Origin of the sequence: Xanthomonas sp. A1809 (assembly GCF_017746015.1) — a bacterium.
Classification (GTDB): Bacteria; Pseudomonadota; Gammaproteobacteria; order Xanthomonadales; family Xanthomonadaceae; genus Xanthomonas; species Xanthomonas euvesicatoria.
Genome location: NZ_JAGHWZ010000005.1, coordinates 632703 through 690373, shown reverse-complemented (window position 1 = coordinate 690373; position 57671 = coordinate 632703). Strand labels below are relative to the sequence as shown.

Annotated in this window: 48 protein-coding genes, 1 tRNA gene and 1 pseudogene (2 of these 50 cut by a window edge); 32 read left to right on the top strand and 18 right to left on the bottom strand. The window is 62.4% G+C overall.

Translation table 11 applies throughout. From position 1 onward, the window contains the following. The 6 genes from J7396_RS09275 to J7396_RS09250 form a co-directional block, all read left to right on the top strand. Nucleotides 1-1014, top strand: partial view of an autotransporter domain-containing esterase gene (locus J7396_RS09275; RefSeq protein WP_014090904.1) — the 3' portion only. It extends 771 nt beyond the left edge of the window; only the last 1014 of its 1785 coding nucleotides appear in the window; the start codon falls outside the window, past its left edge; it ends in the stop codon at nt 1012-1014. A gap of 118 nt (nt 1015-1132) precedes the next feature. After that, nucleotides 1133-1206 (top strand) — tRNA-Gly (locus J7396_RS09270). A gap of 553 nt (nt 1207-1759) precedes the next feature. After that, on the top strand, nt 1760-2452 hold the full coding sequence (locus J7396_RS09265; protein WP_209261340.1) for a thermonuclease family protein: 693 nt from the start codon (nt 1760-1762) through the stop codon (nt 2450-2452). 110 nt (nt 2453-2562) lie between these two features. Further along, the gene (locus tag J7396_RS09260) at nt 2563-2955 is read left to right on the top strand and encodes a hypothetical protein (RefSeq protein ID WP_008576845.1); all 393 of its coding nucleotides are present in this window, start codon (nt 2563-2565) and stop codon (nt 2953-2955) included. 90 nt (nt 2956-3045) lie between these two features. Further along, nucleotides 3046-3438 (top strand): H-NS family nucleoid-associated regulatory protein, encoded by a 393-nt coding sequence (locus J7396_RS09255; RefSeq protein ID WP_008576847.1) that lies wholly within the window; start codon nt 3046-3048, stop codon nt 3436-3438. Nucleotides 3439-3715: 277 nt separating this feature from the next. Next, nucleotides 3716-3865 (top strand): hypothetical protein, encoded by a 150-nt coding sequence (locus J7396_RS09250; RefSeq protein ID WP_209261339.1) that lies wholly within the window; start codon nt 3716-3718, stop codon nt 3863-3865. Nucleotides 3866-4061: 196 nt separating this feature from the next. Here the strand turns inward: J7396_RS09250 and glgX are convergent, their stop codons facing one another. Next, entirely contained in the window at nt 4062-6194 is a 2133-nt protein-coding gene (gene glgX / locus J7396_RS09245; RefSeq protein ID WP_209261338.1) for a glycogen debranching protein GlgX, read from the bottom strand. A 471-nt stretch (nt 6195-6665) separates the two neighbouring features. Here glgX and rimK point away from each other — a divergent pair, with 471 nt between their 5' ends. From rimK to J7396_RS09225, 4 genes are all read left to right on the top strand, one after another. Continuing rightward, a complete protein-coding gene (gene rimK, locus J7396_RS09240) occupies nt 6666-7583 on the top strand; it encodes a 30S ribosomal protein S6--L-glutamate ligase (protein ID WP_008576854.1) in 918 nt (305 codons plus the stop codon). Nucleotides 7584-7791: 208 nt separating this feature from the next. Continuing rightward, nucleotides 7792-8235 (top strand): hypothetical protein, encoded by a 444-nt coding sequence (locus J7396_RS09235; RefSeq protein ID WP_008576857.1) that lies wholly within the window; start codon nt 7792-7794, stop codon nt 8233-8235. A gap of 25 nt (nt 8236-8260) precedes the next feature. After that, nucleotides 8261-8938, top strand: coding sequence for a response regulator transcription factor (locus tag J7396_RS09230; RefSeq protein WP_003490678.1), 678 nt, complete (start codon nt 8261-8263; stop codon nt 8936-8938). Then, nucleotides 8931-10265 (top strand): HAMP domain-containing sensor histidine kinase, encoded by a 1335-nt coding sequence (locus J7396_RS09225; RefSeq protein ID WP_162998398.1) that lies wholly within the window; start codon nt 8931-8933, stop codon nt 10263-10265. Before J7396_RS09230 ends, J7396_RS09225 begins: the two co-directional genes overlap by 8 nt. 69 nt (nt 10266-10334) lie before the next feature. On the opposite strand, the gene coaE is transcribed toward J7396_RS09225, so the two are convergent. The 3 genes from coaE to J7396_RS09210 are packed head-to-tail and all read right to left on the bottom strand — an operon-like array spanning nt 10335 to nt 13086. Further along, on the bottom strand, nt 10335-10940 hold the full coding sequence (coaE, locus tag J7396_RS09220; RefSeq protein WP_209261337.1) for a dephospho-CoA kinase: 606 nt from the start codon (nt 10938-10940) through the stop codon (nt 10335-10337). A gap of 13 nt (nt 10941-10953) precedes the next feature. Next, entirely contained in the window at nt 10954-11817 is an 864-nt protein-coding gene (locus J7396_RS09215; RefSeq protein ID WP_209261336.1) for an A24 family peptidase, read from the bottom strand. 6 nt (nt 11818-11823) lie between these two features. Then, nucleotides 11824-13086, bottom strand: a complete 1263-nt coding sequence (locus J7396_RS09210; RefSeq protein WP_209261335.1) for a type II secretion system F family protein — start codon at nt 13084-13086, stop codon at nt 11824-11826. Between the two features lie 348 nt (nt 13087-13434). Between J7396_RS09210 and J7396_RS09205 the strand changes: the two genes are divergently transcribed. The 5 genes from J7396_RS09205 (at nt 13435) to J7396_RS09185 (ending at nt 17947) form a co-directional block, all read left to right on the top strand. Then, nucleotides 13435-13827: a pilin gene (locus J7396_RS09205; RefSeq protein ID WP_008576871.1), complete on the top strand. Its 393-nt coding sequence runs from the start codon at nt 13435-13437 to the stop codon at nt 13825-13827. Between the two features lie 92 nt (nt 13828-13919). Continuing rightward, nucleotides 13920-14339: a pilin gene (locus tag J7396_RS09200; protein ID WP_209261334.1), complete on the top strand. Its 420-nt coding sequence runs from the start codon at nt 13920-13922 to the stop codon at nt 14337-14339. Nucleotides 14340-14383: 44 nt separating this feature from the next. After that, complete coding sequence (locus J7396_RS09195; protein WP_209261333.1) at nt 14384-16216, top strand: hypothetical protein; 1833 nt, start codon at nt 14384-14386, stop codon at nt 16214-16216. Further along, the gene (locus J7396_RS09190; protein ID WP_081029768.1) at nt 16200-17036 is read left to right on the top strand and encodes a class I SAM-dependent methyltransferase; all 837 of its coding nucleotides are present in this window, start codon (nt 16200-16202) and stop codon (nt 17034-17036) included. Before J7396_RS09195 ends, J7396_RS09190 begins: the two co-directional genes overlap by 17 nt. After that, nucleotides 17033-17947 carry a lysylphosphatidylglycerol synthase domain-containing protein gene (locus J7396_RS09185; protein ID WP_170922791.1) on the top strand — a complete coding sequence of 305 codons (915 nt, stop codon included), beginning with the start codon at nt 17033-17035 and terminating at the stop codon, nt 17945-17947. Before J7396_RS09190 ends, J7396_RS09185 begins: the two co-directional genes overlap by 4 nt. Here the strand turns inward: J7396_RS09185 and J7396_RS09180 are convergent. After that, nucleotides 17939-19105, bottom strand: a complete 1167-nt coding sequence (locus J7396_RS09180; protein ID WP_209242204.1) for a glycosyltransferase — start codon at nt 19103-19105, stop codon at nt 17939-17941. The two genes, J7396_RS09185 and J7396_RS09180, sit on opposite strands and share 9 nt — an antisense overlap. Then, complete coding sequence (locus J7396_RS09175) at nt 19098-19955, bottom strand: glycosyltransferase family 2 protein (protein ID WP_074053368.1); 858 nt, start codon at nt 19953-19955, stop codon at nt 19098-19100. Before J7396_RS09175 ends, J7396_RS09180 begins: the two co-directional genes overlap by 8 nt. 256 nt (nt 19956-20211) lie before the next feature. On the opposite strand from J7396_RS09175, the gene pilB reads away from it, so the two are divergent. Then, the gene (pilB, locus tag J7396_RS09170) at nt 20212-21948 is read left to right on the top strand and encodes a type IV-A pilus assembly ATPase PilB (protein ID WP_008575094.1); all 1737 of its coding nucleotides are present in this window, start codon (nt 20212-20214) and stop codon (nt 21946-21948) included. Between the two features lie 1304 nt (nt 21949-23252). Here the strand turns inward: pilB and J7396_RS09165 are convergent. Then, the gene (locus J7396_RS09165) at nt 23253-24707 is read right to left on the bottom strand and encodes a sigma-54 dependent transcriptional regulator (protein WP_209261332.1); all 1455 of its coding nucleotides are present in this window, start codon (nt 24705-24707) and stop codon (nt 23253-23255) included. Nucleotides 24708-24973: 266 nt separating this feature from the next. Next, on the bottom strand, nt 24974-26587 hold the full coding sequence (locus J7396_RS09160) for a HAMP domain-containing sensor histidine kinase (protein ID WP_029820065.1): 1614 nt from the start codon (nt 26585-26587) through the stop codon (nt 24974-24976). Nucleotides 26588-26818: 231 nt separating this feature from the next. On the opposite strand from J7396_RS09160, the gene sucC reads away from it, so the two are divergent. The 5 genes from sucC (at nt 26819) to J7396_RS09135 (ending at nt 31364) form a co-directional block, all read left to right on the top strand. Next, a complete protein-coding gene (gene sucC, locus J7396_RS09155) occupies nt 26819-27988 on the top strand; it encodes an ADP-forming succinate--CoA ligase subunit beta (protein ID WP_007965356.1) in 1170 nt (389 codons plus the stop codon). 24 nt (nt 27989-28012) lie between these two features. Further along, nucleotides 28013-28888 carry a succinate--CoA ligase subunit alpha gene (gene sucD / locus J7396_RS09150; protein ID WP_029820064.1) on the top strand — a complete coding sequence of 292 codons (876 nt, stop codon included), beginning with the start codon at nt 28013-28015 and terminating at the stop codon, nt 28886-28888. 170 nt (nt 28889-29058) lie between these two features. After that, nucleotides 29059-29403, top strand: a complete 345-nt coding sequence (locus J7396_RS09145; RefSeq protein ID WP_209261331.1) for a DNA-binding protein — start codon at nt 29059-29061, stop codon at nt 29401-29403. A gap of 3 nt (nt 29404-29406) precedes the next feature. Next, on the top strand, nt 29407-29709 hold the full coding sequence (locus J7396_RS09140; protein WP_008577789.1) for a type II toxin-antitoxin system RelE/ParE family toxin: 303 nt from the start codon (nt 29407-29409) through the stop codon (nt 29707-29709). Next, the gene (locus tag J7396_RS09135) at nt 29709-31364 is read left to right on the top strand and encodes an NAD+ synthase (protein ID WP_029820060.1); all 1656 of its coding nucleotides are present in this window, start codon (nt 29709-29711) and stop codon (nt 31362-31364) included. The genes J7396_RS09140 and J7396_RS09135 overlap by 1 nt, the downstream gene beginning before the upstream one ends. An 18-nt stretch (nt 31365-31382) precedes the next feature. Here the strand turns inward: J7396_RS09135 and J7396_RS09130 are convergent, their stop codons facing one another. Both J7396_RS09130 and J7396_RS09125 read right to left on the bottom strand, forming a co-directional pair. After that, nucleotides 31383-32360: a hypothetical protein gene (locus tag J7396_RS09130; protein WP_011348331.1), complete on the bottom strand. Its 978-nt coding sequence runs from the start codon at nt 32358-32360 to the stop codon at nt 31383-31385. A 282-nt stretch (nt 32361-32642) separates the two neighbouring features. Further along, nucleotides 32643-33524: an outer membrane protein assembly factor BamD gene (locus J7396_RS09125; protein WP_209261330.1), complete on the bottom strand. Its 882-nt coding sequence runs from the start codon at nt 33522-33524 to the stop codon at nt 32643-32645. 120 nt (nt 33525-33644) lie between these two features. Here J7396_RS09125 and rluD point away from each other — a divergent pair, with 120 nt between their 5' ends. From rluD to J7396_RS09105, 4 genes are read left to right on the top strand one after another with little or no spacing between them, the layout of a single operon-like run. Further along, entirely contained in the window at nt 33645-34640 is a 996-nt protein-coding gene (gene rluD, locus J7396_RS09120; RefSeq protein ID WP_209261329.1) for a 23S rRNA pseudouridine(1911/1915/1917) synthase RluD, read from the top strand. 1 nt (nt 34641) lies between these two features. Beyond that, nucleotides 34642-35454 carry a peptidoglycan editing factor PgeF gene (gene pgeF, locus J7396_RS09115; RefSeq protein WP_209261328.1) on the top strand — a complete coding sequence of 271 codons (813 nt, stop codon included), beginning with the start codon at nt 34642-34644 and terminating at the stop codon, nt 35452-35454. Nucleotides 35455-35456: 2 nt separating this feature from the next. Further along, entirely contained in the window at nt 35457-35981 is a 525-nt protein-coding gene (locus J7396_RS09110) for a DUF4166 domain-containing protein (protein ID WP_209261327.1), read from the top strand. Next, entirely contained in the window at nt 35968-36402 is a 435-nt protein-coding gene (locus tag J7396_RS09105; RefSeq protein WP_005921375.1) for a thiol-disulfide oxidoreductase DCC family protein, read from the top strand. Before J7396_RS09110 ends, J7396_RS09105 begins: the two co-directional genes overlap by 14 nt. Before the next feature lie 152 nt (nt 36403-36554). Here the strand turns inward: J7396_RS09105 and J7396_RS09100 are convergent, their stop codons facing one another. From J7396_RS09100 to J7396_RS09075, 6 genes are all read right to left on the bottom strand, one after another. Beyond that, nucleotides 36555-38423: a methyl-accepting chemotaxis protein gene (locus tag J7396_RS09100; protein WP_057681818.1), complete on the bottom strand. Its 1869-nt coding sequence runs from the start codon at nt 38421-38423 to the stop codon at nt 36555-36557. Nucleotides 38424-39138: 715 nt separating this feature from the next. Then, entirely contained in the window at nt 39139-41577 is a 2439-nt protein-coding gene (locus J7396_RS09095; protein WP_209261417.1) for a glucose/quinate/shikimate family membrane-bound PQQ-dependent dehydrogenase, read from the bottom strand. Nucleotides 41578-42205: 628 nt separating this feature from the next. Continuing rightward, entirely contained in the window at nt 42206-43573 is a 1368-nt protein-coding gene (gene otsA, locus J7396_RS09090; protein WP_008577799.1) for an alpha,alpha-trehalose-phosphate synthase (UDP-forming), read from the bottom strand. Beyond that, entirely contained in the window at nt 43570-45348 is a 1779-nt protein-coding gene (locus J7396_RS09085; protein WP_008577800.1) for a glycoside hydrolase family 15 protein, read from the bottom strand. The genes otsA and J7396_RS09085 overlap by 4 nt, the downstream gene beginning before the upstream one ends. 48 nt (nt 45349-45396) lie before the next feature. Beyond that, entirely contained in the window at nt 45397-46155 is a 759-nt protein-coding gene (otsB, locus tag J7396_RS09080; RefSeq protein ID WP_209261326.1) for a trehalose-phosphatase, read from the bottom strand. A gap of 113 nt (nt 46156-46268) precedes the next feature. Then, nucleotides 46269-48704: a TonB-dependent receptor gene (locus tag J7396_RS09075; protein ID WP_209261325.1), complete on the bottom strand. Its 2436-nt coding sequence runs from the start codon at nt 48702-48704 to the stop codon at nt 46269-46271. A 224-nt stretch (nt 48705-48928) separates the two neighbouring features. Between J7396_RS09075 and J7396_RS09070 the strand changes: the two genes are divergently transcribed. From J7396_RS09070 to J7396_RS09050, 5 genes are all read left to right on the top strand, one after another. Then, nucleotides 48929-49402 (top strand): DUF3574 domain-containing protein, encoded by a 474-nt coding sequence (locus tag J7396_RS09070; protein WP_011348323.1) that lies wholly within the window; start codon nt 48929-48931, stop codon nt 49400-49402. Next, the gene (locus J7396_RS09065) at nt 49369-50433 is read left to right on the top strand and encodes a hypothetical protein (RefSeq protein WP_209261324.1); all 1065 of its coding nucleotides are present in this window, start codon (nt 49369-49371) and stop codon (nt 50431-50433) included. The genes J7396_RS09070 and J7396_RS09065 overlap by 34 nt, the downstream gene beginning before the upstream one ends. 137 nt (nt 50434-50570) lie before the next feature. After that, nucleotides 50571-52172 (top strand): hypothetical protein, encoded by a 1602-nt coding sequence (locus J7396_RS09060; protein WP_136732868.1) that lies wholly within the window; start codon nt 50571-50573, stop codon nt 52170-52172. An 8-nt stretch (nt 52173-52180) separates the two neighbouring features. Then, the gene (locus J7396_RS09055) at nt 52181-53338 is read left to right on the top strand and encodes a lysozyme inhibitor LprI family protein (protein WP_209261416.1); all 1158 of its coding nucleotides are present in this window, start codon (nt 52181-52183) and stop codon (nt 53336-53338) included. A 294-nt stretch (nt 53339-53632) separates the two neighbouring features. After that, nucleotides 53633-54451 carry a DUF3014 domain-containing protein gene (locus J7396_RS09050; RefSeq protein WP_209261323.1) on the top strand — a complete coding sequence of 273 codons (819 nt, stop codon included), beginning with the start codon at nt 53633-53635 and terminating at the stop codon, nt 54449-54451. A gap of 226 nt (nt 54452-54677) precedes the next feature. On the opposite strand, the gene J7396_RS09045 is transcribed toward J7396_RS09050, so the two are convergent. Together J7396_RS09045 and J7396_RS09040 are read right to left on the bottom strand one after the other, a co-directional pair. Next, nucleotides 54678-55385, bottom strand: a complete 708-nt coding sequence (locus tag J7396_RS09045; RefSeq protein ID WP_127171630.1) for a glutathione S-transferase — start codon at nt 55383-55385, stop codon at nt 54678-54680. A 44-nt stretch (nt 55386-55429) separates the two neighbouring features. Further along, nucleotides 55430-55756, bottom strand: a complete 327-nt coding sequence (locus tag J7396_RS09040; protein ID WP_039416464.1) for a GIY-YIG nuclease family protein — start codon at nt 55754-55756, stop codon at nt 55430-55432. A gap of 180 nt (nt 55757-55936) precedes the next feature. Here J7396_RS09040 and J7396_RS22785 point away from each other — a divergent pair. After that, a pseudogene (locus J7396_RS22785) lies at nt 55937-56382 on the top strand (ATP-binding cassette domain-containing protein); the annotation flags it as partial. A gap of 345 nt (nt 56383-56727) precedes the next feature. Then, nucleotides 56728-57671: the 5' portion of an ATP-dependent chaperone ClpB gene (gene clpB, locus J7396_RS09030; RefSeq protein WP_209261322.1), read on the top strand. It continues 1642 nt past the right edge of the window; only the first 944 of its 2586 coding nucleotides appear in the window; the start codon lies at nt 56728-56730; the stop codon falls past the right edge of the window.

The window sequence follows — 57671 nt, the reverse complement described above, 5'->3', positions numbered from 1 at the left end:
CTGGTCGCCGCCAATGCGCAGAACACCTATGTGTTCGCCGATGGCATCCACCCGACCACGGCGGTGCACCAGATCCTGGGCGAATACGCCATCTCGTTGCTGGAAGCGCCGCGTCTGCAGCAGGTGCTGACGCATTCGGCGCAGGCCGGCGGCCGCGCGCGCGCCGATCAGGTGGCCTGGCATCTGGACGGCAAGCCGGACGCCGACGGCATGCGTTGGTGGGGCAGCGTGCGCGGCGACATGCAGCGTTACGACCACGCGGACCTGTACGACGGCATGGCGCCGGCCGGCCTGTTCGGTGTGGATTGGACTGCAGGCGACCTGGTGTTCGGTGGTTTTGCCGGTTTCGGCCGCATGGACGCCGACTTCGGTAACCGCAACGGCAGCTTCAAGCAGGACGACACCACCCTGGGCGGCTTCTTCGGCTGGTACACCGGCCCGGTGTGGGTCAATGCGCAGGTCAGCTACAGCTGGCTGAGCTACGACGTGGACCGCGAAGTCCAGCTTGGGCCAGCCACCCGCGTGCACAGCGGCTCCCCCGACGGCAGCAACCTCACCGCCGCCCTCAACGCCGGGTATTCGCTGGGCGAAGGCAACCTCAAGTACGGCCCGGTGGCCGGCCTGACCTGGCAGAAGATCAAGCTCGACGGCTATACCGAAAGCAACGACAGCGCCACCGCGCTGGGCTACGCCAATCAGGACATCGATTCGCTGGTGGGCCGCGTTGGCTTCCAGGTGCGTCTGGACGGCGCCATGGTCAAGCCGTACCTGCAGGCAACCTACGACCACGAGTTCAAGGACGGCGGCGAAGCCAGCGCCTGGCTGCAGTCGATGCCGGAAGTGGGCATGTACACCGTTCCTGGCCAGAACTTCGATCGCAACTACGCCACTGTCGTGCTGGGTGCCCGCACCGGGCTGTGGGGCTTGCAGAGCAACATCGGCCTGAGCACCACCACCGCCCAGCGTAGCGCCCGCGACGCGACCTTGTTCGTGAACTTCAGCGGCAACTTCTGAGGCGCGGCAAGCCACAGATAACTCACACGCAACATCTGAGGGCCGGGCAACCGGCCCTCGTTCTATCTGCGCACATTGCGCCGGACACCTGCGCCCGCATAAACTCTGTCAGCGCCAGGCGGGCGTAGCTCAATGGTAGAGCTGTAGCTTCCCAAGCTACTGACGTGGGTTCGATTCCCATCGCCCGCTCCATATCCGGCACGTTTTCTTGCCGAGCGCATCGCTCCGCAGTTCACTCTCCCCGATTGATGCAGCCGGTGATCAGGTGATCGGCGCTACGCGATTGCGCATCACTCTGAGCCACAGCGCATCGACGTTGGTCATCGCGCGTTCGGTGTTGGCAGCGTCCCGCGCTGTACATGACGCATCGTGCGCAACGAGCGGCGCAATGTGCATGCTGATGAAGTTCGCCTCTGGCACCCGTCTGGTCATTGCTTCGGCTGAATATCCTCCAGCGAATTTTCGCGTGTCATCAATAGCGACAGAGCGCGCTTATCTGCCTGCGCGCCATCCATCACACTGCGTGCCCGCTCTGCGCATGGAAGACATCTGAAGCCTGCACAAAGAACGAGCAAAAAGGATGGGCATCGCGGATGGATTGGCATACAGTGCCCGCCCCTGCGCTGGCATTGGTTGCCGGCGCAGATGTCAGGTTCGATGGAATGCTTGACCAGGCCGACCGGCTGCAGTGGCACTAAGGCAAGACACGCGGAGCGCAGTCTGCCGATTGGAAAGGAAGTGGCTGTTGAAGTTGTTGAAGTTGTTGAAATGCTGGGTGTTGTCGGTACTGGTGCTTATTGCTTTACCTGTAAGTGCTGCAGAGCTGGTTGGTCGTGCAACGGTGACCGATGGTGACACCATCACCGTTGCCCATCAGCGCATCCGTCTGTGGGGCATCGATGCGCCGGAGAGCGCGCAACAGTGCAGCGCACACGATGGCAGCGCCTGGCCGTGCGGCCGCCGCGCTGCAGCGGCATTGGATGGCTATCTGCTGGACAAGACCGTGCATTGCCAGCCGAAAGATACCGATCGTTATGGCCGCAGGGTCGCCGAATGCTTCGTGCAGGGGCAGTCCGTCAATGCCTGGATGGTGCGCTCTGGCTGGGCGGTCGCCTATCGTCAATACGCTACCGCGTTCGAGGTAGACGAGCGCCTCGCGCAGCAGCAGCGCCGCAATCTCTGGCAGGGCGCGTTTCAGATGCCGGCAGACTACCGCCGCGACAAGAAGGCGCGGACAGCAACCACGCGCCAGGTTGCAGCATCGGCGCCAATCAACTGCAGGATCAAGGGCAATATCTCCAGTGACGGCAAGAAGATCTTTCATATGCCGGGCCAGCGCGATTATGCAAAGACGCGCATCTCGCCGGCGAAGGGCGAGCGCTTCTTCTGTTCGGTGAATGAAGCGGCCGCTGCGGGGTGGACACCGGCGCGGCGGTGATGGTGTTGCGGCGTACCGAGGCCCGCCGGCCTCCCGGCTTCTGAATTTTCTTGCGCAGAGTCGGGGAGATCCCGATTGAGCCTGCTCTAGCGCCGCCGCATAGTGCAGGCATGACCACCCATTCCCAACTCGTCGGCGCGCTGATCAAGGGGATGCGCCGTGCCGAGTCTGCGTGGGTGGCGTCGATCGCCTACGGCGCCGGGCTGGCAAGGCACGTGCGCACCGGCCATGTCACGCCGGACAATGCGGGCAAGGTCCTGGACATGTTCGCGCTCGATCCCGAACAGATCCGCGAACTCGGGCTGATTGGCGTGGAGGAGCTGGGCGAGGCGGTCTACCACGCCTGGTCGATCAATGCCGGCGAATTGGATCGGGTGGTGCAGTGGTTTCGCACGCCGCGGGTGGAATTCGTCGGCAAGCACTGCAGCGAACTGATCCGTGCCGGGCGAATCGGCCCGGTCCTGACCATGGCCCGCGAGCACGCCCTGCTGCGCCATCGCTGAGCGCCAGCAGACCCGCACGGGCCCGGGCGCTTTACGCTGGGCGGCCCAGCGGCAATACTCGTTGACCCGCCCATACCTCATGTTTTGCCAATGCGCCAGGATTCGCCCGCTTCACCCACCGCCGCCGCCCGGGCTCAACTGCTGGAAGAGCTGCGCAAGCTTGAGCAGGAAGAAGCGCAGCTGAAATACGCCCAGACGCTGGAAGCCTTCGACCAGGTGATCGAGGTACTTACCCAGTTCGGCAACCGTTTCAATGCCAAGCAAAAATCCCAGATCGCCTCGCTGGCGATGACCGGCAAGACCAAGGGGCCGCTGTCTTCCACCGGCGAAGTGGTCGCCAAGTACTGGATTCCGCATTCCGGCGAAACCTGGTCCGGCCGTGGTCGTACGCCGCGCGCCTTCAAGGCCTGGGAAGGCACCAGCTCTTATAAAGAGTGGAAAGCCAATCATCCGGACAAGCGCTTCCCGCTGTATCCGGGTTGAGTCGCCCCACAAGGGATGTCGAAGGCCCGCAATGGGCAAGGCGTTGCTTTTGGCCTTCGATCTTTTGGTGAATGTCTGGCGCACAGCGCCCTGCTTTGCGCTTGTTATTCCAAGACACTTGGCTGATTTCGGTGGTCTGCGGAGCCAGGCCGGACTTTTGATGATCTGGCAGCGATAGATGTTGTGGTGTTTGCACGCTTCAAGTCCGGTTGGCCGCAGATTTTTTGGTGGCGTCTGCTGGCTTTTGGCCGTGGAATGAACACTCGAGTGCCGCAAGTTGCGTGTCTTCAAACAACGCATTCAATTCCCGATTTCAAGCAAAACCCACGCGCTCAATCATTGCGAGAAAGCATTCGCCGTGTTTCCCGCGCAAATCCCGGCGATGGATGCTGACCTGCTGATTCCTGATCCAGGGAGCAAGCAATGATGACGCGGCCAACGTGAGAGATCGCACAGACTCGCTGTGGTGTTGCCATCGGCACCATTACCCTGGCCACGCGCAATCCGCGTAGCGCACGCAAGACCCCTCCGTCATTCCATCGTCGGAAACAAAAACGCTTGCTGCCTCTCCGATGCCGGCAGGCAGCAAGCATCGCTGCTGAGTGCGCGTTGCTGGGGCAGCTTTACTGGTCGCTCTTGCACTCGAAGACCGACACGCTGCGCGGCGGGGCCAGGAATTCGCTGGCACCGGCCGGCATCATGTCTACTTCCAGCGCTTCGTCGGTCGAGAGCACCAGCTTCCAGTGCACCGGCTCATCGGAGGAGGGCAGGGTGAAGGTCACGCCCTCGTGATAAGCATTGATGACGATGAGCAAGGTGTCGTCATTGGCCAGTTCCTTGACCCCCGAGGTCTGCGCCTTGCCTTCCAGCAGCAGGCCCACCGAGCGCGCGGCGGGGTCGGTCCAATGCGCATCGTCCATTTCGATGCCGCCTGGATTGAGCCAGGTGAGATCGCGCAGACCGGCTTCTTCGTTGTATTGGCCGTTGAGAAAGCGGCCCCGCGACAGGATCGGGTAGCGCTTGCGCAGACGGGTCAGTGCCTTCACGAACTCGGTCAGGCGGCCGTCGGTCGGATCGTTTTCCCAGTCCAGCCAGGTGATTTCGTTGTCCTGGCAATAAGTATTGTTGTTGCCCCCCTGGGTCTGCGCACGCTCGTCGCCGCTGAGCATCATCGGCGTGCCTTGCGATAGCAGCAGCGTGGCAAGCAGGTTCTTCATCTGCCGCTCGCGGATCTGCAGCACCTCGGCGTTATCGGTGTCGCCTTCTTCGCCGTAGTTGCAGGAGCCATCGTTCGACGAACCGTCGCGGTTGTCCTCGCCGTTATCGATGTTGTGCTTTTCGTTGTAGCTGACCAGATCGCGCAGGGTGAAGCCATCGTGCGCGGTGATGAAGTTCACCGACGCCCACGGGCGCCGGCCGCGGCGATCGAATAGATCGGCCGAACCGGTGAAGCGGGTCGCAAATTCCGCCAGCTTGCCGTCTTCGCCTTTCCAGAATTCGCGCGCATTGTCGCGGAACTTGTCGTTCCACTCCGACCAACCCGGCGGGAAGTGGCCTACCTGATAACCACCTGGGCCGCAGTCCCACGGCTCGGCAATCAGCTTGACTTCCGACAGCAGCGGGTCCTGGTTGCAGGCATCCAGGAAGCCGCCACGTTGATCGAAGCCACTCGGCTCGCGGCCAAGAATGGTGGCCAGATCGAAGCGGAAACCATCCACATGCATTTCGCCGGCCCAGTAGCGCAGCGAATCGTTGACGAACTGGATCACCCGCGAATTGCTCAGATTCAGCGTATTTCCGGTACCGGTATCGTTGATGTAGTAGCGCTTGTCGTCGGCTAGGCGGTAATAGCTGGCGTTGTCGATACCCTTGAACGACAGGGTCGGCCCCAGCTCGCTGCCTTCGGCGGTGTGGTTGTAGACCACATCCAGAATCACTTCCAGACCCTGCTTGTGCATGGCCTTGACCATGTCGCGGAACTCATCGCGATGACCGCTGGACAGGTAGCGCGACTTCAGCGCGAAAAAGCCGATGGTGTTGTAGCCCCAGTAGTTACGTAGCCCCTTGTCGAGCAGATGCTGGTCGTCCAGGTAGGCGTGTACCGGCAATAGCTCCACCGCGGTGATGCCCAGGTCCTTGATGTACTGGAGTACCTGCGGCTGGGCCAGGCCGGCGAAGGTGCCGCGCACTGCCTCGGGTACCTGCGGATTGCGCATCGTGTAGCCGCGCACATGGGTTTCGTAGATGACCGTCTCATTCCACGGCTTGAGCAGGCGCGTGTCGTCTCCCCAGTCGTAGGTGTCTTCGACCACCACGCACTTGGGCATGAAGGGTGCGCTATCGCGCTCGTCGAAGCTCAGGTCGCCATCGGGATGACCCACGGTGTAGCCGTAGAGCTCGTCGGACCAGATCAGGTCGCCATCCAGCTCGCGCGCATACGGGTCCAGCAACAGCTTGTTGTGATTGAAGCGATGACCTTCGGTCGGCGCATAGGGACCATGTACGCGATAGCCATAGCGCTGGCCCGGCTTGGCATCGGGAAGATACCCGTGCCAGATTTCCTTGGTGTACTCCGGCAGGTCGACGCGGGTTTCGTTGCCCTGTTCGTCGAACAGGCACAGCTCGACACGCGTGGCATGCGCGGAAAACAGCGCGAAGTTGGTGCCCTTGCCGTCGAAGACGGCACCGCGTGGGAACGGGCGCCCCTGACGGATGCGGGAGGGATTGGCATAGGCCGCGCTTGCTGGACGTCGCATGGAGAGTCTCGGATGCGCCGGCACGCCGGCATTGAGGGGCCTCAAGCATTGCGTCTACAGCTGTGCAAAACGCGTTACGGCAACAGGGGTGTGGCGTGAGGGCGGCCGTCGGAATCGTTGACGTGGCGTGCCCTCGCAACGTCCCGTCGGCGCGCACGCGCGCCACAGTGCGGCCATGCGCAAGCAATCGGGCAAGGCCACCGACTGGTTGCGATCTGGGTGAGGTCCGCGCGAAGTGCGTTGCGCAACCACGCGTCTGCGTTGCTTGAGCGACGCGCCAACGCCCTGCTAGCATCGATCCGGTTGAGGCCGTGCAGCCACAGCGTTGTTGGACTTGTCGCGGTACTTCGCTCTTTCATTCTCGGGGCCGTCGCAGTCGGCCTGATCGCAGCGTATATCGCGGGCCTGCCGCGAACGCGCAATCGGCCTGCACTGTACGGACTTGGGTCACTTCGTCATCAGACTCTGCCCATGTCCAAGCCGCGCCGCGTACCTGCCGCGATGAAAATCGCCATCCTTTCCCGCAACAGCAAGCTGTATTCGACCCGGCGGCTGATCGAAGCCGGACGCAAGCGCGGGCACACCGTGCGCATCCTCGACCCGTTGCGCTGCTACATGCGCATCGCCGCCGACGGCTTCAGCCTGCACTACAAGGGCAAGCCGATCACCGGCTTCGATGCGGTGATCCCGCGCATCGGCGCCTCGGTCACCCGCTATGCCACCGCAGTGCTGCGCCAGCTCGAGTTCATGGGCACCTACACGCCCAACCCGTCGGACGCCATCCTGCGCTCGCGCGACAAACTGCGCGCGCATCAGTTGTTGGCCGCGCAGGGCATCGACATGCCGGTCACCGTGTTCGGCGACAACCCCGACGACACCCAGGACCTGCTCTCCATGCTCGGCCCGCCGCCGCATGTGGTGAAGTTGAACGAGGGTGCGCAAGGCGCCGGGGTGATCCTGACCGAAAAGGCCAGCGCCTCGCGCGGCGTGGTCGAAGCGCTGCGCGGGCTGTACGCCAACTTCATCGTGCAGGAGTTCATCGGTGAGGCCGAAGGCGCCGACCTGCGCTGCTTCGTGGTCGGCGACAAGGTCGTCGCGGCGATGCGCCGCCAGGCGGCCGAAGGCGATTTCCGGTCCAATCTGCACCTGGGTGGCACTGCAGCCGTGGCCGAGGCAACCGAGCAGGAGCAGGAGGTGGCGGTGCGCTCGGCACGCGCCTTGGGCCTGGCAGTGGCAGGGGTCGACCTGATCCGGTCAAAACGCGGCCCACTGGTGCTGGAGGTCAACTCCACCCCAGGTTTGGAAGGAGTGGAAGGCGTGTGCGGCGTGGATGTGGCCGCGGCGATTGTCCAGCACCTGGAGCAGTCCGTCCGCCGATCGGCCGGCTAACGGCTTTATCAAAAAATTAACGAAAATCTAATTACGGCCTCGCTAGCCTCTTCCGACCGTAGCTCCGCTCTCGGCAGTGACGGTGATCGGGATGAACTTTTGGCCCAAGTGCGGTGTCGCACTTGGGCCTTTTTATGGACGGCTTGCCGCTGTAGGGGTTCGCGTCTACATTCGCCAATGTTAAATCGGTCGGGCAAGGAGGCGTCGCATGGCAAAACGGTGGAGTGTTACGGGACTGCTGCTCGCGACGGGCCTGATGAGCGGTCATGCATTGGCGGTGGTGCTCGATCTGGACAAGCCGTTCAAGCCTCAGGCGGCGCAGGTCCGCACCGACCTTGCCGACGGCGAGAAGTACTCCGAGATCAGTCAGGATGAGCGCGCTAAGGTGAACGCTGCGCTGGATCGGATCGAAGCAGCATTCCAGACGCAGCCAGATATCCAGGCACTGCAGCCAGAGCAATTGGCAGCGGTTCGCAACGATCAGGAGCTCGTCACCCGAATTTTGACCAAGGCACGCGAAGATAGCCGGCTGATTTGTCGGCGCGAGCGCGCGACTGGGTCGCAGATGAGTACGAAACAGTGCATGACGGCTGCCCAGCGGCGCCGTCAGACCACGGTGAGTCAAGACGAAATTTCTCGGCGCCAGCGCTAAAAACAGCTTAACGAACGAGGTTCCAGTGCGAATTCTAGTAATTGAAGACAACAGCGATATCGCCGCAAATCTCGGCGATTACCTCGAAGACCGTGGTCATACGGTGGACTTCGCCGCCGACGGGGTGACTGGCCTCCACCTTGCCGTGGTGCACGAGTTCGACGCCATCGTGCTCGACCTCAACCTGCCTGGCATGGATGGCATCGAGGTCTGCCGCAAGCTGCGTAACGAGGCGCGTAAGCAGACCCCGGTGTTGATGCTGACCGCGCGCGACTCGCTGGACAACAAGCTGGCCGGCTTCGACTCCGGCGCCGACGACTATCTGATCAAGCCGTTCGCGCTGCAGGAAGTGGAGGTACGCCTCAACGCGCTGTCGCGTCGCGGCAAGGGTGTGCACACTCGCGTGCTGGAAACCGGCGATCTGGAATACAACCTGGATACGCTGGAAGTGCGTCGCCGCGGCAAGCTGCTGCAACTCAACCCGACTGCGCTGAAGATCCTGCAGGCGCTGATGGAAGCCTCGCCGGCGGTGGTCACGCGCCAGGAACTGGAAACCCGCGTGTGGGGCGAAGAACTGCCCGATTCGGATTCGTTGCGCGTGCATATCCACGGCCTGCGCGCCGTGGTCGACAAGCCGTTCGATGTGCCGATGATCCAGACCCGCCACGGCATCGGCTACCGCATCGCCTCGCCCGATGCCTGAAAGTACGGGCGAGACGCGGCCGGCGCGCAGGCGCGGCCGCTATCGGCGGCGCCTGCGCAGCCGCATCATCCTGTCGTTCGTGTTGTTGGGCTTCTGCCTGACAACGCTGTTCGCCTTCGCCACCAACTGGGCGCGCTCGCGCGTGGAAAACCAGTTGGTGGAAGACGTGATGAACCGCAACATCGACGCCTTCGCGCAACGCTTTTACTCCGATCCGATGCGCAATCCCGATCTGCCCCTGCAGCAGATGCGCGGGCGCGTGGTCAAAAGCGACAAGTTCGAAGCGCTGCGCCGCGAACAACCGGAGTGGTACCAGCTGCCCGACGGCATCCACACCATCACCGGCGTTGACGAAAGCGGCAATACCTATTCGTACAAGCTGGCGGTGCGCAAAACGCCGAGCGAATGGTTCTTCCTGGCCTACGACATGACCCAGGCGTTGAAGGGCGAAATCCAGCTCAAGCGCACCCTGATCTTGTCGGTATTGGTGTTCAGCGGGTTTTCGCTGCTGATCGGCTGGTGGTCTGCGTCCAAGGTGATGCGCCCGGTCTCCGATCTGGCTGCGCGCCTGCGGGCCTATCGTGGCGGCACCAGCCAACCCAAACCGCTGGCGGCGCATTTTCCGGACGACGAAGTCGGCCAGCTGGCCGAAGCGCTGGACGACTACTCGGCGCGTCTGACCGAAGTGGTGCAGCGCGACCGCGAATTCAACGCGGACGTGAGCCACGAACTGCGCACGCCGCTGGCGGTGATCCGCGGCGCTACCGAGCTGCTGCTGACCAAACCGAACCTGGACGAAAAGGTATTGCAGCGGCTGCAACGCATCCAGCGCGCCGAGCAGCAATGCAGCGATTTGATCGGCTCGTTGCTGTTGCTCTCGCGCAACGAGCGCGGGCAGGGCAGTAGCAACGTCGCCAAGGTGGCCGAACAACTGATCGACTCGCACCGCGCGCAGCTCGGTGGAAAACCCCTGGAGCTCGTGCTGGAAGGCGTGCGTGACCTGGTCATCGATGCCCCGGAATCGGCCCTGTCGGTCGCGCTCGGCAACCTGATCGGCAACGCCGTCAAATACACCCAGGATGGCCAAGTGCGCGTGCGCGTGCTGGGCGATGCAGTGGAAGTGATCGATTCAGGCCCCGGCCTGAGCGAAGAAGACGCCGCCAAACTATTCCAACGCGGCTACCGCGGGACCCATGCCGGCCACTCGCAAGGCGGCGGCATCGGCTTGTCGATCGTCAGCCGTCTTTGTGATCTGTACGGCTGGCGGGTCAGCGTACGGCCAGGGCAGGAGCGGGGCGTGATTGCGACATTAGCGTTTCATCGCTAGTTCGGCATTGCAACCTGTCATGTTTTGCGCTCCCGTCGATGGGGTGCGCGGAATTACAGGAAAGACGCGCTAATTCGTACGCTGGCGATAGCGCGCGTCGAGCTCGTGCGCCGCTCGAATCAGATGTGCCGGCTGGCCATCGTTGACCACGACATCGTCCGCCAGCGCAAGACGCTGCTCGCGGGACGCCTGCGCAGCGATCATCTGATCCGCCAATTCCGGCGTGCTGCCATCGCGGCGCATCAATCTTGCATGTTGCAGTTCGACTGGCGCATCGATCACCAGCACGCGATCCAACCAGGGATAGGCTGCGCGGCCACCCGCCTCGGTGAGCAAAGGGATCGCGACGATGGCATAAGGACCTTCAGCCGCCTGTGCCGCGCGCTGCAACTCTGCACGGATAGCCGGATGCGTAATTGCTTCGAGCGCTTTGCGTTGCGTCAGATCTGCGAAAACAATTTTGCGCAGCGCGGAGCGGTCCAGCGTGCCATCCGGCAGCAGGATGCCCGGTCCAAAGTAGTCGATGATGCAATCGAGAACAGGACCCGGCATGACCACCTGCCGCGCAACCACATCGGCATCAATGACCGGTACACCCAGCTTCTCAAACTCGGCGGCCAGCGCGCTCTTGCCGGACGCGATGCCGCCCGTAAGACCGACGATGAAATCACTCATCGTCGTGCCAGGGTCAACGCAGACCCGCGAATTGCAGGTAGCCGTCCACCAGGTCGTTGCCCCAGAAGAACACCACCCAGCCAGCGATGGCGAGGTACGGGCCAAACGGGATTGGGGTGGCGCGGTCGCGGCCCTTGGCGACCAACCAAGCCGAACCCAGAATGGCGCCGACCAGCGAGGAGATCAGGATGATGGGCAGGATGCCTTTCAACCCGCACCAGGCGCCGAGCGCGGCCAGTAGCTTGAAATCGCCATGGCCCATGCCTTCCTTGCCGGTGAGCTGCTTGAACAACCACCAGACCGTCCATAGCGACACATAGCCAACCGCCGCGCCCAGCAGAGCAGGTTTGGCCGGCATGTAGAGGTTGTCCATCGAGCCGACCAGACCCAACCACATCAGCGGCAAGGTCAGCTGGTCCGGCAGCAGCTTGTGGCGCAGGTCGATGCCCGACATCGCCACCAGGAAGCAGCTCAGCACGATCGCGCCGAAGCCCTGCCAGCCAAAGCCGAAGCGCCACACGCTGGCGACGCACAGGATTGAGGTGAGCAACTCGACCAGTGGATACTGAATCGAGATCGGCTTGCCGCTGTAGCGCGACTTGCCACGCAGCATGACCCAGCTCAGGACCGGAATATTCTCCCACCACTTGAGCTTGTCGCCTGTCACCGGGTCGTGCGAGGGCTCCACCACGATCCCCGGCGGCGGCGGCTCGTAGATGTCCGGCAGCTCCAAAATCTCGCGCGCATCCCGCCGCCACTGCCACTCCATGCGCTTGGGCAAGCGCAGGATCACCACATTCAGGAAGCTGCCGATCAGCAGTCCCAGTCCGGCCGCGGCAGGAAAGCCGAGACCGGGATGCTGGTCGAGAAATGCCATTACGTCTTATCCAACCACCGAAGCGAGCTTGAAGATGGGCAGGTACATGCCGATGACCATGCCGCCGACCACTGTACCAATGAACACCATGATCAAGGGTTCGATGAGGCTGCTAAGTGCATCTACAGCATTGTTTACTTCCTGCTCGTAGTACTCGGCTACCTTGAACAGCATGGCATCCAGTGCGCCCGCTTCCTCGCCGATCGCTGTCATCTGGATCACCATGTGAGGGAACAGATTGACCTGTTTCATAGACACGTTGACCGGATAACCCACCGATACGTCCTCGCGCATACGCAGTACGGCCTTCTCATAGACTGAGTTACCGGTGGCGCCAGCAACAATGCCGAGTGCCTCCACCAGTGGCACGCCCGCCTTGAAGGTCACTGCGGTAGTGCGCGCAAAGCGCGCAATCGAGCTGTTATGCATGATCTGGCCAATGATCGGCACCTTGAGCACCAAGCGATCCATTCCATGCTGCATCGCAAGCGAGCGCTTGTAGGCAAAGATGAAGCCCACGATCGAGCCAACGATCACAAGCAGCAGTAGCCACCAATACGAGACCATGAATCGGGACGCATTGACGATCAGCTGGGTGAAGGCTGGCAGTTCTGCGCCGAACCCCTTGAACACATCCTCGAACTGCGGCACGACCCAGATCAACAAGATCGAGCTGACGAGCAGGGCAACCGCCACGACCATCGCGGGATAGAACAGCGCCTTCTTGATCTTGCCCTTTAGGGCTTCCAGATTCTCTTTATACGACGCAATTGTGTCCAGGACGGTTTCCAGCACACCAGCGCCTTCGCCGGCCTTGACGAGGTTGCGATACAGCTCGTCGAACTGCACTGGATGCTTGCTTACCGCTTCGTGCAGAGAAGAACCGCCCTCGATGTCGGTACGGATTTGTCCGACCATCTGTTTCATGCGAGGGTTTTTGTGACCATTGCCGATGATCTCCAGCGACCCAACGATAGGCACGCCAGATTTCATCATGGTGGCCATCTGGCGACTGAAGAACGCAATTTCCTTAGGCGTGATCTTCTTGCCTGCCGCGCCAAACAATGGCTTGGGCTTGGGCTTGACGACGCTGGGCGTGATGCCTTGGCGACGAAGTTCTGCCCGTAACATATTGGCGTTGCGGGCGATCTGTTCGCCCTTCATTTTTACCCCCCGCTTGTCTGTCCCCTCCCAGACGAACGGGCTCATCTGTTGATCGGCGCTAATGGCCGCTGGCTTGCTCTTGATGGTGCTACGGACTGCCGACATGTCTGATCCCCATCCGCCATCCCCAGGCGGATACCCAGGCGATGGTAACGGGTTCTTCATCTTATGGCATCTCTATGGGCGCTCTGCTCCCAGTGGAAGCAGGCGGCTGACCCCCCGCGTCACTTATTGACCCATGCGGGCCTTGGCGCAACTCCGTCTCAAATCAGAGCAACCCGCATGCTTGCGTCGCAAGAGTAGGGCATTATCGTCGCTCAGGAGTTGAATAGCAGCGCCGCCGCGACGTTGGCACGCATTTTGCTTTACAAATCCTGCACGTGGCACCCGCCGCGCGGCGCCCAAAGGGAGTGGCCCGCGGGCGGACAACTTCACCAACTCTAGGGGATACCTATGAAGAAGCAGCAAGGCTTTACGCTGATCGAACTGATGATCGTGGTCGCGATCATTGCCATCCTGGCCGCCATCGCGCTGCCGATGTATCAGGACTATGTCGCCAAGTCGCAGGTGACTGCTGGTCTGGCCGAAATCACCCCGGGCAAGACTCAGTTCGAAGTTAAGACCAACGAAGGCAGCACGATGAGCACCCCCGCGCAGATTGGTCTAAGCTCGTCCACCACGCGTTGTGGCATCACGGTTTCCGCTACTACCATTGTTTGCAACCTTAAAGGAAACGCGGCAAAGGTCAAGGATAAGAACGTGACACTGACGCGTACCGCTAGCACGGGAACTTGGGCTTGCAGCAGCAGTGTTGACGCGAAGTACAAGCCGGCTGGCTGCAGCTGATATAGAAAATCATGTAGAGAAAGCCCCGTATATCGGGGCTTTTTTAATTGTGATTGGCTGTTGAGTGGCATGTCCCTGGGGGAGAGGCGATCATGAGCACGTCTAAAGGCTTTACATTAATAGAGTTGATGGTCGTCATCGCAGTCATTGGAATACTGGCCGCAGTAGCTTTGCCTATATATCAAGGCTACGTGGCGCGGACCCAGGTTACTTCGGCGCTCGGTGAAATTTCGGTCGGGAAGACGAGCTACGAGCTCCTGATCGCGAAGGAGGCAGCAGCCTCCGAATTCACTGCAGAAGGCATTGGCTTGCAGGCAAGCACAGTGCGATGCAGAACCGTCGACGTCACTTTTCTTCCTGCAACTTCAGCAGGATCGATTAAGTGCTCAATGAACGGCGCGCTTGAGGTTCAGGGTAAGGAGATACGCTGGCAAAGAGACTCCTCCGGCAGTTGGTCCTGCCTGAGTACGGTAGGACAGCGGTACATACCTAAGGGCTGCCTGGCGTCGTGACCAAATTTGGCTGAATTACATGATGAAGCTTTGCCAGGCGTGAGATGAAAAAGAATACAAAATTTGTCTTCTTGCTTTTTTTGGCGGCAACAATCGCTTGTAGTCTCTACATCCCCGGGCTGAGCGGCGGTTTTATCTTTGACGATTACCAGGCAGTGGTTGAGAATACGTCCATAAAGTTGGATCACATCACGTGGGACGGTCTGGCAGCCGCCGCCCGTGCATACGGCGGACCAATAGGTCGCCCGGTGGCGACGCTGAGTTTTGCCGCGGGTTACTGGCTGCACGGAATGAGTCCGTTCAGCTTTAAGCTGGAAAATCTGGCGATTCACTTCCTGAACATCCTGCTCGTGGGGTTTTTAGTACGAGGCATCATTCGCTTGGCGTGGCCGGAGGAATCTGAAAGAAGCCAATCCATCGCTACTCTTCTTATTGCATTGATATGGGGCCTACATCCTCTGCAGGTCTCATCCGTCCTGTATGTAGTTCAGCGAATGGAATTGTTGGGCAACCTGTTTTTGCTGATTTCGCTGAATTTTTATGTGGTGTCCAGGCTGCGCTGGATTCAGGGCCGAGAGTATGGAAGATTCCTTGTCTTGGCTGCATTGAGTTTGATATTGGGACTTCTCTCAAAAGAAAATGCGATTCAGGCCCCCCTGTACACTCTGTTTATGGAGCTGGTCTTTTTTGGCTTCAAGGGAAAGGATGGGCGAAGCCTGTCACTAAAGGTCATATATGCTTCTGTTTTCCTCGTGGGTAGCTTGCTGTTTTTTGGATTGCTGCTGCCGCGAATCGCTTATCAATTTGATATGCGTGACTTTACAATGCTGCAGAGGGTGCTGACGCAGTTTCGCGTACTCCCGTCATATCTGGGCTGGATGATTTGGCCATCGCCCGAAAATCTTACCTTTTATCATGATGATTTCGCTCCGTCGCGCGGCCTGTTCAGCCCTCTGACGACAATTATAGGTGGCGCGGCTCTTGGATCTCTTTTAGTCGGAGCTTTCTATTGGCGGGTGCGTGCTCCACTAGTCAGCATAGCTATAGGCTTTTTCTTCGCGTCGCATGCAATTACAAGTGCACCCTTGGCACTTGAGCTTGTTTTTGAGCATCGCAATTACCTTGCTATTCTAGGTCCTGTTTTGATTGCAGCCTCGTTGGTACGAGCGCTCCTAAGAAAAAGGCAAATGGTTATCGGCTATTCGTTGATCACTGGCTGCATTTTAATGCTGATGTTTACAACGTTGCTGCGTAGCGCTACGTGGGGAGATCGTGTTCTACTCGCGACAGCGTCTGCAATAGATAATAAGTGGTCTCCAAGGGCTTCATACGAGCTTGCAAGCATTTATATGGAGAGAGCAGGGGGCGAGGCTGACTCTGTTAACTATAATTTCGCCATGGCCGAGTTGGAGCGTGCTATGGGCCTCCCGCGTTCATCCCCGTTACCAGAGCAAGCTTTAATCCTCATAGCTGTCAATGGTGGGCGGCAACCAGAAGAAAATTGGACGCGATCCATTGTCAAGAAGTTTGAGACCCGCCCTTTGGGGCCTCAGGAGTTCAGTGCGTTTTATTCACTTATCAGTGATAGAATGAAAGGCGTTAAAGTTTCGGACAAGTTAATTGTCCAGCTGAGCGAGTTGTACACTCGGAGGCAGCCCAACTTATTGGATGCGCATCTGCTCTACGCTGATTACGCAGGAAGGATTTTGCACGATTATTCTCTCTCAGCTAGAGAATATTGTTATGCTGTGGGGATAAAAAAAGATTCAGGTTATGGGGTCCGGCTCATCTCATCTCTGGTCGAGCAAGAGCGATTAAATGAGGCAAAGTTATTGGCGCCTTGCGTCTTGAGGAACAGCGATGCCAAACAAGCCTAACGATGTAGCGTCCTTCTCCTCGAAGGCCAAGTGTTCTAGTCCCATATATCCTGAAATCGGACCGGCATGGCCAAGTGCAGGCTGGAGCCCTGCGCCCCGCTATCTTCTTCGGCGAGCTCGCATGCTTGCTAATTTAGTAGATATAAAACCTGGGCGGACTCTTGAGGTAGGTAGCGGTTCAGGAGCTTTCTTGTATGAGTTGAAGGCAAGGGGTTGCGACTGTGAGGGTGTTGAAATATCTCCTGACGCTATCTCCCTGTTCAAAAGACTTCACGATGAAGAAATCAAATTATCCAGCGAATTGCCCTCGCTCAAGGAAAGTTTCTCGCTTATTATTGCTTCGGAAGTCCTGGAGCATATTGAAAATGACGATCAGGCACTTCAGGAATGGATCGACCTTTTGGCACACGACGGACTCTTAATCTTAACAGTGCCAGCGCATATGAAAAGGTGGAGTGCCTCTGATGATTGGGCAGGCCACGTCCGAAGATACGAAAAAAAAGACCTCTTAGAAAAAATTCGTGACTGTGGACTTACCATAGTCAACTTCGAATGTTACGGATTTCCGTTATCTAACGTGTTGGAAGCTTTCTCCTCAGGATTTTACAAAAAAAGAATAATCCGCAATGCGGCAGGAGAAGTCGAGCGATCCTCAAACAATCTGCGGAGTGGCGTGGATCGTGGCCCGGCGATAAAGTTCTTCGGCCTGATCTCGTCCCGTCTTGGGAGGGCATCGCTTAGGATATTTTATAAAATACAATCCTTGTTTCTAAAGCGCGAGCTTGGCTCGGGCTACCTGGTAGTTGCAAAAAAATTGTGAGGTTTTTAAGTAAATCATTGTTTTTAGCAATTGGATTGATGGCTTTCGGCGCGCTTGTGTACTTTGCTTGGGCTCAGCGTGATGCGTTTTTAGGCTTTGATTTTTTTAGCGCTGATTTTGTTATTCGATTTTTATTAAGTGCAATCTTCTTTTCTGCCATTTATCCAGTAAGCGGAATTGCCTATCATTTGCTGGTGCGGCATAAGTCCCCGTCCAGTACCTGGATATTGCAAACCAAGATCGTCAGTGTGGGGCAGCTCGCTAGATATTTGCCTGGGAACATCGCGCAGTTGATCGCTAGAGGTGCCATGCTGAAGGCCCAATCAGTACCTATGCTCTTGATAGCCAGCTCAATGGTGCTGGAAACCAGTCTGACTATTGTTGCGGCATCTTTTTTGAGTCTGCTTGGTCTTTTGACTTTCGGCTTCCAGCTACCTAGCTCTTTGGACTTCAGTGCCAAAAGCCTTCTTGTATTGAGCGCCTGTTCAGTAGCACTTTTATTGTTAATAAGCTTCAAATCAATACGTAATTATTGGCTCAGACAAGTGCTGTCTTTGTTGGATGGGTTGACTATTTCGATTTTAGCTAAAATTCTAGTTCTATACCTAATTAACTTTTTTCTTGTAGGGGTCGGTTTCACGATATTGGGCGGTTTTTTTGGCGTGCCGCTAGCTCAAGTCCTCTATATGTCCACTGCTTTCTCACTAGCATGGGTGATCGGATCCGTTATACCTGGGCCGCCCGCTGGTTTAGGGGTTAGGGAGCTAGTGTTGTTTTCACTGTTGTATCGCGTGATTCCCCATGATTCGGCTGTTGTGCTGGTGTCTATGCATCGTCTTAGTACTTTGCTTTCGGATGCAGTAGTTGGTTGCGCCGCTTGTTTGGCTTACTTCAAGAACGACCTAAGATGATAATTCAGAGATAATGCGCATCCAGTTTTCCTTGATCGGAGCATGGCTTAGGTAATTTTTATAAAAATTTTCTGCGGATATTGAATATTTTTCACGCTCTAGTGGATTATCTCTTAGGAATTGGATTGCTTTTGCCAAAGCGTTTGGATCATCGGGTGGTACTTTCAGTATTGGCAGGTGTTCCTGAATGCCGGCTGGCAATGAATAGTTGCTCTGACTAATGACGCACCTGGCGAGCATCATGTAGATATATAACTTATAAGGCAGGACTCTGCGCGACTTCTCGTCACCGCTGAAGATGCCTAGGCAGATATCCGAATGAGTTATCGCTTCAGTCAGTTGGCTTGGAGATTGCCACGTTCTAATCCATTCTATGGCAGGAAAGTCTTTATCGCTTTTTATGGCAGTTTCCAGTTTGTAGGCTTCAGCGCCGTCACCTATGAACTTGAAATTAAAATTACCGTGGCTTTTCAGTAATCTCATTGCCTCGATGATCACGCCTATGCCGTGGAGGGGAATGAAAGTGCCTACGAAGAGTACTGACGTCACTTCGGGAGTGCTATAATTCTGAGTGGGTTGCTTGCTTTGGACAAGCTTTAGTCCAAGAGGTATGGCCTCTATTTTTTCTTTCGCGATAGAGAAAGTTTTTGCGATGTAGGCTGAGTTGGCTGTTGTATCAACGATTATTCTCGTGCATGTAGTTAGTGCAATTTTCTCAAGTGAAAAGAGAATTTTTGCAAATATCCTCGAGCCTTTAGCTCGATTCACGGACCATGATTCCCATAGTGAGATGAATGCATCTGCGACCAGAACAGGCCGGAATTTGACAGGCACTAACGACATTATTAGTAAAAAGAATATTCCAGGATATCTCACGTAAATGATATCCCCAGGCTTTTTGACTCGTAAAACTGTTAACGCACTGTAGAGATTGCGAGTTAGCAATTTCCACAAAACATCCATTTTTGCCAGGGGGCGCTTTTCGATTGATTCCCAAAGTTTTGTGCCGGGTGGCATTGAATAGCCACAATCTACGACATTTACATGGCTGATGGTGCCCAATATTTCCTGCGTAATTTCACCGTTGGGATACCCTGATCCAGTTGCATAATAGCCTGCAATCAAGATTCGTTGAAAGTGGCTGGGCAAGCTAGTCATCTTTTCGGTATGTCAAGGAGGTGATTTGTTCGGAAACTAATCCGATAAGAAATATTATCACCGACGCACTAAATAGCAGAAGGCTCATATTTGTAAACCTCATGGAGGTTATATATGTCCATGAATAATAAGCAAGGCCGGTAATGAAAAATCCTATCGATATCGGTGCGAATAATTTCAAGGGTGAGTAAAGTGTGGCGATTTTGAATATGATCAATAAAAATCTGATGCCGTCTTTTATTGGTCGTATATGGCTCGCAGTTCCAACTCGCTTCGCCACTGGGATAGATACATAAGCAACGGGGTAAGCGCTTCGGAAGAATGCCATCGTGCTGGTGGTGGGGTAGCTAAATCCGTTTGGGAGTAAGTGAATAAATTCTTTAAATCTTATCGAGCGCGCTGCTCGGAATCCTGATGTTAAATCTTTAACATCGAATCCGGTCATCTTGCTTGCCAGCCAATTGTAGAACGCATTCGCTACACCTCGATGTCTACTTGCCTGTCCAGCGCTATCGCGCGCTCCGACTACCATGTCGTATCCTTCATCGAGTTTATCTAGAAGGTTCCGTATATTGGCAGGGTCATGTTGACCATCGGCATCCATGAATATCAGGATGTCTCCCGTGGCTGCTCTAGCCCCCCGTTTAATTGCGGCTCCATTCCCCATTGAATATGGACTGCTGAGAACTAGTGCCCCTAATTCTTTCGCGACTGAGGCCGTTGTATCGATTGAGCCATCGTCGACGACAATGATCTCGGCATCTGGATAATAAGCCCTGAGCTTTGGGAGTGTCTTCCTGAGTCCCTCGGCTTCGTTTTTGGCAGGTAGCACTATACTAATTGTGTTCAAAATCTTTCCCCAGATGAACAGGACTTATTCTAGTTGCATCAATCATGACTTGCTACACCTACGTGCATGACAGTGATTGTATGGCCGCGGCCGCCTCGTCTGCTGCGCAGAAATCGGCGTTCCTCGTAACAATGACGCCCGTCCATCGAGTCTTGGTCATAGCGGGGCAGAATTTGTTTGCGTAGTTGCTACTTAGAATCTGATTGTGTAATTGGTACAGTGTGACTGAAATTCTGGGGAGCGAAGGCTAAAGCTAATGACCGCAACACTCACCGCAAACTTGGTTGGTATCACTGGCATCGCCCGGCGACTGGTTCAGGACGGCGCGCTTGACGAAGTCGCGGCGCGCGCTGCGATGGAGCACGCGAGTTTGGCGAAAATTCCTTTGCCACAGTGGTTCGCAGAAAAAAAACTCGTGACGGCGTCTCAGCTGGCCGCTGCAAATGCAGTCGAGTTCGGCATGCCGTTGATGGACGTATCGGTGTTCGATGCTAATCAAAATGCGGTCAAGCTGGTCAGTGAGGAGTTGCTCCAGAAGTACCAGGTGCTGCCGCTGTTCAAGCGCGGTAACCGGCTGTTCGTGGGGGTGAGCAACCCGACCCAGACTCGCGCGCTAGACGACATCAAGTTCCATACGAATCTCGTGGTCGAGCCCATCCTGGTCGATGAGGACCAGATCCGTCGCACCTTGGAGCAGTGGCAGGCCAGCAATGCTGCGCTGGGATCTGCGCTGGGTGACGACGACGAAGGTATGGACAACCTAGACGTGTCTGCTGGCGACGAGGACATGGGCGCCGGCGGGGATTCCGGGGTCGATGCCAAGGGCGACGACACGCCGGTGGTGAAGTTCGTCAACAAGGTGCTGGTGGATGCGATCAGGCGGGGAGCCTCGGACATCCATTTCGAGCCCTATGAAGACGACTACCGGGTGCGCTTGCGCATCGACGGACTGCTGAAGAACGTGGCCAAGGCGCCGGTGAAGCTGAACCAGCGCATCGCAGCGCGCCTGAAGGTGATGTCGCAGCTGGATATCGCCGAGAAGCGGGTGCCGCAAGACGGGCGCATCAAGCTCAACCTGTCCAAGACCAAGCAGATCGACTTCCGTGTCAGCACCTTGCCGACCCTGTTCGGTGAAAAGGTGGTGCTGCGTATCCTGGACGGCAGCGCGGCCAAGCTGGGCATCGACAAGCTGGGCTATGAGGCGGACCAGCAGAAGCTGTTCCTGGAGGCGATCCACAAGCCGTACGGGATGGTGCTGGTGACCGGGCCGACCGGCTCGGGCAAGACGGTGTCGTTGTACACCGCGCTTGGAATTCTCAACGACGAGACACGCAATATCTCCACCGCGGAGGACCCGGTCGAAATCCGCTTGCCTGGCGTCAATCAGGTGCAGCAGAACAACAAGCGTGGCATGACCTTTGCCGCAGCGTTGCGCTCGTTCCTACGCCAGGACCCGGACATCATCATGGTTGGCGAAATCCGTGACCTGGAGACGGCCGAGATTGCGATCAAGGCGGCGCAGACCGGTCACATGGTGTTGTCGACGTTGCACACCAACGATGCGCCGCAGACCATCGCACGCTTGATGAACATGGGCATCGCGCCCTACAACATTACCTCGTCGGTGACCTTGGTGATCGCGCAGCGTCTGGCGCGGCGGTTGTGCAACAACTGCAAGCGCAAGTCGACGCTGCCTGACAACGCCTTGCTGGCCGAAGGATTCACGCCCGCACAGCTTGCTGCCGGGATCGAGCTGTATGAGGCGGTCGGTTGCGACGAGTGCACCGAAGGCTACAAGGGGCGTACCGGTATCTACCAGGTCATGCCGATGACCGACGAGATCGGCGCGATCGTGCTGGAGGGCGGCAATGCGATGCAGATCGCCGAGGCCGCGCAGGCGATCGGTATCCGCGATTTGCGGCAGTCGGCCTTGATGAAGGCTGCCCACGGGGTGACCAGCCTGGCCGAGATCAATCGCGTGACAAAGGATTGAGTCCAGATATCAGAAGGCTCTACAGCTGCACATTCCTGCCGGGTGTGCAGAAATTATTCCTGGCTGACGTCGCCCATTGAGATTTAATGCCAGCTGGGCGGCGGCATCGTGGACACCAAACCTATCATTCCGCCCCATAGCATCCCATTTTTCGGTCCAGTCGGAGTTGTGGGTGATCGATCACAAATAATCGTTTGATAATGCTCATTGCGTTGACAACGGCCAAGTTGCGTCCAGATAATTTTCGGGCAGGGGATTCCCAAATGCTGTGCTGATCTGAGCCTCGTCGATTGGCAGAGTGCCGAAGGAGTTGCGCAATGATTGAGCTAAAAGCCCATCATTTTGCTGTTTTTCTGTGTGGAATTTTGTCTTGTAGTTCAGTGGATGCTGCGGTCAAAACGATTACGGCTAGCGCTCGTAATGGTGGTTCGACGCAAGGGAGCGCGATAGCGTCAAACTTATCAGTTGTGACCTGCACACAAGCAACTGGAGGAGGGGAGGCGGGCACCTTCTGCTCGGTTCAGGCTCCTGGGTGGAACGGGGTTCTCTCGGTAGGTGAATCGATAGGTACAAATGCCCCAGGTAATGTCGTTCTCAATTGCATCGGTTCCTACGCAGCAAGTGGTGGTGGTCTGAGCTGTGCGGCAAGAATTGATGACACGACGTGTTCACCCGAGCAGACCATCTTTGGCTCTGCGCGGAATGGCAGCTCGTTCCGCGGTCTGGCTCCTGTCAAATCTGCAGCCATCATCCAATGCACTCAGGCCTCGGGCAGCGTTACCGGTACAACCTGTGGCATACAGTCTCCAGGCTACAGCGGAAGTTTGACGCCTGGTCAGTCAGTGGCCTCAAATGGACCTGGGACTGTATCGCTTTCCTGTGGCGGGCAGTACTCGGCAAACGGTGGCGGTCTTTCCTGCTCTGCGCAGGTAAGCCAAGTTTGTCCCTGATGATCATGCGAGTCTTTTGGGAGGCGCTGTCAACAAGAAATCTCGGGCATGATTTCAAGTGAGCTCTTGAAGTCAGTGCGTTTTTCGTTGGAGCTTAGATCTGGCAAGATTTAAGCTCCAATTCCAGATTTTCCAGCGGAACGTAGTTAAGCAGTATCGTAGGTGCAGGACAAGCGACTCGATCATCTGATGCATTCAGTGAGACATTGTGAGCTTTACCGCTGCTGCGAGAACTTCTAACTAGGCAGGGAAGAATTTCTTGGTCAGCATTGGGTGCAAGGCATTCAAGCGTCACGCACGATGCTTTTCCCGGCTACGTGTTCCTTCATAGCGAGGTGCATTGCGAGTGGCAACTCAGTCCATCCCCAGCTTCTTCAACTTATAACGCAGCGCGCGAAACGTGATGCCCAGCTGCGCCGCAGTCTTGGTCTTGTTCCAGCGGTTTTCTTCCAGCGCCTTCTGGATCGCGGCGCGCTCCAGTTGCTCGATGTAGGACGGCAGCGCGGCTGAGGCCGGGTCGATGTCCACGACGGCTTCGCGCGGCTCGGCCGCGGCACCTCCGTTGGGGACGGCCAGACGGTGGCCGCCGTGAGCGGGCAGGCGCAGGTCGGTGGCGCTGATCTGGTCGTCTTCGGCCAGGGCCAGGGCGCGTTCGAGGATGTTTTCCAGTTCGCGCACGTTGCCTGGGAAGCCGTAGTGATTCAATGCGTCGAGCGCCGACTGGGTCAGCAGCGGAATGGGGCGGCCATGGCTGTGCGCCAGGCGCGCGATGATGGCAGCGGCCAGCTGCGGCAGGTCGCCACCGCGTTCGCGCAGCGGCGGCACACGCAACTCGATTACGTTGATGCGGTAGTACAGGTCATGCCGAAAGCGGCCGTCGGAGACCAGGTCGCCCAGGTCCTTGTGGGTGGCCGAGAGGATGCGCACATCCACCAGCGATTCGCTGGATGCGCCGACCGGTCGCACCGACTTTTCCTGGATGGCGCGCAGCAGCTTGACCTGCATCTGCAACGGCAATTCGGCCACTTCGTCCAGGAACAAGGTGCCGCCGTGCGCGGCCTGGAACAGGCCGGGCTTGTCGGCATGCGCGCCGGTGAAGCTGCCCTTCTTGTGGCCGAAGAATTCGCTTTCCATCAATTCGGCGGGAATGGCGCCGCAGTTGACCGGCACGAACGGGCCGGCGGCGCGTGCGCCTTGTTCGTGGATGGTGCGTGCGACCAGTTCCTTGCCCACGCCGGATTCGCCGACGATGTAGACCGGCGCCTGGCTGCGCGCAACCTTGCCGATGGTGGCGCGCAGGCTTTCCATGGCACTGGAGTCCCCGAGCAGGCGGCTGGCCTGTTCCGGTGGCGGCGGTGGCGGAGCGGGACGATCGCGATTGTTCAATTCCAGCGCGTGCTTGACCAGGCCGCGCAGCACGCCGATGTCGACCGGCTTGCTGACGAAATCGAAGGCGCCGGCTTTCAGCGCTTCCACGGCCAGGTCCATGCTGCCGAAGGCGGTGATCATCGCCACCGGTGTCTGCGGGTAGTGTTTTGCGATTTCGGTGACCAGTTCGATGCCGTTGCCGTCCGGCAACCGCATGTCGGTCAGGCACAGATCGTAGGGGTTGTTGGCCAGCAACTCGCGCGCCTCGGCCAGGTTCGCCGCGGTGCTGATGCGCAAGCCCATGCGGCCCAGGGTGAGAACAAGCAACTCGCGGATATCACGCTCGTCATCGACAACCAGGGCGCTTTTGGGTTCGTTCATGGGACGCACGATAGCCCAGCGTGATGATGGTCGACAATTGTCGAGCAGGTCGCGGCCCACCGATTCACCTGCTGCGCGGGTGCATCGCTGCGGCATTCAGCGCGTTTGCAAGGTGCCGATGCCAGTCGGCGATGCGGGGCTGTCGATGGGCTGCGTTGCCAACGCGTCTGCCTCCGAAAGCCTTGCTGGCGTAAGCCCGCACGACCCGCAGCCAGGCACCGCGTTGGGTGTGCGTCTTCGCCAGTTGCAACGTTCTGCTATCGAACAAGTGCCGCGCTGCGCGATATCGCCACATCAGGCATCCCGCTCAGCCGATAGCCGAGCACTCACTTGCCGAGCAATCCGTTGGGTCCTTGCAACGAAATCCGGAAGCACGCACCGCCGCCGGGGACCGCGACATAGTCCAGTTGCGCCTGGTTGGCGCGGCAGAGTTCCTGGGCGATGTACAGCCCCAGGCCGGTGCCGTGCTCGGAGGTGGTGTAGAACGGGCGGAACAGTTGCGCCGCCACGGCCTCCGGGATGCCTGGGCCGCGGTCGATCACATCGATCACAGCCATGCGCTCGAGGCGCTCGACATGCAGCTTGACCCGCGCCGGTTCGTCCATCACCCGGCCGTACTTGAGTGCGTTGTGCACCAGCGCGGTGAGGATCTGATGCAGGTGCTTGGGATCGACCAACGCATGCACGGAGCTCCCCTGGATGCTGGCCTCCAGGATGTCGGTTTCCATCGACAAGGTCTGGCGATATTCGACCACGAAGCGGCGCACGAATGCGGCCAGGTCCAGGTTGTCCGGGGTGGCGCGTTCCCGGCGTGCCAGTGCGAGCACGCTTTCGACGATGCCGTTGGTGCGCTGACATTGCTGGTGGATGATCTGCAGCAGGCGGCGGTCGGCATCGCCGATGTCCGGCGATTCCTCCAGCAACTGCGAGGCGTAGCTGATGGCGGCCAACGGGTTGCGGATCTCGTGCGCCAGGCTGGCCGAGAAGCGTCCCATGGCCGACAGGGTCAGCGACTCGGCACGGCGCGACACCACCGTGGCATCGTCCAGGAACACCAGCACCAGATCGCTGTCGGCGAGCAGGCGCACGAAGCGCGGCTGCACTTCCGGGCGGTCGGCGCCGAGTTGCAGCGGGGCTTCTTCCTGGCGCCAGCCGCTACGCCAGCGCTGCAGCCGGCGCGCCAGCTCCGGGGTGAGCGCCACCAGCGACAGGTCGGTGGACGGGGTGCGTTGGTCACCATCGCCCAGCAAGCTCAGCGCTGCTTCGTTGGCCAACGAGATGTGGTTGTGGGTATCCACCACCAGCACGCCGGTGCGCATGCGCCGGATGATCAGCTCGTTGATCTCGTACAGATTGGCGACCTGGGCGCCGCGTTCTTCGGCCAGCATCTGGTTGCGACGGGCGCGGGCGGCGATTTGTTCGCAGATGAAGGCCACCGCGACGTAGCTGGTGGCAAACATCGCAAGCTCGGCCACCGGACGAGTGGCGCCGCCGCCTTCGAGCAGGGTCCACAGGTATTCCAGCAGGATGGCGGCGCTGGCGAGCACCGCGATGCTCATGCCGTAGCGCAGCCGCAACAGGATCGAGGCGGCCGCCACGTTGAACAGCAGCATCATCGCAATCCCGGCGCTGGCACCGGGCAGGGCGTGCGTGGCCAGGGTGGCGGCAAGGATGTCGGCCACTACCGCGCACAGCACGGTGGGGGTGAGGCGGCGTTCGCCGCGGCCCCAGAACAGCAGCGGGATCGCCATGCACAGGTAGCCGATCGCCACGCCGGCGGCCAGGCGCGGGTAGCGCGGATCGGGAATGGCGTCGGACAAGGGGCTGAACACCAGCGCGGCGATCAGGCCGGCCACCAGCACCCGGTACAACGAGAAAAAGTACAGCTCGCGCTGCGGCGCGGACTGGATCCGGGCGATGAGCGATGCGATGGATGCCAAGCCGATTCCCCGCTGGAGCGAGCCGCGAGTATAGGCAGGTGCGCGGCCTGCGCAGCGCTTGCGCACAGAGTCGGCCTGCGCGCAAGCGCTGCGATCGGGCGGCCAATCCCGGGCAATTTTGCGCCGCACGGCGTGGTCGGCCACAATAGGCGGCCCGTTCGCGTCCCATGACGTGCCGCCCCGGCGGTCTGCGTTGCACGCAGCGGTCGTTTCCTTTTCCCACGGTGACGCATGAATTTCCACGAATACCAGTCAAAACAGCTGCTTGCCGAGTACGGCATCCCCGTTCCGGCCGGCAAGGTCGCGGCGACCCCGGACGAAGCGGTTGAAGTCGCCAATTCCCTGGGCAATGGCCCCTGGATGGTGAAGGCGCAGATCCACGCGGGCGGCCGCGGTAAGGCTGGCGGCGTCAAGTTCTGCAAGACCACCGACGACGTGAAGGCCGCAGCCGCCAAGATGCTCGGCACCAAGATGTCCACCTACCAGACCGCCGGCGTCGAGCTGCCGATCAACCTGGTGCTGGTCACCACGGCCGGTGAGATCGTCAAGGAGCTGTACCTGTCGATCCTGGTCGACCGCGGCACCAAGACCATCACATACATCGCCTCTTCCGAAGGCGGCGTGGAGATCGAGCAGGTCGCTGCCGAGACGCCGGAGCTGATCCACGCGCTCAACGTCGATTTCGTCGAAGGCGTGCAGGGCTACCACGGCCGCGATTTCGGCTTCAAGCTCGGCCTCAACGCCAAGCAGGCCGGCCAGTTCGCCAGCATCATGGTGAACCTGTATCGCCTGTTCAACGAAAAGGACCTGGCGCTGGTTGAAATCAACCCGCTGGCGATCCTGGACGACGGCAACCTGTACGCGCTGGACGGCAAGTTCGACAGCGACGACAACGCCGCGTTCCGTCAGAAGCAGCTGGTCGCCATGCGCGACAAGACGCAGGAAGACGAGACCGAAGTGACCGCGTCGGAGCTGGACATCAACTACGTCACCATGGACGGCAACATCGGTTGCATGGTCAACGGCGCAGGCCTGGCCATGGCCACCATGGACGTGATCAAGCTCAATGGCGGTGAGCCGGCGAACTTCCTGGACGTGGGCGGCGGTGCGAACAAGCAGCGCGTCATCGAAGCGTTCAAGCTGATCCTGTCCTCGGACAAGGTCGAAGGCATCTTCGTCAACATCTTCGGCGGCATCGTCCGCTGCGACATGATCGCCGAAGGCATCATCGCCGCGGTCAAGGAAGTGGGCGTCAAGGTTCCGGTCGTGGTGCGCCTGGAAGGCACCAACGTGGAAGAAGGCAAGCAGCTGCTGCGCGATAGCGGCATGGCCATCATCCCGGCCGACAACATCAACGACGGCGCCAAGAAAGTCGTTGAAGCTGTCAAGAACGCCGCCTGATCCACGACACCGAAGGAACTATCCATGTCCGTTTTGATTAACAAGAACACCAAGGTGATCGTGCAGGGCTTTACCGGCCAGCAGGGCACCTTCCACGCCACTCAGATGGTCGAGTATGGCACCCAGGTCGTCGGCGGCGTGACGCCCGGCAAGGGCGGCACCACCCACATCAATCTGCCGGTATTCAACACCGTCGCCGATGCGGTCCAGGCCACCGGCGCCGATGCGTCGGTGATCTACGTGCCGCCGCCGTACGCGGCCGATGCGATCCTGGAAGCGGCTGCGGCCGGCATCAAGGTCATCGTCTGCATCACCGAGGGCATCCCGGTGCTGGACATGCTGCGCGTCAAGAACGTGCTGACCCGTTCGCATCCGGACACCGTGCTGATCGGGCCGAACTGCCCCGGCGTGATTACCCCGGGCGAGTGCAAGATCGGCATCATGCCGGGCCACATCCACAAGCCGGGCAAGATCGGCATCGTGTCGCGTTCGGGCACGCTGACCTATGAAGCGGTCAAGCAGACCACCGAAGTGGGCCTGGGCCAGAGCACCTGCATCGGCATCGGTGGCGACCCGATCAACGGCCTGAACTTCGTCGACTGCCTCAAGCTGTTCAACGAAGACCCGCAGACCGAAGGCATCATCATGGTGGGTGAAATCGGTGGCGACGCCGAGGAAGCCGGTGCCGAGTACATCAAGAACCACGTCAAGAAGCCGGTTGTCGGCTTCATCGCCGGTGCCTCCGCGCCGGCCGGCAAGCGCATGGGCCATGCCGGTGCGATCGCGTCCGGTGGCAAGGGCACGGCCGAAGGCAAGTTCGCGGCGATGGAAGCCGCTGGCGTCAAGACCGTCCGCTCGCCGGGCGATCTGGGTGCGGCGATTGCGGCGCTGGTGAAGTAAGTCTTACCAGTGTGGTATCGCAGAAAGCCGCCTTCGGGCGGCTTTCTGCGTTTACGGGGATACCTGATGCAGATGGCAGGGATTGCGCACTGCACGAGGCACGCTGGGCCGACTGTTCGGCTCCATACCTATGTTGATGCTAAAGCCCTGAATTGCACAAGGAGCGTGTCATGCAAGGTGTGTCACAAGTGTGCTACTTTGGGTCCGCCATTCGGTCCCCCGAGGTTGCCATGTCCACGACCACCATCCGTCTGCCCGACGAACTGAAAGCGCGTGTCGCCAGGGCGGCGAAAGATGCCGGAACCACGGCGCACGGCTTTATCGTCGACGCCATCGCGGAAAAAATCGATGCATACGAGCGCCGCACGGCATTTCATGCCGAGGCGCAGCAACGCTGGGCTGCCATCCAGGAGGGCGCCAACACGCTGTCCTGGGCGGACGTACGCCAGTACATGCAGCAACTTGCCGACGGAGACGACCCCGCGCCACCGGTGGCCAGCGCCGTCGAGCGCTGACAGGTGACCAGGATCGTGCTTGCCGCGCGCGTTGCCGACGATGCACGCCGTCTGGTCGCCTATCTGCTGGAACACGATGCAGCCAATGTGCAGCGAAAACTCGCAGGTGTCTTCCAGGCCATCGATGCATTGGCGGACAATCCACTGATAGGGCGCGCGGTGCAGGGCGGATTCCGCGAACTGGTCATCGGTCGCGATGCCAGCGGCTATCTTGCGCTCTATCGTTACGCACCGTTGGACGACACCGTGTACGTGCTGGCGATCCGTTCGCAGCGCGAAGCGGGTTACCTTGAAAGCCTGTTTTGATGGAGTCAGCAGTGACAGCACACACCCTCCGCATCGCCATGGCCCAGTTCGACTTCCCGGTCGGCGGCGTGACGCAGAATACCGATCGCATCATCGAGTACATCGCAGCGGCGCGCGACGAGTTCGAGGCCGACATCGTGCTGTTCCCCGAATTGGCGATCAGCGGGTATCCGCCGGAAGACCTGCTGTTACGACCGGGATTCCTCGCTCATTGCGAACAGGCGCTGGCGCGGATTGCGGCGGCCACGCGCGGCATCGTGGCAGTGGTCGGCTGGCCGCAAAGCGCCGGCAGCGTGGTCTACAACGCCGCCAGCGTGTTGCGCGACGGGCGGATCGAAGCCACCTACCGCAAGCGCGAATTGCCCAACTATGCGGTGTTCGACGAGCGTCGTTATTTCGACGTGGATCCGGATGGCGAGAGCTGCGTGGTCACGGTCAAGGGCGTGCAGGTGGGCGTGGTGATCTGCGAAGACCTCTGGTTCGCCGAGCCCTTGGCCAACACGGTACGGGCGGGCGCGGAGTTGGTGCTGGTGCCCAATGCCTCGCCGTACGAGCGTGGCAAGCATGCCCAACGCGATGCATTGCTGGCCGAACGCACCCGCGAGAGCGGGGCAGCGATTGCCTATCTCAACGTCGTGGGCGGGCAGGATGCACTGGTGTTCGATGGCGCCTCGGTGGTGGCCGATGGCGATGGCACCGTGCATCCCGCCGCTGCAGCCTTCGTGGACCAGTGGCTGGTGGTGGACTACGCGGCCGGCGAGCGCAGCTTCACTCCGGTGGTGTGGGTGGATGACGGCGACGAGAGCATGGATGCGCTGGCCTGGCGTGCGGTGGTGCGCGGGCTGCAGGACTATTGCCGCAAGAACGGCTTCAGCAAGGTCTGGCTGGGCTTGTCCGGCGGCATCGACTCGGCACTGGTATTGGCGATGGCGGTGGATGCGCTGGGCGGCGACAACGTGACCGCCGTGCGCCTGCCGTCGCGCTACACCGCCACCCTGTCCAACGACCTGGCCGACGAGCAATGCCGCGCGCTGGGGGTGAAGCTGGAGACCATCGCGATCGAACCGGCTTTCGAAGGCCTGCTCGGCGCGCTGGGGCCGATGTTCGAAGGCACCCAGCCGGACATCACCGAAGAAAACCTGCAGTCGCGCAGCCGTGGCGTGATCCTGATGGCGCTGTCGAACAAGTTCGGCGGGCTGGTGCTGACCACCGGTAACAAGAGCGAATACGCAGTGGGTTACGCCACCATCTATGGCGACATGTGCGGTGGCTATGCGCCGCTCAAGGACCTTTACAAGACGGAGGTGTTCGGCCTGGCGAAATGGCGCAACACCGTCGGCGGCGCGCCGGTGATTCCGCCGGCGGTGATCTCGCGCCCGCCGTCGGCAGAGCTGCGCGCCAACCAGACCGACCAGGATTCGCTGCCGCCGTACGATGTGCTCGACGGCATCCTGTATCGCTACGTCGACCAGGAGCAGTCGCGCGACGACATCGTTGCGGCTGGCTACGCGGCCGATACCGTCGAGCATGTGCTGCGCCTGGTGCGGCTCAACGAGTGGAAGCGCCATCAGTCCGCGCCCGGGCCCAAGGTATCGCGGCGTGCATTCGGTCGCGAACGGCGCTATCCGATCACCAACGGGTATCGCGGGCAGTAATCCGGACGGCTAGTCTGGTCACTCGGCTGACGCAGTGGCTGCCGCTGCGCTGGCTGGCGGCTGGGCGAACCGCGTGAGCAGATCCAGGGGCGGTTTTGGTCGGGCCAGGTCGTACATCAGGCCAAAGTGGCCTTCAGGCCCCTGGATGGTGGCCTGGTCCAGTAATTCGTAGACATTCACCTCGGCCACCACGTCGGCGTAGTTGTCACGCACGTTGCGCAACAGTTGCGCCAGGCTGTCGTAACAGCCCCGATCACCTGCGGTGCCGCCAGTGGTGCTGCCTGTATAGATCTCCGCACAGTTCAGCTCGTTGAAGAACACCGGGGTGTTGTAGGTACGCGCGGCAGTGCGCAGCTGGCCCAGATACAGGTCCGTCCAATAGCCGGCATCCTGGTAGAACGCGTAGTAGTGGAAGCTGATGTGGTCGAAGTTGAAGCCGGCCGCCTTGGCTTTTGCCAAAAACCACAGCGAGCCGTTGCGATCGCCCGGGCAACGCGCGTTGGCGCTGCGATCGTCGCTATTGCAGGCGGTGATGTTGATGGTGAAGCGCAAACCTGCGCCCAGTTCGTCGGAAGCCTGGCGCATGCCCAGATACATCGTGGTCATTGCGGCGATGCGGGTATCGGCTTCGGCGCGGACCAGATCCTGTTCGTTGCCGATTTCCCAGACCTTGATGTCTGCGGCATAGCGGCGTGCCAGCTGGTAGCCGATCTCGCGCGACATCGGGTAGACCATCGGGCGCAGGGTGATGCCGTACTTGCGCGCCAAGGGGACGAGCGCATCCAGCGTGGCGTAATCGCGCGGATCGATATCGAACCGGTAGCTGCGCAGGTTGCGCGCTGCCAGCAGTTTGAAGCGTGCCTCGGCCTGGGTCATGGCGTAGCCGGGACGGCTGTCGTGCGCGTTGACGCCGTAGACGATAGGGGCCGCGGTGGCGCTGGCGGTCAGGGCCGCCAGCGAGAGCATAAGCAGCAACGCGATGGTGGCACGAGACATGCGGCTTCCTTGGCTGGCGCTCGAAGGAGTCGGAGCTGGTTCGGGATGAGTATAGACAGCAGACCCAAGGGCATTGGGTGACCTGGTGCCGGTTCCAGGATGCGCGCACCGGCTCCAGCCATGCGTCTGCGCGCGTGGGAACCAATTGCTCGGTGGGCGCATCAGCGGCGGCAATCGCCGCCGATCGTCGTCGGTGCAGCACTTGCCGTCCTGCCGTCATCGTCGCGGCAACAAAAAAGAGGCCTTTCGGCCTCTTTTCGGTCGTGCGCTGCGCCTGATATCTCAGTCGCGATTCATCTGCGAATTGCTCTGCCCGGTCGCGGCAGATTTTTCGCCGGCAAACGGGTTGAGCTTGCGGATGGCCCACGGGTATTTCGGCCAGTTGCCGGTCAGCCACGGGTGCTGTGGGTCGTTGAGCTCCAGCACGCGGCGTGCGTCGGCTGCCAAGGTCTTGTTGCCCAGGTGCGTATAGGCCTCGGCCAGTACCGCGACCGCGTCGTACTGGAAGGCGCTCTGCGGATAGGTTTCGAGCAGGTAGTTGGCACGACCGGCGGCCGACACCCAGGCATCGCGGCGCAGGTAGTACAGCGCGTTGTCCAATTCGTGCTGGGCGAAGATGTCGCGCAGCTCGATCATGCGCTTGCGTGCGTCGGCGGCGTAACGGCTGTTCGGGTAGCGATCGGTGACGTTATTGAAATCGTTGTAGGCCTGCTGCGGCGAAGACAGGTCGCGGCGGCTCGGGTCCAGCGACCACACGCGGCGCAGGAACACCGTGTCGCGGTTGCTGTTGGCCAGGCCGCGCAGGTAGTACAGATACGAGATGTTGCGGTGGGTCGGGTAGGTCCGGATGAAGCGGTCGACGCTGGAGACCGCGTCGTCGTGCTTGCCGGCCTTGTACTGGGCGTAGGCGGTTTCGATCATCGCCTGCTCGGTGTACGGGCCATACGGGTACTGGGCGATCAGGCGCTTGTAGCTGGCTTCTGCGCCGGCCCAGTTGCCTTTCTCCATCAGGTTATGGCCCTTGCCGTAGAGCTGCTCGACCGGCATGCCCTCGTCGGGATTCTTGTCCTTGGCGCCGCGGTGGCAGCCGGTGACGACGAACGCCATGACCAGCATGAGGGCAATCAGGCGCGCAGGCGCGGAAAACGTGGACCGTCGGATCATGGGTCTGGGCAGGACGCATCAGGAAAACGAGAGCGCGATGATAGCCTAGTGGCCTGTCCGGCGACTGACTCCCGCCGCCCGGACCCCAAATTCCCGCTTTTTGCCCGAGTGCCCGTGTCCATGTCCGACCCATCTGCCGAACCCCTCGACCCGTCCATCCGCCAGGCGATCGTGCCCGACAACGCCGCCGGACGCCGTTTCGACGCAGTGCTGGCCGAGCTGTTCCCGGAATTTTCGCGCTCGCGGCTGTCGGAATGGATCAAGTCCGGCGACGCGCTGCTGGACGGTGAAATGGCGCGCCCGCGCGATACCTTGCGCGGCGGCGAGAGCGTGCAGCTGCAGGTGGTGCTGGAAACCCAGACCCACGCCGCGCCGCAGGACATTCCGCTGAGCGTGCTGTACGAAGACGAGCAGGTGCTGGTGATCGACAAGCCGGCCGGCCTGGTGGTGCATCCGGGCGCCGGCAATCCGGACCAGACCCTGGTCAATGCGCTGCTGTTCCGCGACCCGGCGCTGGCCTCGGTGCCGCGCGCCGGGGTGGTGCATCGCCTGGACAAGGACACCAGTGGCGTGATGGTGGTGGCGCGCACCGTGCAGGCGCAGACCGCGCTGGTGGAGCAGCTGTCCGCGCGCGAGGTGCATCGCCAGTATCTGGCCGTGGTGGTGGGCGCGCTGGTCTCCGGCGGCACCGTCAACGCCCCGATCGATCGCCACCCGCGCGACCGCCTGAAGATGGCGGTGCGCGACGACGGCCGCGATGCGGTCACCCATTACCGCCTGCGCGAGCGTTTCCGTGCGCACACCGCGCTGGAGTGCCGGCTCGAAACCGGGCGTACCCACCAGATTCGCGTGCACATGGCGCACCTGAAGTCGCCGATCGTCGGCGACCCGCTGTACGGCGGCGCGCTCAAGCTGCCCAAGGGCGCTACCGACGAGCTGGTGCACGAACTGCGCGGCTTCAAGCGCCAGGCGCTGCACGCCGAAACCCTGGAATTCCTGCATCCGGTCAGCGGCGAGCCGGTCCGCGCCAGTGCGCCGGTGCCGGCCGATCTGCAGCGCCTGATGACCGTGCTGCGCGAAGACAGCGCACGCGCCGCCGAGCTGGCACGCCGCTGAGATGCCCATGGCTGCGCCCTTCACCCTGCCAGCCGACTGGCCGGCGCCACCGCGCATCCGTGCGCTCACCACGCTGCGTCACGGTCTGGGCGGCTCGCTGCCGCCGTTCGACACGCTCAACCTTGGCAACCGCAACAGCGCCGAAGGCGATGTGCCCGAGCAGGTGGAGCGCAACCGGACACTGCTGGCCGCGGCGCTGCAACTGCCGAGCACGCCGCATTGGTTGCGGCAGGTACACGGCGTGGATGTGGTACGGGTGGATGCACCGCCCGCTGCACCCGATTCCACCGACCACGCGGCGGATCAGCCGCCAGGTGCGCAGGAACCGGTTGCCGATGCTGCGGTGACCTCGGCGCCTGGCGTGGTACTGGCAATCCTCACGGCCGATTGCCTGCCGGTCGTGTTCGCTGCCGTCGATGGCAGCGAGGTCGCTGCTGCGCATGCCGGTTGGCGCGGGCTGGCCGACGGCGTGCTGGAGCGCAGCGTGGCGGCGATGCGGACGCCACCGCAGCAACTGGTGGCCTGGCTGGGTCCTGCCGCGGGGTCCCAGGTGTATGAGATCGGCGAGGACGTGTTCGGCGCCTTCGTTGCGCACGATGCACAGGCGCAACAGGCGTTTGTCGCCACGCGCCCGGGGCACTGGCGGGTGGATCTGTATGCGCTGGCACGTCAGCGGCTGCAGCGGGCCGGTGTGCCGGCCGATGCGGTGTATGGCGGCGGGTTGTGCACCATTTCCGATCCGCAGCGCTTTTTCTCGCATCGCCGCGATCGCCGCAGCGGACGCATGGCCACGCTGGCCTGGATCGCGCCCTGAGCGTGCCGCTGTTCGCACAGGTGCTGGGGCAGGACGCGTTCGCGCAACTGCCTGCGCCGGTGCGCGCGCTGCATTCGGTGCAGCAGCGGCAGACCTTCGCCGGCCGGGCCAGGATTCAACGCGGCACGCATGCGCTGGTTCCGTTGCTGGCGCTGCTGAGCCGCTTGCCGCGCACTGGCGAGGTGGCGGTGGAAGTGGATTTTCTGGCCGACGCGCGCGGCGAGCGCTGGCATCGGCGCTTTGATGGCATGCCGATGCATTCGCGGCTATGGCGTCATGGAGCCAGCTTGCGCGAACACCTGGGTGCGGTGCGCTTTGAATTTTCGCTGCAGGCCGATGCGCAATCGTTGTATTGGCAGGCTACTCGCGTGTGGGCGTTCGGGATGATTCGCTTGCCTGCCCGCTGGTTCCGGCAGGTGTGCTGCCGCGAGCATGCCGACGGCGGCCGTTACGGGTTTCTGGTGGACGTGCAGTTGCCGCTGGTAGGACCGTTCATTCGTTACGAGGGCTGGCTTGAACCGCGCTGATCAATCGCCTGTTGCGCCGCCTGCGGCGCGCGCCACCATCGTCTTCGACGGCGTGTGCCTGCTCTGCAATGGCTGGGTCAAATTCCTGCTGCGCCACGATCGGCATGGGCGCTATCGCTTTGCTGCCATGCAAGGGCAAGCCGGGCGCGCACTGTTGCAGCAGCACGGTCTGGACCCGGACGACCCCCTGTCGTTTCTACTGGTGGACGCCACCGGTGCCTGGACCGACAGCGACGCGATCGTGCGCGTGCTTGCGGGATTGGGCGGACTCTGGCGGCTGAGTGGGGTGCTGCGCCTGGTCCCACGTCGCGTGCGCGATCTTGGCTACCGGCTGATCGCACGCAATCGTTATCGCTGGTTCGGCCGCAGCGATCACTGCATGCTGCCCACGCCCGAGCAACACGCGCGGTTTCTGGACTGAGGCACTACACGTGCGTCGTGCGAGGCGATTGGCTGGCGCACCCGGCGATCCCGACCAATGGCGCGTAGGAGCGCGCCTGAGCGCAAGGAGCATTCCGGGGAACGCCCGGTCGCGCCCGGGCGCGCTCCTACGAATCGCTAGGCATGCCGGGCTTATGCCGCGTTGTGGAAGCTGGCGCGCGCGACGTGGGAGGCGCCGGGACGGGTGTCGGATTGCAGGCGGAAGATCGAGACCGCATCGGCCAGTTCCACGGCCTGTTCTTCCAGGCTGCGCGCAGCGGCGGTGGCTTCTTCCACCAGCGCAGCGTTGCGTTGGGTCACCTCGTCCAACTGCGCGACCGTGCGGTTGACCTGCTCGATGCCGCTGGACTGCTCGGCGCTGGCCGAGGTGATCTCGCTCATGATGTCGGTGACGTGTTTGACCGAGCCGACGATCTCGCGCATGGTCGCGCCGGCGCGGTGCACCAGGCCCGAACCCAGTTCCACCTTGTCGGTGGAGTCGGCGATAAGCGTCTTGATTTCCTTGGCCGCATCGGCCGAGCGCCGTGCCAATGCACGCACTTCCGAGGCAACCACCGCAAAACCGCGGCCCTGTTCGCCGGCACGCGCGGCTTCCACTGCGGCGTTGAGCGCCAGGATGTTGGTCTGGAACGCGATGCCGTCGATCACACCGATGATCTCGCCGATCTTGCGCGAGGCGGTGCTGATCTGGCCCATGGTGGCGACCACCTCGTCCATCACCTGGCCGCCGCTCTGCGCCACGTCGCCGGTGCCGACGACCAGGCGATTGGCCTGCAGCGCGCTCTCGGCGTTTTGCTTCACGGTGGAGGTGAGTTCTTCCATCGAGCTGGCGGTTTCTTCCAGGTTGGCCGCCTGTTGCTCGGTGCGCTCGGAAAGATCCATGTTGCCGGCGGCAATTTCCACTGCGGCCTGGCGGATGGTGTCCGATGCGGCCTGGATGCCGCCGATGATCTCGGTGAGGCGGGTGACGGTCTGGTTGGTGTCATCGCGCAAGCGCGCGAAGATACCGTGCGCATCGCCGTCCACACGCTGGGTGAGATCGCCTTCGGCCAGCGCGCCGATCACGCGCGCCAATGCGGCCAGATGGGTTTCCACCGAGTCGTAGATGCGGTTGATGCCTTGCGCCAGGGTCAGCAGCACACCGTCCATGCCATCGATCTGCATGCGACGGCTGAAATCGCCGGCCGAGGCGGCGTCGATGATCTGGATCAGTGCCTGCTCGGCGTTGACCTGCGCGGTGACGTCCATCCACTGCGCGATGGTGCCGAGCTTGGTGCCGTCGGCGGCGATGATCGGGCTGTACACGAAGTCGATCTGGCGGCCGAAGAATGGCGCACGCACGGCCTTGGAGGCATTCAACGCGCGCATGCGGTCGATCGCGGCCTGGCTGTCGGGATAGATGTCGCCGATGCTGCCGCCGACGAAGCCTTCGGCATGGAAGCTGGGACGGAAGCTCTGCACATCCGGCTCGATCAGCTTGAGCATGGCGAGCAGTTTGCGGTTGGCAAACAGCACCTGGCCATCGTCGTCGGCGATGCGGATCATGGTGTCCAGATCGTCCAGCGCCTTGATCACGAACTGGCCATGGCGCAGGCCTTGCTCCATCACATCGATGCGGATGGCGAGCTTGTCCTGGGCATCCTGCAGCGCGTGCAGCAACGGTGCGAGGTCGCCGGAGGCGTTGCGCAGGTCCAGTCGCTGGGTGCGTCCTTCGCCGATCGCCACCACCGCACGCATTGCCTGTTGCAACTGCGTGTCGTGACGCCGGCGCGACCACCACCAGAGCCCGGCGCTCGCCGCGCCCAACACCAGCAGGGCGGGCAGCACGCGCCCGAGCCCGCTCAGGAAGCTGCCGGGTACCAGCGTGGCGGCATAGCAGGCCAGCAATGCCAGCAGCGCGACATGTGCAGCGGCGGGCAGCCATGTAGTCCAGGTGGCGCGCGCAACGTGCCGACCGGCGGGCGGTTGGGCAACGGGGGCGGCATCGTGTGCAAGCGACATAGGCTGAGTCCAGCTGGATGATCTGAGAAGGGGGAGCGGCATCGGCAGTCCATGGCCCGCAATGGGGGTATCGGCGGCTGAGTCCGAATCATGATGATGTGAAGGTGCCGTTCGTCGGAATGTGACAACCAGGTCCCGAAATGGCGTGATGTCCTTGATATGAAAGCGATTTCAGTTCGGCAGGGTATGCGTGCCCGTGGCGATCGATGCGCTAACACGTTGACTCAAATGTAAATTCTGCGTGAAAAATGTCCGCGCGGAGCGAATGCCCGGCATGTCAGCGAACTGCTATTGGGAGCGGGCAAATCCCATCGAAGTTGGGGCTGATTCGGTTGCCAACGGCCTGCGCGCTGGATTCGCACTTGCGCAGCATCTGACTGCCGCATGGGAGCGCCATCCTGGGAGGTTGGCCTGGGTTCGGATGTCTGAAACTCAGGTCTGACAGCAAGCGCGTTGGCCACGCGTCATACGCTGGGCCGACATCGCCGGCTTTGCCCCCAGGTGCCTTCGCCGTAGCGGCAAGCGCGCACAAAAAAACCGGCCGTCTCGCGACGACCGGTTGATTGGTGCATCCGTCGGCCCTGGACCGACGGCAGGCGGCCTATGCGCCAGAGCGCAGCCAGGCGGTGATGCGCAGCGGCCAAGGCAGTGCAGACTGCATGCGCTCATGCGCATCGGCGTACCGCCTGGCCGCGTGGTGCTTGGAGCGCTGCCGTTACTTGGCAGGCGCGGCCTGCGCATCGTCCGGCAGGGCCCAGGCAATGACGCTGTCGCCCGACTTGGTTTCCATGCGGTCGTGTCCACCGACGGCGGCCACGATGTATTGCTTGCCGTTGATGGTGTAGCTCATCGGCGCTGCCTGCGGGCCGGCGGGGACGCGGGTCTCCCAGACCTGCTTGCCGGTGCGGGTTTCGAAGCCGCGCATGAAGTCGTCCAGGGTCGCGCCGATGAAGGTCACCCCGCCAGCGGTGGCCAGCGAGCCGCTGTTGTTGGGGGTGCCGATTTCGAACTTGGTCTTGGACGGGATGCCCATCGGCCCCTGGTCGTAACCGGTGCCCAGCGGACGGCGCCAGATCACCTGCTGCGTGCGCAGGTCCACGCCGGCGATGTAGCCCCACGGCGGGGCCACGCACGGGGTGTTGAGCGGCGACATCCACGGCTCCTTGCGGGCGCCGTAGGCCAGGCCCTTCTGTGCCATGTAGCCGGGCGTCTTGCTCTTGCCGTCGAACACCGACACCACGCCCAGCTCATTCATTTTTTCGCGGGTATACACCTGCAGGGTGTACGGCAGGCGATTGCTGTTCATCACCATGATGCCGCGCTGCAGGTCCACCGAAACACCGCCCCAGTTGATGCCGCCGTGGTTGCCGGTGAAGGCCAGCGACCCCTGCAGGGTGGGCGGGGTGAACATGCCTTCGTAGCGCAGTTGCTTGAACTGGATACGGCAGACCAACTGGTCGAACGGGGTCATGCCCCAGGCATCGGATTCGATGATTTTTTCGAACTCGCGGCTCGGCGCGCCCACAGTGTTGGGCATGCCCGGCGAGATCGGTTGCGTGGCAGCGGTCCAGTCGCCGTGGTCGGTTCCCTGCGGTACCGGGATCTGCTTGACCGGCATGATCGGCTCGCCGGTGGCGCGGTCCAGCACGAACACCTGGCCGGACTTGGTGGCCTGGATCACCGCAGCACGCGTACCGCCGCCAGCGACCGGCCAATCGACCAGGTTCGGCTGCGGGCCGATGTCGTAATCCCACAGGTCGTGGTTGACGGTACGGAAATGCCAGCGTTCCTTGCCAGTAGCGGCATCCACCGCAACCAGCGAGGCGGTGTATTCCTCGTCCTGCGGGGTGCGGCCCTTGCCGAAGAAATCGCCGGACGCATTGCCGGTGGGCAGATAGACCAGGCCCAGCTCGTCGTCGGCGGCCATCAGCGACCATACGTTCGGGGTTGAGCGCGTGTAGGTCTGGCCGGCCGGCGGCTCGGCGGTGATCGCCGGGTTACCCAGGTCCCAGGCCCAGCGCAGCTGGCCGGTGAGCGCATCGAAGCCGCGCACCACGCCGGACGGCGCATCGCCTTCCTGGCCATCGCGGACCTGGCCGGTCGGCTGGATTACCACGCCGCGCATCACCACCGGCGGCGAGGTCGGGCCGACGAAACCCGGCTTGGTGTTGCCGGTGCCCGCATTCAGATCGACATAGCCGTTGTTGCCGAAGCTGGTGCACAGCTTGCCGGTCTGTGCGTCCAACGCGCCAAGGCGGCCATCGACCATCGGCCAGAAGATCCGGGTCGGGCACTCGGCGGTGCCTTCGGGCGCTTGGTAATACGACACGCCACGGCAGGTGGTGGCAGCCACGCCCGCCATCGCCTTCGGGTTGGTCTGCGGATCGAAGCGCCAGCGCTCCTTGCCGTTGGCTGCTTCCACCGCGATCACCTTCTGGGTGGGGGTGCAGATGTAGAGCAGGTCGCCGACCTTGAGCGGGGTGTTCTGGAAGGCGTAGCCCAGCTTGGAGTCCTTGGGCTTCAGGTCGCCGGTGTGGAACTCCCACGCAACCTTGAGATTCTTCACGTTGTCCGGGGTGATCTGCGCGCCGGGCGTGTAGTGGTTGGACAGATTGGAGCCCGCATAGGAGGTCCAGTTGCTGGCGTCGTGATTGGCCGCGACGTTGCCGTCGGGGCTGGGCACGGTGCCGCGGCTGAAGGCCGTGGCGCTGTCGGCCGGCAGCTTGGAGGCATCGGCCAGCTCGACATTGCGCGGCATCAGCAGCGGCCACAGGATCAGCGCCGCACCCAGGATTGGCAGCACGCCGGTCACCAGCGCATAGCCCAGGCCGGACAATGGCTGCATGCGACGACGCGCCACACCCCAGAACGGCAGCAACACCAGCCCCAGCACCGACATCATGGCCAGGCGCGGTACCAAGCCCCAGCCATCCAGGCCCACTTCCCACAGTGCCCAGGCGATGGTGCCGGCCAACGTGGCGCCAAACAGCCACAGCCCGGCGCGCTTGCCCAGCGCGAGCAGGACGCCCGCAAGGAACAGGGCAATACCCGCGATCAGGTAATACCAGGAGCCGCCGACGGCCACTAGGCGGCCGCCTTGATAGGCGAGCACCGCGCCAAGCACGGCGATCACCACGGCATAGGCCACCAGCAACCAGGTGCCTAGCCCACGTTTTGAGGATTGATCAGTCATTTTGAGATGTCAGGAAGGACTCGGGCACCAGCGAGCGGTGGCGAGTCGTGGAGGGAGAGCGATCGCAGGCGCCATCACGCGGCCCGGATCCAGAGACGAACGTTGAACGCTATGAACGCGCAGCCCCTCCCAGGGTCCTCAGCGCTAATCATGTGAATATTTTAGACCCCCACACGCCCTTTGTCCGTGACGGAATAGGAACCAGCGTTCCAACCTGCACGTTTGGCATAGCGGAAACATGTGGCTGTCGAACGCTTTGCCAAGTGCGGTCCGTTGCCTGCAGAGCCGGGTCGACATGCGCTGCTACTGAGCGCGACCACGATGGAAGCGCAGGGCGTAGCGGCGCACGTGGCGTTGCCTGTGACTGCCGTGTCGAGTGCAGCGACAGGCTATCGAGGTCCGAGGTATTCATCCCCTTGCGAGCCGGGGCAGCGCGGTCGGGCATCGCCGCGGCTCGATGTGGCTGCATCACGCAGGAAATCCTCTGGAAACTACGGACTTCAGGCAGATTGCGCCGCACCTTCATCGGCCTTTCGGCCACTTTCTTCCTCATGAAGCAGGACAATGTCGCGGCGGAAGAAGGTTTGTCCTACACCTCAGAGAGCGCTTGCAGATAGCGCTGGCGCCAGTGGTTGATGTTGTTCTTGCGCAGGTGGTCCATCATTGCATGCCAGCGTTCGATGCGGCTTGCCAACGGCATGCTTGCCGCTGTGGCGATCGCGTCGGCCACACCGTCCAGATCGTGCGGGTTGACCAGCAGCGCTTCCTTCATTTCATCGGCTGCACCTGCAAACAGCGACAACACCAGTACGCCCGGGTCTGCCGGGTCCTGCGCGGCCACGAATTCCTTGGCAACCAGGTTCATGCCATCGCGCAGTGGCGTGACCAGACACACCGAGGCCGCGCGATAGAAGCCTGTCAGCGTGGCATGGCTGAAGTTCTGGTTGACGTAGCGCAGCGGCGTCCAGTCCGGCTCTGCATGTCCGCCATTGATGTGGCCGGCGATCTGTTCGAGCTGGCTGCGCAATTGACGGTATTCGGTGACATCGCCGCGCGAGACCGGTGCAATTTGCAGATAGGTCAGGCTGCCGGATTGATCCGGATACCGCTCCAGGTAACGCTCGAAGCCCTGAAAGCGCTCCGGCAACCCCTTGGAATAATCCAGGCGGTCCACGCCGATGGCCAACTGTCGGCCACGCAGACTTTCGCGCAGATCACGCACCGCCTGCTTGCCGGCAGAGGCCTTGGCCTGGTGGGCAATCAGGTCGGTATCGATCCCGATCGGGAACGAAGAGGCGGTGAAGCGGCGCCCACCGGGGCCTTCCACCAGGTCGCCTTCCAGAATGCGGCCACCGCCGAACAGGCGTACATAGGCCTTGAAACGTTCGGCATCGCGCTGGGTCTGGAAGCCGACCAGGTCGTATGCGTAGAAGGTACTGAACAGGCGCGCGTGATCGGGCATGGCCTGCACCAGATCGGCCGACGGCATCGGCACGTGCAGGAAGAAACCCATCTTGCAGCCCACGCCCAGCTCGCGCAGCATCGCGCCGAGCGGAATCATGTGGTAATCGTGGATCCACAGCGTGTCGCTGTCTTTCAGCAGCGGCGCGAGTTTTTCGGCAAACAGCCGGTTGACGCGCATATAGCCTTCGCGGGTGGCGCGATCGTAATCGACCAGGTCCAGGCGGAAGTGCAGCAAGGGCCACAGCGTGCGATTGGCGAAGCCGTTGTAGTACGAATCGATGTCGCGCTTGTTGAGGTCCATGGTGACGAAGGTGATGTCGCCTTCGGTCTGCTCGTGCATGCCGCCGCTGTCGCCGCGCACGGTCTTGCCGCTCCAGCCGAACCACATGCCGCCGCGTTCCTTGAGCGCCGCCAACAGGCCAACCGCCAGGCCACCGGCGCGGGTTTCGCCGGGCACCGCAACGCGGTTGGATACCACCACCAAACGACTCATGACGCCTCCTGCCAGCTCCGCGACAAGCGCATCGCTGCGATGATCAAGCCAACATGCGAATAGGTCTGAGGGAAATTGCCCCAGGCTTCGCCGTCCTCGAACGATAGATCTTCCGACAGCAAGCCCAGGTGATTGCGGCGCGAAAGGATGCGCTCGAACAATTCACGCGCCTCGTCCTTGCGCCCGATCGCCGCCAGCGCATCGATGTACCAGAACGTGCAGATGGTGAAGCTGGTTTCCGGCTCACCGAAGTCATCCGGTGCGATGTAGCGGTATAGCGCATCGCCGTGCTTGAGCACGCGACCGACCGCCTCGACCGTGCGCACGAAGCGGCTGTCGTCGTTGGCGACGATGCCGATATCGGCCAGCAGCAACAGCGATGCATCGAGCCGGTGGCCGCCGAGGGTGTCGGTGAAATGGCCGCGCTCCTCGCTCCAGGCCTCGCTCAACACGCGTTCGCGGATGCTGTCGGCACGTTCGCGCCAGTAGCTGCTGCGCTCGGGCAGCACCAGCCGGTCGGCGATCTTGGACAGGCGATCGCAGGCCGCCCAGCACATCGCCGCGGTGTAGGTATGCACTTCGGCACGGCCGCGAAATTCCCACAGGCCGGCATCGGGCACGTTATGCAATGCATAGGCGCGCTCGCCCAGCGGTTCAAGCCGGCGGAACGTGTCGGCATCGCCTTGATCCTTCAGGCGCAGGTCGAAGAACAGCTGTGTGGACGCCAGCACCACGCTGCCGTAGACATCGTGCTGTTGCTGGATCCACGCCAGGTTGCCGCGCCGCACCGGCCCCATGCCGCGGTAGCCGGCCATGGTGTCGACTTCGTGTTCTTCCAGCTGCGATTCGAAGCCGATGCCGTACAGCGGCTGCATGGTGCCGTCGGTGGTGGCGATATTGAAGATGTAGCCGATGAACTGCTCCATCGTGCGGGTCGCGCCGAGCCGGTTGAGCGCACGCACCACGAAGGCGGCATCGCGCAGCCAGCAATAGCGGTAGTCCCAGTTGCGCGGCGTGTTGGGCGCTTCCGGAATCGAGGTGGTCATCGCCGCGATGATCGCGCCGCTGTCTTCGTACTGGCACAACTTTAGCGTGATTGCGCTGCGAATCACCGCTTCCTGCCAGTCCAGCGGAATGGACAGGTAGCGCACCCATTCGCGCCAGTATTCTTCGGTACGTTCCTGCGCTTCCTGCACGTAACCGGTGAGCGAGCGGGTCAGCGATTCGTCCACGCCCAGCACCAGGCTCACCGGATGGCTGAGCACGAACGGCAAGCCGTCGCGTACGAAGCGCACCGGCACATCGGTGGTCAGGCGCAGGGTGAATTCCGGCAACACCCAACGGATGTGATTGCTGCCCCAGGTGGTGTCCGGCGTGCGGCCGCCCCAGTCGGCCAGCGGGCGGGCGCGCACGATGATGCGCGGGTTGCCGCTCAGTGGCCGGATCTGGCGGATGATGCTGACAGGCCGATAGAAGCGTCCGTTGTTGCGCCAGCGCGGCGCGAAGTCGATCACTTCCAGTTCGCCACCGTGGCTATCGCGCAACACCGTCCGCAGCACGGCGGTATTGGGCAGGTAGTGCTGCTCGCTGCTGGCAAAATCTTCCAGTTCCACGGCAAAGTCGCCGCCTTCGGTCTTGGGCGAAAGCAGCGTGCAAAAGGCCGGGTCGCCGTCGAATGCCGGCAGGCAACTCCACACCACACGTGCCTGCCGATCGACCAATGCACCGAAACTGCAGTTGCCGATGACGCCCAGATCCAGGTTTGGCTCGGTCATGGAGTGCAAACGATCCTGTTGAAGTGAATGAGAGAAGGTGCGCTGTGCTCAGCGGCTGCGTGCGTTGCGTTGCAACCACGCATGTACGTGGGCGGTGCCACCGACGCGAAAGCGCGCGCTGGTCTGTGCGCGATCGCCGACCAGCACGCTCCAGCCGCCGAGCCGGTTGGCGGCGTCGAAGCCGAATTCGTCAGTGAGGTCGTCGCCGACGAACACCGGGGTGCGGCCGGCGAAGGTGCCGTGCTGCATCAGCTGCTCGACCGCCAGGCCCTTGTTGCTGCCTTCGGGCACGAATTCCACCACGTGGTCGCCTGGCTGGAGGCGATAACCGGAAAGCTGTGCGATTTCCTGCTGCGCGAAGGCGAGCACCTCGGGGCCGGCCTGCGGTCGGGCGCGCCAGTGCAGCGCCACGCTGGCACCCTTGTCTTCGACCAGCACGCCTGGATGCTGGTGCGTCAGCGCGGCCGCGCGTTGATGCAGGCCGTGCAGCCACTCGGACGTGTCCTGCGGCATGGCCGCGCGTGCCGCGAGATCGCTACGCAGTTGGTGCCCGTGCAGACCGGCGGCCGGCAGCAGCAATGGCGCGAACAGGGCGTCCAGCTGGGCAAGCGGCCGGCCGCTGACCAGCGCAACGGCGCCGTTGAGACGCTCGCTCAGCAGGCCGATGGCCTCGCGCACTTCGGGCAATAGCTTCACCGCCTCGGGGCGGTCGGCAAAGTCGATGAGGGTGCCGTCCACGTCCAGAAACAATGCACAGGCATCGTCCAGCAATGGCGGCGACGGTAGGGGGGAATGCGCGTCTGCCATTGCGCTAGTGTGCGCAATGGGGTGTGAGATTCAGGTTATGGAACGGCGGAGATTCGTGAGTCGGGATTGGGGATTCGCACGAAGTACGATGTTTGCCAATCCCGAATCCCGAATCAGAAGCTGTACCGCACCCGCCCATACCAATACGCGCCGTTGCTGCCGATCGGCGAGAGCACGTCGTAGGGCAGGTTGCCGAAGTAGGCGATGTCGTCGATGGAACGGTCCGAGTAGTTGTCCAGGATGTTCTGCCCGCCGATGGCCAGCGTCCATTGCGTGCCCAGGTGATATTCGGCTTCCAGGTCCAGTTGCCACTCGGCGCCGTAGGTCTGGCGCGGCACGAAGCCGCCACCGAAATCGAACACGCGCGTGGCGCTGCCGTAGCGGTTGACGCGGGTCTGCAGGTTCCAGTGCTCGTTGCTCCAGTTCGCGGCAAGCGAGGCGCGGGTGCGCGGTGCGGCGTCGGTGAGCGTGTTGCTTTCTTCCACGCCGAACAGCACGTACTCCGGGTTCAATGCGAGCAACTGGGCCGGGGTGGCGATGATGTTTTCCAACTCGGTCTTGGCGTAGCTGTAGGTGCCGGTCAGCAGCAGGTCGCCGCCGAAGGCGTACTGACGCCAGTTGGCGACCAGCTCGGCGCCGCGGGTGCGGGTATCGGCGGCGTTGAGGAAATAGCTGGCGCTCTGCACCCCGGTGACGCCGTAGTTCTGCTGCACGAAGCTGGTCAGCGCATCGCCGGTGATGTCTTCGGACAGCGCAATGCGGTCGTCGATATCGATCTGGAAAAAGTCCAGCGACACGTCGAAGTGATCGCCCAGCTTGCTGGTGAAGCCCAGGCTGTAATTGACCGACTTTTCCGGCTTCAGATCGGTGGCGCCCAGTCCGCGCGCGATGGGGTTGTTGACCGACAGCAGGCGACCCTGGGTCAGGCGGCCGGCGGCGTCGTAACCGGTGGAAGTGGCTTCATAGCCGATCTGGCTGAGCGAAGGCGCACGCACGTTGTTGGAGATGGCGCCACGCAGCGCAAAGGCCGGTGCGAATGCGTAGCGTGCGGCCAGTTTGCCGGTCCACTGGCTGCCGAAATCCTGGTAATGCTCGTAGCGGCCAGCCAGGTCGGTGGAGAACTTGTCGCCGAACTGGCTGGAGACGTTGGCGTAGGCGCTGGCCACGTTGCGCGACAGGTCGGCTTCGTCCTGCGGGGTGAGCCCGCCGCCGGCCTGCGAGCCGGTGGGACGATCGGTGAACGGGCCGGCCGCGTAGCTGGCCGGATCGCCGGCGTGGGTGCGGTATTGCTCGCGGCGGAACTCGGCGCCGGTGCCGAAGGTATGGGTGGCGCCGGCGGCGTCGAACACGCGGGTCAGGTCGAAATTGCCCACCGTCTGCGCGAAGGCGAAATCACCGGTCTTGAAGCGTGTGGGGCTGCCGGGTCCCAGCGATGCATTGAGCGAATTGCGTAGCCGGTAGGTGAAGTCGTTGCGGCCGTAGTTGACGCTGGCGTCGTAATCCCAGCTGCCCCATTGCCCGCGTGCACCAGCCACGAGTTGCAGGTCGCGATTCTCGCCTTCAGAGATCGGGCGGTAGCCGTTGGGGTAGATCTCGCGCCAGTTGGCGCTGCCGTCCGGGTAACGGAAGTAATTGGCGCCTTCGGTATCGCGCTGGTTGTAGGTGCCGAAGGCGTAGAACTCGCCGCTGGCGCTGAACGGCACCTTGGTGTTGAGCCAGGCATTCAGGCCCTTGGTGGCGCCATCGCCGAGCACGTAATTGCGCTGGCCCCGCAGCGCCAGATTGGCCGGGGTCTGTTCTTCGAACGAGGGAATCTGGTCGAAGCCGGCGCGGTTGGTCGCCTCGCGGTTCTTCAGCTCCACGCCGACCTTGAAGAAGCCGCCGTCGTCGCCCAGCAGCGTGCCCACCTTTGCGCTGGCATAGCTGGTCTGGCCGTCGGTGACGCGGCGGTCGATCGGCTTCACGTCGGTGTTGTAGGCGCCGAAGCTGGCTTCCAGTTCGCCGCGCTCGGGGTTGTCGTCCAGGATCACGTTGATGACGCCGGCAATCGCATCCGAGCCGTATTGCGCGCCGGCCCCGTCGCGCAGCACTTCGATGCGCTTGATCGCGTTGATCGGGATGGAATTGAAATCCACCGGCGTGGTGCCCTTGCCGATCTTGCTGTCGGTGTTGACCAGCGCCGAGGTATGGCGGCGCTTGCCGTTGACCAGCACCAGCACCTGGTCGGGCGAGAGCCCGCGCAGCTGCGCGGCGCGGATATGGTCGGCGCCGCCGGAGTTGGACTGACGCGGGAAATTGAAGGAAGGCAGCAGCGCCTGCAGGGCGCTGCCCAACTCGCCGTTGACCACGCCGGCCTTGCGGATGTCTTCGGCGGTGAGCACGTCCACCGGCACGGTGGATTCCAGCACGGTGCGGTCGCTGGCACGGGTGCCGGTGACGATCACGGTGTCCAGGGTGGTGGCACCGGCATCGGCCTGCTGGGCTTGCGCGTTGGCGCTGAGCACGGCGGCGATGGCCAGGCCAATCACCGAAAGGGTGGGGCGGGTCATGCTGTTCTCTCTCCTGCAACTGCAACGCGCCGCGCGGTCGGCATCCGGCCGGGCTGGGGCGCAAGGGGGCGGGTCGTCCACATTCATCCGGATGGAAAGATATTATCGCGTTGTTCAGGGCGGCGCGAGATGGCACAGTGCGTGCGCGCCGGCATGAGCTGATATCGGCCTTGCATGAGCCTGCCCCAAGTGCCCCCCCCCCCAGACCTGTTGTGGAGAAGTCGATGAAGTTGCTGCCGTCTTGCCTGCTTGCCGCCATGCTGGCGTTGACCGCTTGCGCCACCGCGCCCGGCACCGTGCCGACCGCGACCACTGCCAGCCTGCAGGGCGATGCAGCGCGGCCGGCGGCGGCACGGGGTTGGGTGCGCAGCGAGTTGTATTTCGGCGTGGGCGAAGAATCCGGCCCGGCCGACCGCCCGCAGACCCGCACCATCGACGAAACCCAATGGCGCGCGTTTCTGGACAAGGAAGTGACCCCGCGCTTTCCCGATGGTCTGACCGTGTTCGACGCCTACGGTCAATGGTTGTTCCGCGGCGCAAAGGAGCCGAACCGGCTGGGCACCAAGGTGCTGGTGATCCTGCACGAGGACACCCCGCAACGGCGCAACGACATCGAAGCGATCCGGCTGGCCTGGAAGCAGGCCACCGGACACCAGTCGGTGCTGTGGTCGCGGCAGCCGGTGGAGGTGTCGTTCTGAGTCCGCTGGCCGGCTTGCGCACCGACAGGTGCGTGCAGTTGCCGACCGCCACGCTCACCAGCGTCGATCGGCGTATGTCGCGCGTCTTCATGCATTGGCGGGCATCGCGTGCGCAGCCGGCGAGCGAGTGTCTGCGCACCGCTTCGAGCCAGCTGCGCATGCGCCTTGGCTTCTTGCATTTGTCGCCCGTCCGCGCCGCTCGCGCACTGTTGGTTGCGATGGCAGGCGGGCTGGCGTTCGGCGCTGCGGCAGACGACACAAGCCTTCGTCTGACGCTGGATGCGCAGACCCGTGCGACCGCCACCTTGGTCGGCCAGCGCCTGCATGTGGTGCTGTCTCCCGGCGATGCCGAACAGTGGTTCGACGCGAATGTGGACGATGGCGAAGGCGACGTGCAGCTGCGCAGCGACGACTACAACTTCGACGGGCGCCCGGATCTTGCGGTGTCGGCGATGCTGGGTCAGGTCAACGAGGCGGTCTGGGTCTTTGTGTTCGATCCTGCACAGCGCCGCTTTCATGCGCTTGCTGCACCGACGCGCCCGGCGGTGCAGTGCGAAGGATTCTTCAATCTGGTTGCCGATCAACAGCAGCGCAGCCTGACCAGTTCCTGCCGCGGTGGGCCGATGTGGTATGCGGATGTCTACCGCTACGACGCTGGCGGGCGGTTGTACGTTTGGCGGACGCAGCAGCGGATCGAGTCGCCGCAGATCCAGGCGTTGCTGGATTCGGGAAGCGAGGATGGCATGCCGCTGTCGGTGTGGCCGATGTACGACCCGCGCGGCGTCAAGGTGGCAAGCGAAATCGGTACCACGCTCGAGGAACCGATGCCGGTGCAACTGCACGTACAGGTGAGGCGTTTGCCGCTGTACGCCACGCCGACGGCCACCGTCACCAAACGCTATCTGGTGCGCGGCGATCAGGCCGATGCGCTGGACGTCAGCGCCGATGGTACGCGGTTGCAGGTGCGTTATCGCAGCGCCGGCCGCAGCGACAGCGTGGGCTGGATCGAGGTGGATGCGGCGATGCAGTAGCGGGCGATGGCGCCGGGCTGCCTGCTCACGGACAGCCCGACGGCCCCTGGCCACGACACGCTCTAATCCACCGCGCCGCTGTCGTCCCCGCAATGCAGCGGCTACCATCGGCCGACCCCCACGCTTCTCTGGTTCTCATGTCGGCTCCCTCTTCGCGTCCTGCGGCTGCGCCGCGCTGGTTCGTCGCTGGCGATCTCAATGGTTTCTTCGGCCTGGTGGTCGACAACCTGTCTATCCTTGGCTTCATCGCGATGGCCCTGGTCGGCATCTTCCAGTTCCCGGCCGACGTCGTGTTCCAGCGCATGTTCCCCGGCACCGCGTTCGGCGTGCTGGTGGGCAACCTGCTGTACACCCTGATGGCGCGGCGGCTGGCCGCACGCACCGGGCGCGACGACGTCACTGCCATGCCGCTGGGCCTGGATGCGCCCACCAGCATCGGCATGGCGCTGCTGGTGCTCGGCCCGGCATTTGCCGGCTTCAAAGCGCAAGGGCTGGATCCGCAGGCCGCCGCGATCGCCACCTGGAAACTGGGCATGGCCGCGTTGGTGGTGATGGGCCTGCTCAAGCTGGTGCTGTCCTTCGCAGGCGAAGCGGTGACGCGCGCGCTGCCGCGGGCGGCCCTGCTCGGTTCCATCGCCGGTATCGCGCTGGTGCTGATGGGCTTGCTGCCATTGCTGGAAACGCTCCGTTCGCCGGTGGCCGGCTTCGTTACCTTGGGCCTGCTGCTGTATGTGCTGCTCGCCAAGGGCCGCCTGCCGACCAAATTGCCCGGCGTGCTGGTGGCGTTCGTGATCGGCACCGCGTTGTATTACGGGCTTGGCCTGGCGGGATTGGGTGCCCCCGGCTTCGCCTTGCCGGCGTGGAATCCGCCGCAGATCGTGCTGCCGCTGCCGACGCTGGGCTTTATCGACGGCCTGCCGGCCACGGTGGCGTACCTGCCGTTGCTGTTGCCGTTCGGCTTGTTGATGGTGGTGGGCGGCATCAACGTCAGCGAGAGCGCGCGCGCGGCCGGCGACGATTACCGCACCCGCGACATCCTGCTGGTGGAAGCCTTGGCCACGCTGGTGGCCGGCGTCTGCGGCGGCGTTGCGCAGACCACGCCCTACATCGGCCAGCCCGCGTACAAGCACATGGGCGCGCGCTCCGGTTACACGCTGCTGACCGGGGTGTTCATCGGGATCGGCGGCATGCTTGGCGTGATCAGCGGCTTGGTGCAGTGGCTGCCGCTGGCCGTGCTGGCGCCAATCATCGTGTATGTCTCCATCGACATCACCACCCAGGCATTCCAGGCCACGCCCAGGCAGCATGCCGGTGCGATGGTGCTGGGCTTTCTGCCGTCGGTCGCGTACCTGCTGACGATCAAGGCGCCGGGCTGGATTGCACCGGATCAGCTGGTCGCGCTGACCACCAAGGTCGATGGCCACGGGTTGCCGGAGCTGGCAGTGATCTTCGCGCTGGGCAATGGCTTCATCATCACCGCGATGCTATGGATCGCCACGGTGGCGGCGATGATCGACGGCCGCTTGCGACGCGGCGCGGCGTTCCTGCTGGTAGCTGCCGGGCTGACCCTGTTCGGCCTGATCCACTCGGTGGACCCGCGCGGCGGCATCTACCTGCCGTGGTCGCTGCAAGGCCTGGCGCGGGTGATCAGCTGGCAGTTCGTCGGTGCCTATGTGGCGCTGGCGGCGACGCTGCTGCTGCTGTCGCTGCTGCCGGCGCGCAAGGAGGCGTTGCAGTGACTTATCGGATGCGTGTCGTGCAGAGCATTGTGGCTGGCGCTTTGGTGCTGAGCGCTGGCGCCGCATGGTCGGCGTCGTTCGACTGCAAGCAGGCGGGCACGCCGGTGGAAAAGCGGCTGTGCGCGGTGCCGGCGCTCGGCCAGCTGGACGATCAGCTGGATGAGGCCTACCGCGGCGTGCTAGACACCACACCGCGCGCCTCGCTCACCGCAGTGCGCGATCAGCAACGCGCCTGGTTGCGCCAGCGCAATGCCTGCGCGCAGGACGCCAAGGTGGATGCCTGCCTGCAACGCAGTCTGAAGACCAGGGTCGATGCGCTGGGCAAGACACTCGACGCCCAGCAGCAAACGCTGGACCGCATCATCGCCAGCATCCCGAAAACGCCAGCGGACGCTGCGCGCCAGTTGCAGGGCTACGACGCGCCGCTGGCATCGGCATGGCTGGCGTATCTGCATGACTTCGTGCCTGCCGCTGGCGTGGATGCGGCGTTGGCGAGCGCGCGTTTTGAAAGCGCACGCAAGGCGTTGCGCAAGACCGACGATTTCGCAGCATCCTTGCTCGACGATGTGGAAGGCGCGCCCGCCATGCAACAGCAACAGCGTGTGCTGACCTTGTTGCGCATGTGGATCGAGCGCGAAGATCGTTCCGAGCGGCCGTATGTGCATTGCTTCATCTTCGCTGCAGTGGGCGAGCCGGCTTATGAGGCGTTCGGCCCGCTCTATGGCTCGACACGCGACAGTTTCGCGCCGATCTGCGAGCCGCCCGGTGGGCTGTTCGCGCGACCGAGCTGGAAACAGCTGGATGACGGATTCGCAGGACTGATCGAAGCCTTGAGCAAGGACGCAGGCACCATTCGCTATGCCAGCTACGCCGAGTGGCAGATCATCGCGCTCCGGGCTGCCGTGTCGCCGGCACTGTATCTGCAGCCGGAGTTGCGCAAGCGCTACGGCAACGATCCGGAGCAGGCGATTGCTGCGTGGTCCGGCGACGACAGCGACTGGCCGGCAGCCGAGCGCAACGCTGCGCGCGCGCTGTTGCCGAAGGTGCGCGCAGAAACGGCCGCCTGGCTGGTAAGCGAAAAGCACATGCCGGCCAGGCAGGCCGAACAGGTTGCCGCTGCAATTGTCGCGGCTTGGGTGAACGCGCGATTGGATTTCGTCGGCTAAGCGGCGTGGATCGCGCAGCGAAGCTTCTGCCGGTCCGCTACACGGCCCTTGCCCGCCCACCATCGCAGGACACGCTGCAAGTACGTCCCTGTGGCTCCTTGGCGGCATTCATGCCGCCAAGAGTCCCGCGACAGTAAGACAGCCGGCGAGCCGGGCGCTGCGTTTCCCGTGGTCGCGGGCGTAGTGCGCCGCGTCCAGCGTCAAGCGGCTCAACGAGCGACACCGTAAATCGATGGAACCACCGCAGCATCCCACGGTCACACACTGGATGTTGTCGATGTCAGGAGTTCCACGATGCAAAGCAAATCCTCGCGCTGGCCGTGGTTGTTGGCGGTCCCCTTGATCGCTGGCGCCGCGTGGTGGCTGTTCAGCGGCCCGCCCGATCCGCAGGGCACCTTGCCTGCACCCATCAGCCGTACCGCCAGTGCTGTGGCCGCTGCGGTCAGCCCACAGCCGACGCCGGCCAGTGGCGAGCCGCGTCATCCGGTGCCGGCAGCATCGGCCGACGCTGCCGATGCTGCGATTCCTGCGTTGGCGCAAAGCGACGATGCCGCGTGGCAAGCGCTGCTGGCGTTGGTGCAGGACGATGACGCGTTGTCGATCGTATTGCGCAAGCACCTGATCGAACGCGTGGTGGTGATGATCGACAACCTCACCCAACCCAGCATCAGCCGCCGTGCCTTGGTGCTGCAGCCGGTGCCTGGCGAGTTGCAGGTGGCCGGCGCAGGCGATCATCCGGTGCTCGATCAGGCCAATGCGGCCCGCTATGCACCTTACGTGGCCGCATTCACCAGCGTGGATGCGCAGGCCATGGCGCGCGGCTATGTGCGCTTCTATCCGCTGTTTCAGCAGGCGTACGCGGATCTGGGCGCGCCGGATCGTTACTTCAACGACCGCGTCATCGATGTGATCGACCACTTGCTGCGCACGCCTGAGCCGACGCAGCCGATCGGCGTGCAACGCGACGACCGTGGCCGCTACCGCTTCGTCGACCCATCGCTGGAATCGCTGTCGGTGGGGCAGAAGGCACTGCTGCGCCTGGGGCCGACGCAAGCGGCTGCAGTCAAGGCGCAACTGCAGCGGATTCGCACGGCCTTGCTGCAGGGGCGCTGAGGCCGCTGGCTTCCCACTACCGGAGAGCGAACGCCGCATGTCAGGCGACCTGCGGCCTTCGCACCTGGGTGGGTGCGTACGTACACGACGTAACGCTGCACGCGTCGCTCAGGATCAGGTGGCGTTGTTGCGTGATCGCTCGCAGCAATGAGCACCGCGGGCCGCGCCGCACCCTTATGCGGCGCCAGCCTGTTGCGACCGGCCGCAGCGCCCTCGCTGCCGCTGCCTATGCCGCATCCAGCTCCGGGTAATGGCGGAAGATGCCGTTCGTATTGAAGGCCACACGTCGTTCGGACGCCAGATAGGCCGCAACGCGCGGCCGTTGGGCCACGTGCCGCTGCAGCGCCTTCAGTCCTGGCAAGTTTTTTGCCAACCTCGCCATGCGTTTGGGGAACATGTACTCCAGGCCACTCACCAACTGGAACAACGATAGATCCAAGTACGAATGCGTGCCGAGCACGTGCGTGCCGCCAGCCTGTTGCAGGACCTGCTCGAAATAGCCCAGGAATTTGGGCAAGCGGTTTTCACGCAGGTCCTGCGCACGCTTGGCCGCTTCGGCTTGTTGGTCTTCGTAATACAGGCCGGTTGCGATCGGGTGGTGCGTATCGTGCACCTCGGCCACCAGATCGGCGATGGTCAGCTGCAATTGCAGCGCCTGTAGCCGCTGTGGTTCCGAATCGGGCACCAATTGCAGCTGTGGCCCGATGAAGTGCAGGATCGCCGCGACCTGCGCCACCACCACGTCGCCGGCTTTGAGAAATGGTGGTGCGAACGGCTGCGCGCCCACCTGCTCGCCTTGCAAAAACGCCGTCATGACCTCGTCGCCCTGGATACGTGCGACATCGGTGTAGGCCGCGCCGGCGTCTTCCAGTGCCAGTCGCACGAATTCGCCGCGGCCTTGCAGACCGGTCCAGTAATACAGCTGATAATGCATGCGCCGCTCCGCATGTCGGGCGCTGCAGGGTAGAAAAACGATGGCTAGACACGCGTGATCGATGCGTCAGCAGGTTGTGACTCCGCACCGTTCGGTTGTGCCTGCAGCCAGGCGAGCTTGCGCGCACGTGGCTGGCGCTTGAGCGCGCACTCCGCGCGCGAAGCGCTGGCGCGGTCGGGGTACCGGTGGCTGGCGAGCAGCTGCACGGGCGGATTGGCACGCGTGTAACGCGCACCAGTGCCACGCAGATGGGCCTGGAAGCGCCGCTCCAGATCGTTGGTAATGCCGGCGTAATAGCTGCCGTTGCGACATAGCAGCAGGTAGAGGTGCCAGGGCTTGGGAGCATCCATCGGCGCATTATCGCCACTCATGCGCGATTGCGCAGCGTGCATGCATGACAGAGCTTGTTGCATTCGCTACCGCCAACGCACCGGGACTGATTAACCGCCTAAGCATTGGTTACTGGACGCTTGGGGCGCCGGCAAACAGCATGCCGTATCGCATCGCTCGGTCGAGCCGGTCTTGTTGCCTGCACGCCAGTCGTGCGGCGCCGGGCCGGTCGTGCGCAGGCGCAGGCGCTGGACGCGGTGAGCCTGGGCATGCGCGGCAACGCGTGGCCGTCCGCGCTGTCCGGCGGCCAACGTCGGCCGGTGGCGCTGGCACGTGCATTGGTGCATCGGCCGCGGCTGTTGCTGCTGGACGAACCGCTGGGGGCGCTGGATGCATCGAGCCGTATCGTGATGCAGCAGCTAATCGTGATGCAGCAGCAAATCGTGCGGTTGTGGCGGCAGCACGGGTTTGCGTTGGTGTTGGTCACCCACGACGTGGCCGAGGCGAGCGCGCTGGCCGATCGCATCGTGGTGCTCGATCACGGCAAGGGCGGCCTGGGTGTGGCGGGCCCGTGCCGCATCCGCGTGCGCCCGGGCTGCCGGCGCTGGCGACGATCCAGGCACAGGTGCTGTCGCGTCTGCTTGGCGCGACACAGGTGCCGGAGCCAGCTGCCCCGAAGGCGCAGATGCGCCATGCGGCACCCCGCGAGACGACGGCACAGGAAGTCTCGCCGTTGCAACGCATCCCAGCCCCGCGCGTGTGGGGCTCAGCTCCCGCGACCATGCCGGCCCCTGCGCGCCGTTTCACCCACCGCCCAGGGCGACACGCGGCGTCGCTGGCGGGTGCGTCACCCCTGCGTAGCCATCTGCACGTACCGCTTCGCCAAGCCCGCCTGGACAGCGCCGGCCTGGCCGCTTGCATCTCCAGCACCGGCAAACCTTGAAACCTCGCTCGCCAACCGCATTTGCACGGTATCGCCGGCGGTGCCGGCCACCTGTTCAGAGGATCTCCCATGCGGATGGACAAGCTCACCTCGCGGTTCCAGCAGGCGCTGGCCGACGCGCAGTCGCTGGCTGTGGGCCGCGACCACAACATCATCGAGCCGGTGCACGTGCTGGCCGCGCTGCTCGACCAGAGCGGCGGCAGCACGCGCCCGCTGCTGTCGCAGGCCGGCGTCAACGTGCCGCTGCTGCGCGAGCGCCTGGGCGAGGCGCTGGACACGCTGCCCAAGGTGTCCGGGCAGGAAGGCAATCTGTCGATCGGCAACGATCTCAATCGCCTGCTCAACCAGACCGACAAGCTCGCCCAGCAACATGGCGACGCGTTCATCGCCAGCGAGTGGTTCGTGCTGGCCGCTGCCGACGATGCCAGCCCGCTGGGCGTGGCGTTGCGCGCGGCCGGTGGCGACAAGAAGAAGATCGAAGCGGCCATCGACAAGCTGCGTGGCGGAGAAACCGTGCAGTCTGAAAACGCCGAAGAACAGCGCCAGGCGCTGGAGAAATACACCATCGACCTGACCGCACGCGCCGAGAGCGGCAAGCTCGATCCGGTGATCGGCCGCGACGAGGAAATCCGCCGCACCATCCAGGTGCTGCAACGGCGCACCAAGAACAACCCGGTGCTGATCGGCGAACCCGGCGTGGGCAAGACCGCCATTGTCGAAGGCCTGGCCCAGCGCATCATCAACGGCGAAGTGCCCGAAGGCCTGCGCGGCAAGCGCGTGCTGTCGCTGGACATGGGCGCGTTGATCGCCGGCGCCAAATTCCGCGGCGAATTCGAAGAGCGCCTGAAGGCGGTGCTCAGCGACCTGTCGAAGAACGAGGGCCAGATCATCTTGTTCATCGACGAGCTGCACACCATGGTCGGTGCCGGCAAGGCCGATGGCGCGATGGATGCCGGCAACATGCTCAAGCCAGCGCTGGCACGCGGCGAGCTGCATTGCATCGGCGCCACCAC

What these genes read in the sequence shown, in the direction of transcription:
- rimK (WP_008576854.1), top strand. Translation starts at nt 6,666, where the DNA reads ATGTCCAAGCCGCGCCGCGTACCTGCCGCGATGAAAATCGCCATCCTT.
- sucD (WP_029820064.1), top strand. Translation starts at nt 28,013, where the DNA reads ATGTCCGTTTTGATTAACAAGAACACCAAGGTGATCGTGCAGGGCTTT.
- J7396_RS09200 (WP_209261334.1), top strand. Translation starts at nt 13,920, where the DNA reads ATGAGCACGTCTAAAGGCTTTACATTAATAGAGTTGATGGTCGTCATC.
- J7396_RS09225 (WP_162998398.1), top strand. Translation starts at nt 8,931, where the DNA reads ATGCCTGAAAGTACGGGCGAGACGCGGCCGGCGCGCAGGCGCGGCCGC.
- J7396_RS09255 (WP_008576847.1), top strand. Translation starts at nt 3,046, where the DNA reads ATGCGCCAGGATTCGCCCGCTTCACCCACCGCCGCCGCCCGGGCTCAA.
- J7396_RS09075 (WP_209261325.1), bottom strand. Translation starts at nt 48,704, where the DNA reads ATGACCCGCCCCACCCTTTCGGTGATTGGCCTGGCCATCGCCGCCGTG.
- J7396_RS09055 (WP_209261416.1), top strand. Translation starts at nt 52,181, where the DNA reads ATGCGTGTCGTGCAGAGCATTGTGGCTGGCGCTTTGGTGCTGAGCGCT.
- J7396_RS09210 (WP_209261335.1), bottom strand. Translation starts at nt 13,086, where the DNA reads ATGTCGGCAGTCCGTAGCACCATCAAGAGCAAGCCAGCGGCCATTAGC.
- J7396_RS09130 (WP_011348331.1), bottom strand. Translation starts at nt 32,360, where the DNA reads ATGTCTCGTGCCACCATCGCGTTGCTGCTTATGCTCTCGCTGGCGGCC.
- rluD (WP_209261329.1), top strand. Translation starts at nt 33,645, where the DNA reads ATGTCCGACCCATCTGCCGAACCCCTCGACCCGTCCATCCGCCAGGCG.
- J7396_RS09190 (WP_081029768.1), top strand. Translation starts at nt 16,200, where the DNA reads ATGCCAAACAAGCCTAACGATGTAGCGTCCTTCTCCTCGAAGGCCAAG.
- J7396_RS09060 (WP_136732868.1), top strand. Translation starts at nt 50,571, where the DNA reads ATGTCGGCTCCCTCTTCGCGTCCTGCGGCTGCGCCGCGCTGGTTCGTC.
- otsA (WP_008577799.1), bottom strand. Translation starts at nt 43,573, where the DNA reads ATGAGTCGTTTGGTGGTGGTATCCAACCGCGTTGCGGTGCCCGGCGAA.
- J7396_RS09040 (WP_039416464.1), bottom strand. Translation starts at nt 55,756, where the DNA reads ATGAGTGGCGATAATGCGCCGATGGATGCTCCCAAGCCCTGGCACCTC.
- J7396_RS09085 (WP_008577800.1), bottom strand. Translation starts at nt 45,348, where the DNA reads ATGACCGAGCCAAACCTGGATCTGGGCGTCATCGGCAACTGCAGTTTC.
- J7396_RS09205 (WP_008576871.1), top strand. Translation starts at nt 13,435, where the DNA reads ATGAAGAAGCAGCAAGGCTTTACGCTGATCGAACTGATGATCGTGGTC.
- J7396_RS09260 (WP_008576845.1), top strand. Translation starts at nt 2,563, where the DNA reads ATGACCACCCATTCCCAACTCGTCGGCGCGCTGATCAAGGGGATGCGC.
- J7396_RS09180 (WP_209242204.1), bottom strand. Translation starts at nt 19,105, where the DNA reads ATGACTAGCTTGCCCAGCCACTTTCAACGAATCTTGATTGCAGGCTAT.
- J7396_RS09195 (WP_209261333.1), top strand. Translation starts at nt 14,384, where the DNA reads ATGAAAAAGAATACAAAATTTGTCTTCTTGCTTTTTTTGGCGGCAACA.
- otsB (WP_209261326.1), bottom strand. Translation starts at nt 46,155, where the DNA reads ATGGCAGACGCGCATTCCCCCCTACCGTCGCCGCCATTGCTGGACGAT.
- J7396_RS09145 (WP_209261331.1), top strand. Translation starts at nt 29,059, where the DNA reads ATGCAAGGTGTGTCACAAGTGTGCTACTTTGGGTCCGCCATTCGGTCC.
- coaE (WP_209261337.1), bottom strand. Translation starts at nt 10,940, where the DNA reads ATGAGTGATTTCATCGTCGGTCTTACGGGCGGCATCGCGTCCGGCAAG.
- J7396_RS09125 (WP_209261330.1), bottom strand. Translation starts at nt 33,524, where the DNA reads ATGATCCGACGGTCCACGTTTTCCGCGCCTGCGCGCCTGATTGCCCTC.
- pilB (WP_008575094.1), top strand. Translation starts at nt 20,212, where the DNA reads ATGACCGCAACACTCACCGCAAACTTGGTTGGTATCACTGGCATCGCC.
- J7396_RS09100 (WP_057681818.1), bottom strand. Translation starts at nt 38,423, where the DNA reads ATGTCGCTTGCACACGATGCCGCCCCCGTTGCCCAACCGCCCGCCGGT.
- glgX (WP_209261338.1), bottom strand. Translation starts at nt 6,194, where the DNA reads ATGCGACGTCCAGCAAGCGCGGCCTATGCCAATCCCTCCCGCATCCGT.
- pgeF (WP_209261328.1), top strand. Translation starts at nt 34,642, where the DNA reads ATGCCCATGGCTGCGCCCTTCACCCTGCCAGCCGACTGGCCGGCGCCA.
- J7396_RS09050 (WP_209261323.1), top strand. Translation starts at nt 53,633, where the DNA reads ATGCAAAGCAAATCCTCGCGCTGGCCGTGGTTGTTGGCGGTCCCCTTG.
- J7396_RS09070 (WP_011348323.1), top strand. Translation starts at nt 48,929, where the DNA reads ATGAAGTTGCTGCCGTCTTGCCTGCTTGCCGCCATGCTGGCGTTGACC.
- J7396_RS09135 (WP_029820060.1), top strand. Translation starts at nt 29,709, where the DNA reads ATGGAGTCAGCAGTGACAGCACACACCCTCCGCATCGCCATGGCCCAG.
- J7396_RS09045 (WP_127171630.1), bottom strand. Translation starts at nt 55,385, where the DNA reads ATGCATTATCAGCTGTATTACTGGACCGGTCTGCAAGGCCGCGGCGAA.
- J7396_RS09215 (WP_209261336.1), bottom strand. Translation starts at nt 11,817, where the DNA reads ATGGCATTTCTCGACCAGCATCCCGGTCTCGGCTTTCCTGCCGCGGCC.
- sucC (WP_007965356.1), top strand. Translation starts at nt 26,819, where the DNA reads ATGAATTTCCACGAATACCAGTCAAAACAGCTGCTTGCCGAGTACGGC.
- J7396_RS09235 (WP_008576857.1), top strand. Translation starts at nt 7,792, where the DNA reads ATGGCAAAACGGTGGAGTGTTACGGGACTGCTGCTCGCGACGGGCCTG.